The 57671-nt window shown below is 45.0% G+C and carries 53 protein-coding genes and 1 pseudogene (2 of these 54 running past the window's edge); 25 read left to right on the plus strand and 29 right to left on the minus strand.

Annotated features, from left to right (window positions below; translation table 11 throughout):
• Positions 1-114, minus strand: the 5' end (the start) of a protein-coding gene (locus tag ACZ1GZ_RS05805) for a L,D-transpeptidase (RefSeq protein WP_472667528.1). 624 nt of this gene lie to the left of the window's left edge; 114 of the gene's 738 nt are visible here — the first part of the coding sequence; its start codon is at positions 112-114; its stop codon lies off the left edge, out of view.
• 232 nt (positions 115-346) lie between these two features.
• On the opposite strand from ACZ1GZ_RS05805, the gene ACZ1GZ_RS05810 reads away from it, so the two are divergent.
• Positions 347-988, plus strand: a complete 642-nt coding sequence (locus tag ACZ1GZ_RS05810) for a DNA-3-methyladenine glycosylase I (protein ID WP_472667529.1) — start codon at positions 347-349, stop codon at positions 986-988.
• On the opposite strand, the gene ACZ1GZ_RS05815 is transcribed toward ACZ1GZ_RS05810, so the two are convergent.
• Positions 985-1830, minus strand: a complete 846-nt coding sequence (locus ACZ1GZ_RS05815) for a DMT family transporter (protein ID WP_472667530.1) — start codon at positions 1828-1830, stop codon at positions 985-987. The genes ACZ1GZ_RS05810 and ACZ1GZ_RS05815 overlap by 4 nt on opposite strands.
• A 210-nt stretch (positions 1831-2040) precedes the next feature.
• On the opposite strand from ACZ1GZ_RS05815, the gene hisS reads away from it, so the two are divergent.
• The 3 genes from hisS to hisG are packed head-to-tail and all read left to right on the plus strand — an operon-like array spanning position 2041 to position 5422.
• Positions 2041-3612 (plus strand): histidine--tRNA ligase, encoded by a 1572-nt coding sequence (gene hisS, locus ACZ1GZ_RS05820; protein WP_472667531.1) that lies wholly within the window; start codon positions 2041-2043, stop codon positions 3610-3612.
• Positions 3613-3629: 17 nt separating this feature from the next.
• The gene (locus ACZ1GZ_RS05825) at positions 3630-4739 is read left to right on the plus strand and encodes an ATP phosphoribosyltransferase regulatory subunit (protein ID WP_472667532.1); all 1110 of its coding nucleotides are present in this window, start codon (positions 3630-3632) and stop codon (positions 4737-4739) included.
• A complete protein-coding gene (gene hisG, locus ACZ1GZ_RS05830) occupies positions 4736-5422 on the plus strand; it encodes an ATP phosphoribosyltransferase (protein WP_472667533.1) in 687 nt (228 codons plus the stop codon). The genes ACZ1GZ_RS05825 and hisG overlap by 4 nt, the downstream gene beginning before the upstream one ends.
• 257 nt (positions 5423-5679) lie before the next feature.
• Here the strand turns inward: hisG and ACZ1GZ_RS05835 are convergent, their stop codons facing one another.
• The 3 genes from ACZ1GZ_RS05835 to groES form a co-directional block, all read right to left on the minus strand.
• Positions 5680-6102, minus strand: a complete 423-nt coding sequence (locus tag ACZ1GZ_RS05835; RefSeq protein ID WP_472667534.1) for a hypothetical protein — start codon at positions 6100-6102, stop codon at positions 5680-5682.
• A gap of 329 nt (positions 6103-6431) precedes the next feature.
• Positions 6432-8078: a chaperonin GroEL gene (groL, locus tag ACZ1GZ_RS05840; RefSeq protein ID WP_472667535.1), complete on the minus strand. Its 1647-nt coding sequence runs from the start codon at positions 8076-8078 to the stop codon at positions 6432-6434.
• Positions 8079-8162: 84 nt separating this feature from the next.
• Positions 8163-8459: a co-chaperone GroES gene (groES, locus tag ACZ1GZ_RS05845; protein ID WP_472667536.1), complete on the minus strand. Its 297-nt coding sequence runs from the start codon at positions 8457-8459 to the stop codon at positions 8163-8165.
• Between the two features lie 203 nt (positions 8460-8662).
• Between groES and ACZ1GZ_RS05850 the strand changes: the two genes are divergently transcribed.
• The 7 genes from ACZ1GZ_RS05850 (at position 8663) to ACZ1GZ_RS05880 (ending at position 16902) form a co-directional block, all read left to right on the plus strand.
• Positions 8663-9442 carry an SDR family oxidoreductase gene (locus ACZ1GZ_RS05850; RefSeq protein WP_472667537.1) on the plus strand — a complete coding sequence of 260 codons (780 nt, stop codon included), beginning with the start codon at positions 8663-8665 and terminating at the stop codon, positions 9440-9442.
• Positions 9443-9562: 120 nt separating this feature from the next.
• The gene (locus tag ACZ1GZ_RS05855) at positions 9563-10420 is read left to right on the plus strand and encodes a TIGR01459 family HAD-type hydrolase (RefSeq protein WP_472667538.1); all 858 of its coding nucleotides are present in this window, start codon (positions 9563-9565) and stop codon (positions 10418-10420) included.
• Positions 10421-11419, plus strand: coding sequence for a bifunctional riboflavin kinase/FAD synthetase (locus tag ACZ1GZ_RS05860; RefSeq protein WP_472667539.1), 999 nt, complete (start codon positions 10421-10423; stop codon positions 11417-11419). It abuts the gene before it with no gap.
• Positions 11412-12131, plus strand: coding sequence for an SDR family NAD(P)-dependent oxidoreductase (locus tag ACZ1GZ_RS05865; RefSeq protein WP_472667540.1), 720 nt, complete (start codon positions 11412-11414; stop codon positions 12129-12131). The genes ACZ1GZ_RS05860 and ACZ1GZ_RS05865 overlap by 8 nt, the downstream gene beginning before the upstream one ends.
• Positions 12128-12898, plus strand: a complete 771-nt coding sequence (locus ACZ1GZ_RS05870; RefSeq protein ID WP_472667541.1) for an SDR family NAD(P)-dependent oxidoreductase — start codon at positions 12128-12130, stop codon at positions 12896-12898. The genes ACZ1GZ_RS05865 and ACZ1GZ_RS05870 overlap by 4 nt, the downstream gene beginning before the upstream one ends.
• A 262-nt stretch (positions 12899-13160) precedes the next feature.
• A complete protein-coding gene (gene ileS, locus ACZ1GZ_RS05875) occupies positions 13161-16097 on the plus strand; it encodes an isoleucine--tRNA ligase (protein ID WP_472667542.1) in 2937 nt (978 codons plus the stop codon).
• 208 nt (positions 16098-16305) lie between these two features.
• Positions 16306-16902 (plus strand): hypothetical protein, encoded by a 597-nt coding sequence (locus ACZ1GZ_RS05880; protein ID WP_472667543.1) that lies wholly within the window; start codon positions 16306-16308, stop codon positions 16900-16902.
• 30 nt (positions 16903-16932) lie between these two features.
• On the opposite strand, the gene ACZ1GZ_RS05885 is transcribed toward ACZ1GZ_RS05880, so the two are convergent.
• Complete coding sequence (locus ACZ1GZ_RS05885) at positions 16933-17361, minus strand: nucleoside deaminase (protein ID WP_472667544.1); 429 nt, start codon at positions 17359-17361, stop codon at positions 16933-16935.
• A gap of 102 nt (positions 17362-17463) precedes the next feature.
• Here ACZ1GZ_RS05885 and ACZ1GZ_RS05890 point away from each other — a divergent pair.
• From ACZ1GZ_RS05890 to ACZ1GZ_RS05900, 3 genes and pseudogenes are all read left to right on the plus strand, one after another.
• Positions 17464-18810, plus strand: a pseudogene (locus ACZ1GZ_RS05890) (pseudouridine synthase); the annotation flags it as partial.
• Positions 18794-19354, plus strand: coding sequence for a 16S rRNA (guanine(966)-N(2))-methyltransferase RsmD (gene rsmD, locus ACZ1GZ_RS05895; RefSeq protein ID WP_472667545.1), 561 nt, complete (start codon positions 18794-18796; stop codon positions 19352-19354). The pseudogene ACZ1GZ_RS05890 and the gene rsmD, both read left to right, overlap by 17 nt.
• 20 nt (positions 19355-19374) lie before the next feature.
• On the plus strand, positions 19375-20199 hold the full coding sequence (locus ACZ1GZ_RS05900; RefSeq protein ID WP_472667546.1) for a patatin-like phospholipase family protein: 825 nt from the start codon (positions 19375-19377) through the stop codon (positions 20197-20199).
• Here ACZ1GZ_RS05900 and ACZ1GZ_RS05905 read toward each other — a convergent pair.
• On the minus strand, positions 20196-21608 hold the full coding sequence (locus ACZ1GZ_RS05905) for an MATE family efflux transporter (RefSeq protein ID WP_472667547.1): 1413 nt from the start codon (positions 21606-21608) through the stop codon (positions 20196-20198). The two genes, ACZ1GZ_RS05900 and ACZ1GZ_RS05905, sit on opposite strands and share 4 nt — an antisense overlap.
• A complete protein-coding gene (locus ACZ1GZ_RS05910) occupies positions 21605-23386 on the minus strand; it encodes a monovalent cation:proton antiporter-2 (CPA2) family protein (RefSeq protein WP_472667548.1) in 1782 nt (593 codons plus the stop codon). The genes ACZ1GZ_RS05905 and ACZ1GZ_RS05910 overlap by 4 nt, the downstream gene beginning before the upstream one ends.
• Before the next feature lie 109 nt (positions 23387-23495).
• On the opposite strand from ACZ1GZ_RS05910, the gene ACZ1GZ_RS05915 reads away from it, so the two are divergent.
• From ACZ1GZ_RS05915 to lpxK, 6 genes are read left to right on the plus strand one after another with little or no spacing between them, the layout of a single operon-like run.
• Positions 23496-24842 (plus strand): TldD/PmbA family protein, encoded by a 1347-nt coding sequence (locus ACZ1GZ_RS05915; RefSeq protein ID WP_472667549.1) that lies wholly within the window; start codon positions 23496-23498, stop codon positions 24840-24842.
• Entirely contained in the window at positions 24829-25629 is an 801-nt protein-coding gene (locus tag ACZ1GZ_RS05920) for a 3'(2'),5'-bisphosphate nucleotidase CysQ (protein WP_472667550.1), read from the plus strand. Before ACZ1GZ_RS05915 ends, ACZ1GZ_RS05920 begins: the two co-directional genes overlap by 14 nt.
• 45 nt (positions 25630-25674) lie before the next feature.
• A complete protein-coding gene (locus ACZ1GZ_RS05925) occupies positions 25675-25911 on the plus strand; it encodes a DUF4170 domain-containing protein (RefSeq protein ID WP_472667551.1) in 237 nt (78 codons plus the stop codon).
• Positions 25912-25945: 34 nt separating this feature from the next.
• Entirely contained in the window at positions 25946-26659 is a 714-nt protein-coding gene (locus ACZ1GZ_RS05930; protein ID WP_472667552.1) for a lysophospholipid acyltransferase family protein, read from the plus strand.
• On the plus strand, positions 26656-27987 hold the full coding sequence (gene waaA, locus ACZ1GZ_RS05935; protein WP_472667553.1) for a lipid IV(A) 3-deoxy-D-manno-octulosonic acid transferase: 1332 nt from the start codon (positions 26656-26658) through the stop codon (positions 27985-27987). Before ACZ1GZ_RS05930 ends, waaA begins: the two co-directional genes overlap by 4 nt.
• Before the next feature lie 2 nt (positions 27988-27989).
• Complete coding sequence (gene lpxK, locus ACZ1GZ_RS05940; protein WP_472667554.1) at positions 27990-29021, plus strand: tetraacyldisaccharide 4'-kinase; 1032 nt, start codon at positions 27990-27992, stop codon at positions 29019-29021.
• 8 nt (positions 29022-29029) lie between these two features.
• Here the strand turns inward: lpxK and ACZ1GZ_RS05945 are convergent, their stop codons facing one another.
• The gene (locus ACZ1GZ_RS05945) at positions 29030-29239 is read right to left on the minus strand and encodes a DUF2093 domain-containing protein (RefSeq protein ID WP_472667555.1); all 210 of its coding nucleotides are present in this window, start codon (positions 29237-29239) and stop codon (positions 29030-29032) included.
• 125 nt (positions 29240-29364) lie between these two features.
• Positions 29365-31176 carry a DNA mismatch repair endonuclease MutL gene (mutL, locus tag ACZ1GZ_RS05950; protein WP_472667556.1) on the minus strand — a complete coding sequence of 604 codons (1812 nt, stop codon included), beginning with the start codon at positions 31174-31176 and terminating at the stop codon, positions 29365-29367.
• A gap of 105 nt (positions 31177-31281) precedes the next feature.
• On the opposite strand from mutL, the gene ACZ1GZ_RS05955 reads away from it, so the two are divergent.
• Both ACZ1GZ_RS05955 and ACZ1GZ_RS05960 read left to right on the plus strand, forming a co-directional pair.
• Positions 31282-32562 (plus strand): glycerate kinase type-2 family protein, encoded by a 1281-nt coding sequence (locus tag ACZ1GZ_RS05955; RefSeq protein WP_472667557.1) that lies wholly within the window; start codon positions 31282-31284, stop codon positions 32560-32562.
• A 123-nt stretch (positions 32563-32685) separates the two neighbouring features.
• The gene (locus ACZ1GZ_RS05960; protein ID WP_472667558.1) at positions 32686-34041 is read left to right on the plus strand and encodes a putative bifunctional diguanylate cyclase/phosphodiesterase; all 1356 of its coding nucleotides are present in this window, start codon (positions 32686-32688) and stop codon (positions 34039-34041) included.
• Positions 34042-34044: 3 nt separating this feature from the next.
• Here ACZ1GZ_RS05960 and ACZ1GZ_RS05965 read toward each other — a convergent pair whose 3' ends face one another.
• The 3 genes from ACZ1GZ_RS05965 to xylB form a co-directional block, all read right to left on the minus strand.
• Complete coding sequence (locus ACZ1GZ_RS05965) at positions 34045-35460, minus strand: protein adenylyltransferase SelO (RefSeq protein WP_472667559.1); 1416 nt, start codon at positions 35458-35460, stop codon at positions 34045-34047.
• Positions 35461-35613: 153 nt separating this feature from the next.
• Positions 35614-36927 (minus strand): xylose isomerase, encoded by a 1314-nt coding sequence (xylA, locus tag ACZ1GZ_RS05970; RefSeq protein ID WP_472667560.1) that lies wholly within the window; start codon positions 36925-36927, stop codon positions 35614-35616.
• On the minus strand, positions 36924-38378 hold the full coding sequence (gene xylB / locus ACZ1GZ_RS05975; RefSeq protein ID WP_472667561.1) for a xylulokinase: 1455 nt from the start codon (positions 38376-38378) through the stop codon (positions 36924-36926). Before xylB ends, xylA begins: the two co-directional genes overlap by 4 nt.
• A gap of 105 nt (positions 38379-38483) precedes the next feature.
• Between xylB and ACZ1GZ_RS05980 the strand changes: the two genes are divergently transcribed.
• Positions 38484-39695: an ROK family protein gene (locus ACZ1GZ_RS05980; protein WP_472667562.1), complete on the plus strand. Its 1212-nt coding sequence runs from the start codon at positions 38484-38486 to the stop codon at positions 39693-39695.
• A 106-nt stretch (positions 39696-39801) separates the two neighbouring features.
• Here ACZ1GZ_RS05980 and ACZ1GZ_RS05985 read toward each other — a convergent pair whose 3' ends face one another.
• On the minus strand, positions 39802-40182 hold the full coding sequence (locus tag ACZ1GZ_RS05985) for a GFA family protein (RefSeq protein ID WP_472667563.1): 381 nt from the start codon (positions 40180-40182) through the stop codon (positions 39802-39804).
• 105 nt (positions 40183-40287) lie between these two features.
• Between ACZ1GZ_RS05985 and ACZ1GZ_RS05990 the strand changes: the two genes are divergently transcribed.
• Positions 40288-41001, plus strand: a complete 714-nt coding sequence (locus ACZ1GZ_RS05990; RefSeq protein WP_472667564.1) for a helix-turn-helix transcriptional regulator — start codon at positions 40288-40290, stop codon at positions 40999-41001.
• 467 nt (positions 41002-41468) lie between these two features.
• Positions 41469-44069: an ammonium transporter gene (gene amt / locus ACZ1GZ_RS05995; protein WP_472667565.1), complete on the plus strand. Its 2601-nt coding sequence runs from the start codon at positions 41469-41471 to the stop codon at positions 44067-44069.
• A gap of 62 nt (positions 44070-44131) precedes the next feature.
• Here amt and ACZ1GZ_RS06000 read toward each other — a convergent pair whose 3' ends face one another.
• From ACZ1GZ_RS06000 to ACZ1GZ_RS06070, 15 genes are all read right to left on the minus strand, one after another.
• Positions 44132-45580 carry a TRAP transporter large permease gene (locus ACZ1GZ_RS06000; protein ID WP_472667566.1) on the minus strand — a complete coding sequence of 483 codons (1449 nt, stop codon included), beginning with the start codon at positions 45578-45580 and terminating at the stop codon, positions 44132-44134.
• A 2-nt stretch (positions 45581-45582) separates the two neighbouring features.
• A complete protein-coding gene (locus tag ACZ1GZ_RS06005) occupies positions 45583-46386 on the minus strand; it encodes a TRAP transporter small permease subunit (RefSeq protein ID WP_472667567.1) in 804 nt (267 codons plus the stop codon).
• A gap of 89 nt (positions 46387-46475) precedes the next feature.
• Positions 46476-47513, minus strand: coding sequence for a TRAP transporter substrate-binding protein (locus ACZ1GZ_RS06010; protein WP_472667568.1), 1038 nt, complete (start codon positions 47511-47513; stop codon positions 46476-46478).
• 238 nt (positions 47514-47751) lie between these two features.
• Entirely contained in the window at positions 47752-48363 is a 612-nt protein-coding gene (gene ureG / locus ACZ1GZ_RS06015) for an urease accessory protein UreG (RefSeq protein WP_472667569.1), read from the minus strand.
• Positions 48364-48402: 39 nt separating this feature from the next.
• Positions 48403-49065, minus strand: coding sequence for an urease accessory protein UreF (locus ACZ1GZ_RS06020; RefSeq protein ID WP_472667570.1), 663 nt, complete (start codon positions 49063-49065; stop codon positions 48403-48405).
• Positions 49058-49525 carry an urease accessory protein UreE gene (locus tag ACZ1GZ_RS06025; RefSeq protein WP_472667571.1) on the minus strand — a complete coding sequence of 156 codons (468 nt, stop codon included), beginning with the start codon at positions 49523-49525 and terminating at the stop codon, positions 49058-49060. Before ACZ1GZ_RS06025 ends, ACZ1GZ_RS06020 begins: the two co-directional genes overlap by 8 nt.
• Positions 49522-49740, minus strand: a complete 219-nt coding sequence (locus ACZ1GZ_RS06030) for a DUF6500 family protein (RefSeq protein WP_472667572.1) — start codon at positions 49738-49740, stop codon at positions 49522-49524. The genes ACZ1GZ_RS06025 and ACZ1GZ_RS06030 overlap by 4 nt, the downstream gene beginning before the upstream one ends.
• Positions 49741-49753: 13 nt before the next feature.
• The gene (locus ACZ1GZ_RS06035) at positions 49754-50050 is read right to left on the minus strand and encodes a putative quinol monooxygenase (RefSeq protein ID WP_472667573.1); all 297 of its coding nucleotides are present in this window, start codon (positions 50048-50050) and stop codon (positions 49754-49756) included.
• A gap of 10 nt (positions 50051-50060) precedes the next feature.
• Positions 50061-51773 (minus strand): urease subunit alpha, encoded by a 1713-nt coding sequence (gene ureC / locus ACZ1GZ_RS06040; protein WP_472667574.1) that lies wholly within the window; start codon positions 51771-51773, stop codon positions 50061-50063.
• Positions 51774-51851: 78 nt separating this feature from the next.
• Positions 51852-52241 (minus strand): lysozyme inhibitor LprI family protein, encoded by a 390-nt coding sequence (locus ACZ1GZ_RS06045; RefSeq protein ID WP_472667575.1) that lies wholly within the window; start codon positions 52239-52241, stop codon positions 51852-51854.
• Entirely contained in the window at positions 52238-52543 is a 306-nt protein-coding gene (locus ACZ1GZ_RS06050; RefSeq protein WP_472667576.1) for an urease subunit beta, read from the minus strand. The genes ACZ1GZ_RS06045 and ACZ1GZ_RS06050 overlap by 4 nt, the downstream gene beginning before the upstream one ends.
• Positions 52544-52571: 28 nt before the next feature.
• On the minus strand, positions 52572-52874 hold the full coding sequence (locus ACZ1GZ_RS06055; protein ID WP_472667577.1) for an urease subunit gamma: 303 nt from the start codon (positions 52872-52874) through the stop codon (positions 52572-52574).
• 209 nt (positions 52875-53083) lie between these two features.
• Complete coding sequence (locus tag ACZ1GZ_RS06060) at positions 53084-54406, minus strand: HlyD family type I secretion periplasmic adaptor subunit (protein WP_472667578.1); 1323 nt, start codon at positions 54404-54406, stop codon at positions 53084-53086.
• Between the two features lie 143 nt (positions 54407-54549).
• On the minus strand, positions 54550-56781 hold the full coding sequence (locus ACZ1GZ_RS06065) for a peptidase domain-containing ABC transporter (RefSeq protein WP_472667579.1): 2232 nt from the start codon (positions 56779-56781) through the stop codon (positions 54550-54552).
• 17 nt (positions 56782-56798) lie between these two features.
• Positions 56799-57671: the final stretch of an ABC transporter transmembrane domain-containing protein gene (locus ACZ1GZ_RS06070; RefSeq protein WP_472667580.1), read on the minus strand. It continues 897 nt past the right edge of the window; 873 of the gene's 1770 nt are visible here — the last part of the coding sequence; the start codon falls outside the window, past its right edge; it ends in the stop codon at positions 56799-56801.

A 57671-nucleotide genomic window follows, 5' to 3' on the forward strand; every position in this document is an offset into this window, starting at 1 on the left:
CAAATCGGGGCTTAGAATAACGGGTGGTTTTGTGTGATATCGATCATTGGCAGATGCGGGCATAACAACCGCAACTGCTGCAGCCACAGCTGCGAATAAAACTGACTTTTTCATCAAACGGACTCTTTACATTACGTTGAACAAAACCCACCTACTTTGTGGGATTGGCTGTGATTGTCCGAAAGCTTTCATACCAATTTATGAATCAGATATAGATAAGACTTGAAATGGATCATAAACCTTTTATCAGGGTTATTAAGTGGTTCATCCAGTTAGTTAATAATATCTTAAATTAAGATTTGCGGGCGTTTTTATGAAAATTTGGCCCGAATTTGGGAGGTTTTTCATGGCAGAAGATGGCTTGATAACGGGTGAAGACGGCATCACCAGATGCGCCTGGGCTGGCAGTTCGGCAGATTATCTAGACTATCACGACAATGAATGGGGCCATCCTGTTGCCGATGATACGAGACTTTTTGAGAAGATATGCTTGGAAGGTTTTCAGTCCGGTTTGTCCTGGATTACAATTCTTAGAAAACGTGAAAATTTTCGAAAAGCGTTTGCCGGATTTGATATCCCAACTGTCGCAAAATTTGGTGACAAAGAGATTGAAGAATTGGTGCTGGATGCAGGCATCATTCGCCATCGCGGCAAAATAAAATCTGTGATCAATAATGCTAATCGCGCACTTGAGATGCAGGAAGAATTCGGTTCACTTGCAATTTATTTCTGGGCTCAGGAGCCGGATGAAAGCGAGCGGCCAAAAGTGTGCGATTTTGAAACTTTAAGAACTATGGGCAAGACCGAGCGCTCAACTGCGATCTCCAAGGATCTTAAAAAACGCGGTTGGAGTTTTGTTGGTCCAACGACCGTTTATGCTTTCATGCAGGCCATGGGCATGGTCAATGACCATCTTGAAGGCTGTCATCACCGCCAAGTTGTCGAGAAAAAGCGCGCAGCTTTCATTCGCCCCACAGCTAAAAGTTAGGCACGTTTTGCTTTCAGCAAGATTGAGATCGCAACACCGCCAAGAATAAGTGCAGAAGCAAGTACAAATCTGAATGTTAAAGGTTCAGATAAAAATAACAGCCCACCAATGCCGGCAACAACTGGAACGGTGAGCTGAACAATGGATGCGCGCGTTGCCGTGAGCTGAGGAAGAACGCGATACCACAAGGCATAGCCCATACCGGATGTAATTGCACCCGATGTAATAGCGAGTACAACTCCATACGTGCTGAGCTGGCTTATTGAAAGTGTGAGAAGCAGTAACGCTAGCCCCATCGGTACGGACAGCATGAAGTTTCCCGCGGTCGCCTTAAGTGGATCAGATGCGGATTTTCCGCGCAAAGAATAAGCGCCCCAAGCAATCCCAGATAATGCCATCAGTGCCGCTGCCAATGGGTTGGGTGCTTCAATCCCAGGGGATACCAGCCACACAAATGCGCCAAAAGCGATCATAATGCCAAGCCATTCAAACAGGCTTGGTCTGTCTCCTTTAAACAATGACCAACCAATCATTGTTGCTTGAACACAGGCAAATAGGATGAGAGCACCGACGCCTGTTTCAATATTCACATAGGAGAACGAAAACGCGGCAGCGTAGGCAAACAGACAAAAGGCAGAAAAGATGTTGCCACCTTTTAAGTTATTTATGCCAGTACCGCTTGAAAGACTAACCAATATCGCCAGCATGATGGCGCCCGACAATAGCCTGATAAAGGTATAGTTTGATGGATCAATTGCATCGCCCTCGAGCGCAATGCGCCCGAAAATCGAGTTGGCACCAAAAGCAATCATGGTGATGGTTGTCAGAAGAAAGATACGCACAAAGAACTCCAGCCGTTTCATTCTTTTAACACATAAAGATGGGTTTAAATGAACGGAATATAGCGCACTAAAGATCAATTTAAGTTGATCCTTTTGAAGCTGAAGCGAAAGGGCGGTCAATAAACTGGGTTTGAAAGCTTGCCGCGCCCGCCGCAATGGGCTAACAAGCGGGCAAATCCGGCAAATGATAATCGATCTTGAGATTTCCCAATGAGTGAAAAGAAGAAAAAGAAAAAACCGCAGAAATTAAGAGCGCGCCTTCCGCGCGGTTTTCCTGATCGCTCGCCCGGTGATATTCGCGCCACGGACGAGATGCTGGGTAAAATTAAGTCGGTTTATGAGCGTTTTGGTTTTGAGCCGGTTGAAACCCCAATGTTTGAGTATACCGATGCATTGGGTAAGTTTCTACCGGACACTGATCGTCCAAATGCGGGCGTCTTTTCGCTGCAAGATGATGATGAGCAATGGATGTCATTGCGCTATGATTTAACCGCGCCTCTTGCGCGTCATGTCGCAGAAAATTTCAACGAAATTCAGCTGCCATATCGCACCTACCGTAATGGTTGGGTGTTCCGCAACGAAAAGCCTGGTCCGGGCCGTTTCCGTCAGTTCATGCAATTTGACGCTGATATCGTTGGTGCACCTGGTGTGCAGGCAGATGCTGAAATGTGCATGATGATGGCCGACACAATGGAAGCGCTTGGCATTAAGCGCGGTGATTATGTGATCCGCGTCAACAATCGCAAAATTCTCGATGGCTTGATGGAAGCGATTGGTTTGGGTGGTGATGAAAATACCGAACGTCGTCTCACCGTATTACGCGCGATGGATAAGCTGGATAAGTTTGGCATTGAAGGCGTGAAGCTATTGCTTGGTGCCGGTCGCTGGGATGGTGGTGAAGAAGGTGAGGGCGACTTCACTGAAGGAGCAAATCTTTCAGATGAGGGTGCAAACGCCATCATCGATATTCTGTCTGCAAACAGTTTGAGCGATTTGGTAAATGAGGGCGAAGAACTGACATTTAAGACGGCTGCGCTTTCTGCACTTGAGCTGAACAGCACATTTGAAGCTGGCTTTAATGAATTGCGCATGATCGCAAACATTGTCACAGTTTCTGGCTATGACGGTGATCGGATCAAAATTGACCCATCTGTTGTCCGTGGTCTCGAATATTACACAGGACCCGTTTACGAAGCTGAATTGCTTTTTGATGTCGTCAATGAAAAAGGTCAGAAGGTCCAATTTGGGTCTGTCGGTGGCGGTGGCCGTTATGATGGTCTGGTCTCGCGCTTTATGGGGCAACCTGTGCCAGCAACTGGATTTTCAATTGGCGTATCTCGCCTGATGACTGCGCTTAAAAATCTCGGCAAGCTCGGCGGTGCAGATGAAGTTGGTCCAGTGTTAGTCACTGTAATGGACAAGAAAATGCTGTCTGATTACGCAAAACTTGCGCATAAGCTTCGAACCGAACTTGCAGATGAATTTCCTTATATCCCTGTTGAGCTTTATCAGGGTAATCCCAAGAACTTTGGCAATCAGCTAAAATATGCGGATCGCCGAGCCTGTCCGATTGCGATCATCCAAGGTTCGGATGAAAAAGAAAATGGCGAAGTTCAAATCAAGGATTTAATTGAAGGCAAGCGCTTATCGGAAGACATTGAAGATAACGCGGAGTGGCGCGCAAGCCGTCCAGCTCAGATTTCTGCACCTGTGTCTGACATGGTTGAGAAAGTTCGTGAGATATTGCGCGCGCAAGCAAAAGACCGCGAAAGCGTTCAATAATTCAGGTTGAATGAGCAATGGTATCTAAAGATATGAAAAATATTCTGGAGCGGGTTGAGCAGGACTTAAAGTCTTGCGCAGCTACGATGATGGATTGCGATATCATTCAACCCGCTGAACCGTTTTTGAAAATGGCTGGTGAAGACCTGCGTCGCCGAATTTTCCTAACGCAAAATGTCGCTGGTGAAGCTTTATGTCTTCGCCCTGAATTTACCATTCCTGTTTGCATGGCCCACATTAGTGCAGGTGAACAAGCGCCGCAAAGCTATGGTTATATTGGTCAGGTGTTTCGCCAGCGTGATGTTGGTCTCACTGAGTTCTATCAGGCGGGTATTGAGGATCTAGGCGATCCTGATATTGCAAAAGCCGATGCGCGTATGATCAAAGATGCTGCGCAATCAGTTGCAAATTCATCTGCTGCAAGTGTTCATATCACTCTTGGCGATCAGGCGGTTTTTGCAGATGTATTATCCGCACTCGGGCTGCCAACTGAGTGGCAAGATCGGCTTATTCACGCATTTGGTGATGAGCAGGCGCTTGCCGCTATGCTTAAAACTTTGAGTGCACCGGAAGTGCAATCCTATTCTGATGAAACGATAAAGAGTTTGGTAGAAGCGGATAATCACGAAGGACTTGCCGCGCATCTAGCCGACGTGATGGACAAAACCGGATACTCAACCAAAGCCAGCCGTTCACCTGATGATATTGCGCGTCGTATGCTTGAAAAGCAGCGGTTGTCGAACACCAAACTTGGTGACCAGGATCTTGAAAAACTCAAGGAGTTTTTGGACATTAAAGTGCCATTGGCTAACGCTGTAGAAACACTTTCCGGTTTTGCAGAAAGATCAAATATAGATTTATCCCACTCGCTTTCAACATTATCAAAGCGCATAAAAGCGCTTGAGCAAATGGGTTTTGATTTAACGTCAACTGTTTATGAAACGGCGTTTGGTCGCCCGCTTGATTATTATACCGGTCTCGTTTTTGAAATTAAAAATGTTGAGAATGCGCAAGTATTAGCCGCAGGTGGTCGTTACGATAAACTCATGGGTTTATTGGGTTCCGCTTCGTCAATTCCTGCGGTGGGCTTTTCAATGTGGCTTGATCGTTTTGAGGTGAAATCATGACCATTACTGTCGCACTTCCTTCCAAAGGTCGCATGAAAGCTGATACGCTTGAAGCATTTAAAAATGCTGGAATGACAGTAGAGGCTGTCGGTAACGATCGTTCCTACCATGGCCGCGTTATAGAAAATGATGATATTGAAATCGCCTTCATGTCAGCCAGCGAAATCGCTAAAGAAATGACCAAAGGGTCAATCGATTTTGGTGTGACTGGCGAGGATCTTGTGCGCGAAACAATTGCCAATGTTGATAGCCATGTCGAATTTCATGCGCGGCTTGGATATGGTAATGCCGATGTAATCGTTGCAGTTCCTGAATTTTGGCATGACGTAACAACCATGTCGGATTTGGCTGATGTTGCAATGGGTTTTCGCGCCCGTCACGGCCGTCAATTATCCATTGCAACCAAATACTGGCAGCTCACGCAGCAATTCTTCTCATCGCGTCATGGCATTCAGCTTTATCGTATTGTTGAAAGCTTGGGCGCAACTGAAGGTGCTCCAGCAGCTGGTACAGCCGATATCATTGTTGACATCACCACAACAGGATCAACGCTTAAGGCAAACCACCTTCGTATCTTGTCAGATGGTCTTATCTTAAGATCGGAGGCGTGTTTGGTTGGTGCGAAAGCATCAGCGCAACATGGTTCTGATTTATACAAAAAAGTAGCGACTGCGTTTAAATAAGCAAATTCTGTTTGCCAAAAAGAAAGACCGTCTTAAAAAAGACGGCCTCTCATCAGTTCACGACTGAAAATTTTGGTTAGCAACGTTCGGGCGCTGAATTTGCTAACCTTGCAGCCCTGCGGGAGCTACATGCCAGTACGAAAAACTGCGGGTTATTTCGCACTAACAAATATTATTACGATAGCTGATCTTAATTGGATCAGTTGATGGTGTAAATAAATGAGTGAATTGCAAGAATATCAATTAAGATAATGATATTATTGAATAAAATTGTTCATCTTGTCGAGCGGCACATAGGGAAAAATAAAGATGCCATTGATGGATCCACCACCATCTTCATCCAAATCTGACTCGCCAATACAGAAAACGGGTTGTTGTAGTCCAAACTCGCATTCAAGCACTGTGCTATATGTGAAAGGGGTAGATTCCGATGTCACCGTCTCAAAAATCTGAAGAATACTTGCTTGATCTTTTTTCTCATAACAAGCAATGACATTGGATAGGCCGCAATTCATCATATCAACGCCATGAAGTTTTGATGAAATGGGTCCCAGTTTAATTTGGCCAGTATCAGTATCTGCAGACCATTCTTCAATCCGGCAAAAATGCTCCAGTTGTTTACGGCTAAGTTTTGCCTCTCCAAACGAGGTTTGGGCCGCGAAGCGGGCTTGTCTTGACATGACTTTAAACACTGGCACTACTCTCGAACTGAAACATGGGAACATGTATTCAAAGCCCGATCATTCATAGATTGAATGGCGTATTTCGTGAATTTAGAAAATACTATTATCGAGTGCGGCGATCATGCCGCGGCCAGTAAGTTTCAACTATGGCGAATACTGAGAGTGTAATAACTAGTATAAAATGGTTTATCAAGCATAATACGAGCTTACGGTTAATGGTAAACGTTTCATAAAATTGTCTCAAAATGAAACAATGCAGGCATCACGCATAAAAAAAGAGCGGTTCGAAAACCGCTCTCTCTCATATCCGAAATGGAAGGTATGATTTACATCATGCCGCCCATACCGCCCATGCCGCCCATGTCAGGCATTCCGCCTGGAGCTGCAGCAGCGTCTTGTGGAAGTTCAGCGATCATTGCTTCTGTTGTGATCAACAGACCAGCAACTGATGCTGCATCTTGTAGAGCTGTGCGAACAACTTTAACTGGATCAACAATACCCATTGAGATCATGTCGCCAAATTCGCCAGTTTGAGCATTGTAGCCGTGTGTTGCGCTGTCGTTCTCAAGAACCTTACCAACAACAACTGAAGCTTCGTCACCAGCATTGTCAGCGATCTGACGAGCAGGTGCTTGTAGTGCGCGACGAACGATGTTGATACCAGCATCTTGGTCAGCATTTGCGCCAGTTGAAGTGATAGCAGCAGAAGCACGAAGAAGTGCGATACCACCACCAGGAACGATACCTTCTTGAACAGCAGCACGTGTTGCGTTCAATGCATCGTCAACGCGGTCTTTACGTTCTTTAACTTCGATCTCAGTTGAACCACCAACGCGGATAACTGCAACACCGCCAGCTAGTTTAGCAAGACGCTCTTGTAGTTTTTCTTTGTCGTAGTCAGAAGAAGTTTCTTCGATCTGAGCTTTGATCTGAGCCACACGGCCTTCGATCTCAGCTTTTTGACCAGCACCGTCAACAATTGTTGTTGCTTCTTTAGTGATGTTTACGCGTTTTGCAGTACCCATCATGTCCAAAGTAACGTTTTCAAGCTTGATGCCAACATCTTCAGAAATCACTTGGCCACCAGTTAGGATAGCGATGTCTTCAAGCATTGCTTTACGACGATCACCAAAGCCTGGAGCTTTAACAGCAGCAATTTTCAAACCACCACGTAGTTTGTTAACAACGAGCGTTGCAAGAGCTTCGCCTTCGATGTCTTCTGCAATGATAAGAAGTGGTTTTGATGTCTGAACAACAGCTTCAAGAACAGGAAGCATTGCTTGTAGGTTAGACAATTTTTTCTCGTGAAGAAGAATGTAACAATCTTCAAGTTCAGCGATCATTTTCTCTGTGTTAGTCACAAAGTATGGAGACAAGTAACCGCGGTCGAACTGCATGCCTTCAACAACTTCAAGCTCTGATTCAGCAGTTTTTGCTTCTTCAACAGTGATAACGCCTTCGTTGCCAACTTTCTGCATAGCTTCAGCGATATCTTCACCGATTTGGCTCTCGCCGTTTGCAGAAATTGTACCAACTTGTGCAACTTCTTCAGAAGTTTTAATCGGCTTAGCTGCACCTTGTAGTGCTGCGATAACTTCAGAAACAGCAAGGTCTACACCGCGCTTAAGATCCATTGGGTTCATGCCAGCAGCAACAGCTTTTGCGCCTTCACGAACGATTGCTTGACCAAGAACAGTCGCAGTTGTTGTACCGTCACCAGCTACATCGTTTGTTTTAGAAGCAACTTCGCGCAGCATTTGTGCGCCCATGTTTTCGAACTTATCTTCAAGTTCGATTTCTTTTGCAACTGAAACACCATCTTTTGTGATGCGTGGAGCGCCAAATGATTTGTCGATAACAACGTTACGACCTTTTGGTCCAAGTGTAACTTTTACAGCATTTGCAAGAATATCAACGCCATTAAGCATTTTCTCGCGAGCTGAACGGCCAAATTTTACGTCTTTAGCAGCCATGTTTTTTCTCCTTGGGGCGGTTCCTCAATTATTCGGGAAGGGCCCTAGATTTAACTAAATTGGATGTGTGTTTATCTTGTGAGATTAACCCAAGATACCCATGATGTCGGATTCTTTCATGATCAAAAGCTCTTCACCACCAAGTGAAACTTCTGTGCCTGACCATTTGCCGAACAACACTTTGTCGCCAGCTTTAACTTCAAGCGCAACAAGAGCACCTTTGTCGTCACGTGCGCCAGCGCCTACAGCGACAACTTCACCTTCAGATGGTTTTTCTTTTGCTGTATCTGGGATAATAATACCACCAGCAGTCTTTTCTTCTGACTCAACGCGGCGTACAACAACGCGGTCACCTAGTGGGCGGAAATCAATATTTGCCATTTTTATAACCTAATCTCTCATTACTGGAGTGGACTTAATATTCCAAAATTTTTGGTTTGTTAGCACTCGCCATAGGAGAGTGCTAAGCGATGTTGATCTAGTGTGTGGAGACTATAATGTCAAGATAATGGAATGAATCTTTTCCTATTAATTTCACAAATCCAATCAGGCTCATAAAAGCCATTCCAAAATAGAGTAACAAGATGAGACGATTAAACGATAAGATCTGCGTTGTAACAGGTGCCGCACAGGGAATAGGGAAATCTATTGCGCAACAATTTGCGTCCGAGGGTGCGCGCGTTGTGTTGACGGATAAGAATGTTGATGATGGCAATAAAGTTGCACAAGAGCTGAATTGCGATTTTGTAAAGCTCGATGTGTCATCAGAACAGGACTGGGATAGCTTTGCTGAAAAATTTAGTGAGATAGACGTTCTTGTCAATAATGCTGGCATCACGGGTTTTGAAAATGGCTTTAAAGCACATGACCCTGAAAATGCCAGCTTGCAGGACTGGCGCGAGGTCCACGCAACCAATCTAGATGGTACTTTTTTGGGGTGTCGCTATGCAATTGGTGCGATGAAGCGCAAGGGGGAAGGCTCAATTATCAATATGTCTTCCAGATCAGGCTTGGTGGGGATCCCCGCCGCCGCAGCATATGCATCCTCAAAAGCTGCAATTCGTAACCACACCAAATCTGTTGCCTTATATTGCGCACAAATCAAAACCAAAATCAGATGTAATTCCATCCATCCAGCGGCTGTTTTAACCCCGATATGGGAGCCCATGTTGGGAGAAGGTGAAGACAGGCAAAAAAATATGGATGCACTGGTTGCGGATACACCGCTTAAGCGTTTTGCTATGCCAGATGAAGTGGCAGCAATGGCAACGTATCTTGCCAGTGATGAAGCTGCATACGTCACAGGATCGGAGTTTAACATCGATGGTGGATTGCTTGCGGGAAGCGCTGCAACACCTGGATAAAAATAATTTGAAGTCTGCTGAGAGTTCATTTCCGCTCAATTATAATCTTTATGCTTGAGTTTATTCTTCTCTTGCTTCAAGACATGGCAATAATTTTGTTGCGATAATGGAGACAGCCTCTTGCTTAAAAAACTGGATAATCTTGATGGTTTATATGACAATTATGATGTCATATTAAGCGATGTATGGGGCGTGCTTCATAACGGCGTATCGGCTTATAAAAATGCATATGAAGCACTAAAAAGCGCGCGCGAAGCCGGAAAAACAGTGGTGCTTATCACCAACTCTCCTCGCAGAAAGCAAGGAGTGGTGTCACAACTTGATATGTTGGGCATCAAGTCCGATTGCTATGATGACATTATTACGTCTGGTGAATTGACGAGAAATTTGATCAAGCAAGCACCAAAGAAGGTGTTTTTTCTTGGTCCGGATCGTGATTTGTCGCTGCTTGATGGTTTAGATGTGGAGCGCGTTGATCAAGATCAAGCACAATCGATTGTTTGCACCGGCTTTTTTGATGATGAAGTGGAAAAGCCAGAGGATTACATGGATATGCTGCAATCATTTGTAGCGCGTGGAATTCCATTTATTTGCGCAAACCCTGATTTAATCGTGGAACGCGGTGAGCGCATGATCCCTTGTGCTGGCGCAATTGCTGCGCTTTATAAACAAATGGGTGGCGAAGTTTTCGTTGCTGGTAAACCGCATAAACCGATGTATAAAGCAGCGCTTGAGATCGCTCAAAAGGTAAGAGGTGATATTAGTTCCGATCGCGTTATCGCAATTGGTGATGGTATGCCAACTGATGTGCGCGGCGCATTAAATTACGGATTAGATCTATTATTTGTCGCCCATGGTATCCATATCAATCAATATAGGAGCGATGAAGTTCCGGGGGGTATTGATGATTTCAAGCTTTCAGGGTTTCTTGCAAAGGAAGGTGTTCGTCCAAACTACTGGATGGAATGGATTAAATAATTGAGTGCGGGGAAATTGAAAATCAATCGTTTTCAAGGTGGGCAAGCTTTAGGCGCGGGTTTGCGCGGTGGTGTTGTTGCAATCGGCAATTTTGATGGCGTGCATCGTGGGCACCAATCCGTATTAGATCGGGCGCTGGAAATTGCCAATGAGAATAATGTACCGGCGCTGGTGATGACGTTTGAACCGCATCCACGTGCGGTGTTTACCCCCGAAAACGCACCATTTCGCATCTCTCCAGCGCCTTTAAAGGCAAACTTACTCGATAAATTGGGTTTTAACGCAGTTATAGAACAGGCTTTCGATAAAGGTTTTGCCAGCAATTCAGCGCAGGATTTTATCGATAATATCCTCGTTAAACAATTTGGTGTCTCACACGTCGTCACTGGCTTTGACTTTCATTTCGGAAAAGGTCGCGAAGGTGGTCCGGCATTTTTGATGCAGGCCGGAGAGGAGTGTGGATTTGGTGTTACTTTGGTGGATGCATTTAGAGATGAAAATGCCGATGTGGTCTCATCCAGCAGAATTCGACAATTGCTGGTAGATGGAGAATTAGGTGAAGCAAATGCTTTGCTGGGTTATCGCTTTACCGTTGAGGGTGAGATCGTCAAAGGACGCCAGCTAGGTCGCGAGTTGGGCTATCCAACAGCAAATATGGTTTTACATCAGGAAAATGGTCTCAAACCAGGGATCTATGCAGTTAAATTCCGCGATGGTGATGGAAAACTACGCGATGGTGTCGCAAGTTTTGGTGTGCGTCCTACCGTTGAGGATGATGGTGCGCCTATTCTCGAAACATTCGTATTTGATTTCACAGGCGATTTATATGGCCAAAATTGTCAGGTGCATCTCGTCTCTTACCTGCGTGAAGAACAAAAATTTGATGATTTGGACAGCCTTGTTGTGCAGATGAAATTAGATGATGCAGAGGCAAGAGAAGTTTTATTGCATTCCAAGCCTATAAGTGAATTAGACCAAGCGGTGTGCTTTAATGCCTAAAAGTAAGTCTAAACTTACATTAATTACCGGTGCCACATCTGGTATTGGGCTTCAGCTTACAAAACGTTTGGTTTTAACCGATGACTTGGTGGTTATTGGCCGAAAATCTGAAGTCGAAGTGCATGCACTTATTTCGGATAAAATACAATATATTCAAACGGATATATCAGATCCTGCGCGAGCAACCGAGGCGGTAGTTTCTAGTTTGAAAGATATGCAGATTGAAAAGATTGATCGTGTCATTCACTGCGCTGGTACCGGGGTCTATAGATCACCGGAACAAGAAACGTCAGAAGAAATTGATCTAAATGTAAGTGTTAACTTACTATTTCCGGTTCTTTTAACCAGAGCATTAGTATCGCAAATTGAAGCCGCGGAGGGCAAAGTTGTTTTAATCGGATCTGTTGCGCATAAAGGCTCGCCGAAAATGGCTTCTTATGCTGCATCAAAAGCAGGGCTTGCAGGGTTTGCAAGATCATTAGAAGCTGAATGGCGCAATAAGATCGATGTTCAGGTAATTCATCCGGGTCCGACGCTCACGCCTATGCTGGAAAAAGCTGGTTACAAAGTTGGTAAAGAAGGTCGGCTATTCCTTTCGCCTGAGACCATGGCGCAAGAAATTATCAAAGTAATGGCTACAAACAAAAAAACAGCGACAATATTCTTGGGTGCGAAGATCAAAAGCCTGTTTCACAGAAAGCAATCCGCATGAAGAACTGGAAACATGCATTGGTTACAGGAACAGGGCAGGGCATCGGAAAAGCGCTTTGCCTACGACTTCTTGATGAAGGTGTTAAAGTATCCTCCATTGATCGAGATTCAATAAAATGGGATCATAAAAACAAAGATAAGTTATTGAATCATATACAAATTGATTTGATTAACTCATATTCAGTTAATAATGTGATTTCGCAACTTGGATCGGCTGATAAACTTGATCTTGTTATCCATAATGCAGGGATATCTGCAACTGGTAAGTTTGAAGATATCGACCCTAAAGCGTATGAAAACGTGCTTAAGCTCAACACACTTGTACCAATGCAATTAAGCGCTGCGCTTTTGCAAAACGAGATGTTTGATAAACAGGCAAATCTGGCATTCGTATCTTCATTATCTCATGCGACAGGCTATCCGGGTGCATCGGTTTATGGTGCAAGCAAGGATGCAATTGCAATTTATGCCAAAAGCGTGCGCAAACCTTTTGCTGCAAAAGGTGTATCTGTCCTATCCATATTCCCCGGTCCCGTGCGCACTGATCATGCTGAGCGGCACGCGCCGGAAGGCGCGGATGCATCTAAGCGAATGCTGCCTGAAGAACTGGCAAAAAGAATACTCTTAGCCGCTTCGTCTAATAAGAAAACTCTCTACCCCGGAGCTGCCGCTCATTCAGCGCGGATCCTTGGAAAAATTGCGCCCAATATGATGACCAATATGATGCGCAAGATCATCTACGATAAGCTTGATCGCCCTGTTTGGTAAAGATAACTGACAATAAGTCTTTTCTTGTTGAGCAAAAACATTTAAGAAGCGCTCACAAATCCCCGCGAAGAAGCGAAGCTAAGAGAGATCTATTGTGCTGTCTATGTTACCAGACTTAAGCATTCGAATATTTCGAATTACTAGCCCGGCCTCCGTCTAGAACGACTTGGAGTCCCGGGATAAAAGCGTTTGCAACGCTATTCTCATATCAATTTTAGCAACAATTACGTTTAATAACGTTGTCGATTAAAAAGCCGATAAAATGACTGAAGAAACATTCGATTATTCAAAAACACTAAATTTGCCAAAGACTGACTTCCCGATGCGCGCTGGCCTGCCAAAAGCTGAACCAAATTGGATCGCAAAATGGGACGAGATGAAGCTATATAAAATGCTTCGTGAACAATCAAAAGGGCGTCCTAAATATGTGCTGCACGATGGTCCTCCATATGCAAATGGTAACTTGCATATTGGACATGCACTCAACAAAATTCTCAAAGACATGATCACGCGTTCATTTCAGATGCGTGGCTATGATTCAAACTATGTGCCCGGATGGGATTGCCACGGTCTTCCAATTGAATGGAAAATCGAAGAGCAATATCGCGCCAAGGGTAAAGACAAAGACCAAGTGCCGATCAACGAGTTCCGCAAAGAATGTCGTGATTTTGCCGATCACTGGATTGGTGTGCAAACGGAAGAATTCCGCCGCCTTGGTGTCGAAGGTGATTTTGTAACGCCGTATAAAACGATGAACTTCCCGGCAGAAGCAAAAATTGCCGCTGAACTCATGAAGTTTGCCAAATCTGGCCAACTCTACCGCGGTTCAAAGCCGATCATGTGGTCGGTTGTTGAGCGCACAGCATTGGCTGAGGCTGAGATCGAATATGAGATGTATGAATCTGATACGATCTGGGCAAAGTTCCCAATCATCGATGGTTCTGGTGATCTTGCCGATGCGTCAGTTGTTATCTGGACAACAACGCCTTGGACAATTCCTGGTAACCGCGCGATCTGTTATTCATCGAAGATCAAATATGGTCTTTATGAAGTAAACAGCGCTGAGATGGAGTTCGGTCCGCAACCAGGTGATAAACTCGTCTTTGCTGATGCTTTGGCTGAAAGCTGTGCTGAAAAAGCCAAAGTTGAGTTCAAACGAGTTCGCGATGTGACAGCGAAAGAGTTTGCATCCATGACCTGTGCGCATCCATTGCGTGGGTTTAATGATGCCTATGGCTTTAATGTCCCCTTGCTTGATGGTGATCATGTGTCTGATGACGCAGGTACAGGCTTTGTGCACACTGCACCAGGGCATGGTCGCGATGACTTTGAAATCTGGGTTGCGCGCCGCAATGAAATTGAAGCACAAGGGATCTCCTCTGAAATTCCATTTACTGTGGCTGACGACGGCTCATACACAGATCAAGCGCCTGGCTTCGGTGATGTGCGTGTCATCGATGATAAGGGTAAAAAGGGTAAAGCCAACCAAGCGGTCATCACCGCTTTGATCGGTGAGAACAATCTGTTTTCCCGTGGCCGTGTCAAACATGAATATCCGCATTCATGGCGCTCAAAAAAACCGATCATTTTTCGAAACACACCACAATGGTTTGTCTACATGGATAAAGATGGTGTGATTGGTGATGGCACAAAATCAAACGCCGGTACGCTTCGCCAAACATCATTGGCAGCGATCGATGAAACGCGCTTCGTGCCAGCTGCGGGGCAAAACCGCTTGCGGGCAATGATCGAACAACGTCCTGATTGGGTTTTATCTCGCCAGCGTGCGTGGGGTGTTCCGATCAGCGTGTTTAGAAATACGCAAACAAACCAGGTTATCCCGGGTCCAGATTTTGATAAATCTGATGAACTTGCTGAACGCATTCAAAGCGCGTTCAGAAAAGAAGGCGCAGATGCATGGTTTGCAGATGGCGCAAAGGAACGCTTCCTAGAAGGCATGGTTGAAAACCTTGATGAGTGGGAACAGGTTCGTGACATCTTGGATGTGTGGTTTGATTCAGGATCAACACATTCGTTCTGTCTTGAAGAGCGTGATGATCTAAAATGGCCTGCGGATTTATATCTTGAAGGTTCAGACCAACACCGTGGTTGGTTCCATTCATCTTTGCTTGAAAGCTGTGGAACGCGCGGCCGCGCACCATATGATGCCGTATTAACTCATGGTTTTGTGATGGCCGAAGATGGACGCAAAATGTCCAAATCTTTGGGTAATGTGGTTACGCCACAGGAAGTTATCAAACAATCAGGCGCTGATATCCTGCGTTTGTGGGTGTCATCTGCAGATTACGCAGAAGATTTGCGTATTGGTCCTGAGATCCTAAAAACATCCATCGATGCTTATCGCAAAATGCGTAACACATTGCGCTGGATGCTTGGAACTTTGGGGCATTATGAAGGTGAAGAAGTTGCTTATTCTGATCTGCCTGAGCTTGAGCGTTTAATGCTTCATCGTTTGGCAGAACTCGATGAAGTTGTTCGCGATGGTTATGATGAATTTGATTTCAAGCGAATTTTCTCAAGCCTATCAAACTTTATGAACCTTGAGCTTTCAGCGTTTTACTTCGATATTCGAAAAGATACACTCTATTGCGAAGGCCCATCAAGCGTTGAGCGACAAGCAGCACTTCAAACGATTGCAAAGATTTTTGATTGTCTAGTGACATGGATGGCACCGATGTTGCCGTTTACAATGGAAGAAAGCTGGCTGTCCCGTTATCCTGATGCGACTTCGGTGCATTTAGAGCAATTTGCAGAGATCGATGCATCTTGGATTGATGCCAAATTGGCTGATAAGTGGCAAAAAGTGAAAACAGTTCGCCGCGTCGTCACCGGTGCTTTGGAAATTGAACGCCGTGAAAAACGCATTGGCTCATCACTTGAAGCAGCGCCAGTGGTTTATATCGATGATGCTGAATTATTAGATGTTGTTACAGGTATGAAATTTGAAGATATCTGCATCACATCAGCGATTGAGATCAAATCGGGTCAATCTCCATCCGGTGCGTTTAAACTTGATGACACACCTTCAATTGGTGTTGTGCCTGAAATGGCTGAGGGACAAAAATGCGCGCGTTCATGGCGCGTAACAAAAGATGTCGGTTCTGATCCCGAGTTCCCAGATGTATCTGCACGTGATGCGGCAGCGCTTAAAGAATTAAAAGCACTCGGTCGACTTTGATATTAACGTAAAGGCCATGCCATTTTTGATGGCTTGGCCTTTATCATTTATTATTGCTTATAAAATAAGCTATTAAACGAATTCGTTATTTGCGAAAAATGCAGCCTTGGGATAATACTTGCCTGAAATCTGCCTAATTTAGTAAATATGGCTGACATCTTATGCGGTCTTTTGAGTAGGAACAGCGTTATAGGCGTTGAAAATATATATGAATAAAGCATTCATTGCAGTCACATTGATAAGTTTTGGTGCATTGCTGTCAGGTTGTGTATCATCGCCTACTTACGGGACGGACAAAACATCTTCAGAACAATTGTTCGAAGATATTGGTAATATTGCGTCATTAAAAACGCAAAAAGGCAACGATATTGATTATAAGCCGCGGCCGGACTTAGTCACACCACCTACAACAGCTTCACTTCCTGAACCGCAGGTGAGTGTCGTGAAAAACGAACAGGTTTGGCCTGAATCACCTGAAGAAACCAGAGCGCGTCTGGTAGCGGAAATTACAGAAAACCAAAACAATCCCGGTTATGTTTCGCCACTATCAACCGCCGGACCTGATGGCAAAAGCCTAACACGGAAAGAACAAGCTGAAGCGTATCGTCAAGCTCGCGCTATTCAACAGGGGGCCTATCAAGAAAGACGTTACCTGTCTGACCCGCCTCCAGGATACAAAATCCCTGCTTCGACAGCACCAATTGGCGAATTGGGCGAAACAGAGCGCGAAAAAGAGAAACAACGTTTAGCAGGTGCAACCAAAGAAGGCACTGGCAAAAGATGGTGGCAGGTTTGGAAGCGTTAAGTTGCTTTTAAGTGCTGATATCATCCTCGTTTAACGTTGAGATTTAAAAAAATCTTTCAAGAGCATAGCGCATTGGTCGGCCTGAAACCCTGAATAAACATCTGGCTGGTGATGGCATGTTTGTTGATCAAAAAAACGACCGCCATTTAACACTGCGCCGCCTTTTTCATCTTCTGCGCCAATATAAAGCCGTCTGATACGAGCAAAAGAAATGGCACCGGCGCACATAGCACAAGGCTCAAGCGTTACATAAAGATCGAGATTAGAAAGGCGTTCTTGTCTCAAATATTGCGATGCGCGTCTGATCGCTAATATTTCAGCATGTGCTGTCACATCATTAAGTGCCCTGGTTTCATTGCCGGCCCGTGAGATAATTTGATTATTCTGCACAATGACTGCACCAACAGGCACTTCTCCGCGCGCACCGGCTGCTTCTGCTTCTTCAAGGGCAATATGCATGAAGCTATCTTTGGGCAACTTTATATCCCTTTTTATTGTAAAGCATCAATTGCTCAATTCATTTGAAACTGTTAGGACAACGCCAACAAAGGCAAACACCATATGAGCAAACAAGACAAGCCCTTTAGTGGCAAAAAACCAAACAGAAAAGATGGTAAAGCGATGCGTCCGCGAACTGGTAAACCAAGTTCCGGCACGAGCGCGAAACCATCATCTGCAAAAGAAGCAACTCCCGTTTTGGTCGAAGGACGCATTGCAAAAATGTTGGCACGGGCAGGCGTTGCCTCTCGCCGTGAAGTTGAGCGTATGATCGAAGATGGTCGCGTTAAGCTCAACGGCAAAGTGCTGACCAGTCCAGCAATTAACGTGACACAATCAGATAATATCGAAGTAGATGACAAACCCGTTGGCGGCATAGAGCGCACGCGGCTTTGGCTCTATTACAAGCGCGGTGGATTGGTGACAACCAATAGCGATCCGGAAGGTCGTCCAACTGTCTTTGATAATCTGCCAGATGATTTGCCGCGAGTTATGTCGATCGGTCGATTAGATATCAATACGGAGGGACTTCTCCTGCTAACCAATGATGGCGGGTTGGCACGTGTGTTGGAGCTGCCTTCAACAGGGTGGTTGCGCCGTTATCGAGTTCGAGCCCATGGTAAAATTGATCAGGCAAAATTGGATGAGCTTAAAGATGGTATCGCGGTAGATGGTGTTCTTTATGGTTCGATTGAAGCGACACTTGATCGGGTTCAAGGATCTAATGTTTGGATCACAATGGGTCTGCGTGAAGGTAAAAACCGCGAGATTAAAGTAGTGCTTGGTGCGCTTGGATTAGATGTGAACCGTCTCATTCGCCTCTCTTACGGACCATTTCAATTAGGCGAGTTGTCTGAAGGTGGGGTGGTTGAAGTAAAAGGTCGCATGCTGCGTGATCAGCTTGGAACGCGATTGGTTGAAGCTTCGGGTGCAAATTTTGATGCACCTTTGCGTGAGCATGAAAGCAAAGAGGAACGCGCCAAGGCAGCTGAATGGAAACCGCGTCGCAAGCTTAGTGAAGCCGAGCGCAAAGAACGCGCCCGTGATCGATTAGGTACGCGTCCTGAAGGTCCTGACGGGAAACGCAAATTTTCCGATAACAAGTTTGATCAAGAAGAAGAACGTCCACGCCCAAAAGGGCCGCGCAACCGTGCCGCTAACGTTTGGATGGCAAAAGGCGGGCGTCCTCGCATTGAACGAAAAGAGGAAGAGGCTGATCGTGGTAGCGAGCCGGTTAAAGGCAATTGGCACCGTCCCAAAGATAAGCTTGATCCACATAAGAGCTTTCGCTCTAAAAAGAATGAACAGGGCGGTTCGGACAAAAAGAGTTCAGATAAAGCGCGATCTGGTAAGAAACCAATGGGCGCAAATCTAAAAGGTAAGAAGGGCGGCAATGCGGATCGTCGGCGGTAAATATCGTGGGCGGTCAATTGCATCGCCCAAAACTGACAAGATCAGGCCAACCAAAGATCGCACCCGCGAAAGCCTCTTTAATATTTTAGAACATTCCTATTCCAATTTGCTGGAAGACGGTCGCATGCTTGAACTGTTTGCAGGAACAGGCGCTGTTGGTATTGAGGCCTTATCAAGAGGTTGCGAGTTTGTTTTGTTTGTCGAGCAAAGCATTGAGGGGCGTGGTTTACTTCGTCAAAATACAGATAATTTATCGCTTCAAGGCTGCACGAAAATTTTTAAACGCGATGCAACTAAACTGGGGCCCATAAGCAAGTTTGAACCTTTTACCATTTTGTTTGCCGACCCACCTTACGGTTTGCAGCTGGGTGAAAAAGCCATTAAATCCGCCGTTGACAATGGCTGGATGGTTGATCAATCTCTTATTATTTTGGAAGAACGCAGTGATGTCGAGCCTGACCTGGATGAGCGGTTTTCTAATTTAGATAAGCGCCCATTTGGTGACACAAATATTTGGTTCTATTCTTACTCTTCAAGTTAAAGAGACTACAGGGGCGAGGGATGACAGACAAAACAGTCGCGGTCGCATTTGGTGGCGGAGGTGCGCGCGGTATTGCGCATGTCCATATTATTGAAGTTCTTGATGAATTAGGTATCAAACCGGTTGCTGTTTCCGGCACATCCATCGGTGCGATTATGAGCTCTGCCATGGCATCGGGTATGTCCGGGAAAGATATTCGAGCGTTTTTGATGGAAAGCATTGGTCGCCCGACCAATGTTGCATCACGGCTATGGAAGGCAAGACGGCCCAGTTGGAAATCGGTGATTTCAGAAGGGGTAACGCTGGGTCAGTTTAATGTTGAGCGCATTATTGATGCGTTTATGCCCGAACAATTGCCTCAGAGTTTTGACGATTTGAAAATTCCAACCCAGCTATTGGCAACCGATTTTTACGGCCATTCGCAAGTTGTTATGAATGATGGCGATTTACGATCCGCAATAGCAGCTTCAGCCGCACTACCGGCAATTTTTAAATCCGTCTATCGCAATGGTCGCTTTTTGATTGATGGTGGTATTATCAATCCTTTGCCGTTTGATGTGCTTGAAGGCTTGGCAGATGTAATTATTGCTGTTGATGTGGCAGGCTTTCCAAATGGCGATCCGACACAAAGACCAAGCACGACAGATGCAGCTTTTGGTGCCAGCCAAATCATGATGCAGTCGATCATTGCAGAGAAAGTTGAAAAAACGCCACCAGATATATTCCTCGTTCCTGATGTTCATGATTTTCGTGTTTTAGATTTCATGAATGCCGATGACGTGTTGGAGCAAAGCGCGGGCATCCGTGAGGTTCTTAAGACAGAACTGGACCGTGTTCTAAATTAAAGCGTGGATGCTTTGCCGCTGGTAAAAGGCGAATTTGCCGCTGGTGGGTAATGATGTTTGTGATCATCATCCTTGTCATGCTCACGTGCCTCGAGTTTCTTGATCACGCGTAAACACACCACCGCACTTGCAATCCCGAAGAAGACAGCACCCAATCCGTAGCCAACAAGCGCGCCTTCTATGCCATAATATTGCGAACCAACCCAAACAAATGGAATAACACCAAGCGTTGAGCGACCCCAGTTAAACATGGTCGAATAAAACGCATATCCAAGATTGTTAAACGCAGCATTGGCAGCAAATAACATGCCATTAAATAAGAAGCTTGATGCAATCCATAGACAGAAAAATGTGACCACAAGGCGTGCGTCGCCTTCAGTACCGAAGATGTCAGCAATTTGATTTCGGGCAAGGGCAAGCACTGCGGAAATTGCCACCACATATAAGAATGTGAATATAAAGCCATCCTTGATTGCCTGTTCGATCCGGTCAAATTTCTTGGCACCAAGGTTCTGGCCCAGGATTGGGCCAATAGCACCCGACAGTGCAAAAAGTGCACCAAAGGCAACAGGTATTATTCGGCCCACAACAGCCCAGCCTGCAACGGCGGAATCGCCATATTCTGCAATGGTCGCGGTCATATAAGTGTTACCAATAGGCGTTGCGAGTTGCGTTAATATCGCAGGTGTTCCAATAACAAGAAACGGTTTAATCTCTCGGCTGAGTGTGTTCATATTTGGCGCAGCGAGCAAATCATGCACTTTAATAAGCGCGTAAAGGCCAAATGAAACCATAATGACGCGGGAGATAACTGTTGCGGTCGCAGCACCGTTGATACCCATGTCAAAACCAAAGATGAAAATCGGGTCCAGAACGGCTGTGGCAAACCCGGCAATCAGCGTCACATACATTGCTCGTTTCGCGTCACCCACTGCGCGCAACAAAGAGGCAGCGCACATTCCCAAACCTAAAATCGGCAGCGATAACAAGACAATCTCGATATAGCCGATGGCCAGTTCAGCGGTTACACCTTTAGCTCCAATCCAGGCTACGAAATGACCGATGAAAGGATAGGATATGATGGTAACAGCAAGCGCGCAGATGAACATATACACCATGGAAGCGCCAGCAAGTGCGCGTGCTTCGGGGCGATCATCTGCGCCCAGTGCACGAGACGTTAATGCAGTGGCAGCAATGGATAAGCCAATGTTGAGTGACATTGTGAAAAACAGCAAAGTACCAGCATAGCCGATTGCAGCTGCTAGCTCATCTTCACCCAAAAGCGAGATGTAAAACAGATTGAATGCATCCACCAAAAAAACTGCAACCAGTCCTATTGAGCCAGTTGCAGTCATATTGATCACGTGGCGCATTGTAGAGCCAGTTACAAACTTTGCTTTTTCACTCAATATTTTTCGCCCTCAGTATTATCTGCTCTTGGTTCAATCAAAGGTTCAGGTTTCACAGGTTTTGTCAGCACATGATGGACCCCTGCGGTTAACCCTTCAGCCTCTTGCAAAGCAAGGCGCGCTTCATCTCGGCGTTTCACTTCCTGTGCAATTTCAAGCGAAACCTGTTCGCTTAAACCAAGCGCTTCCAGTGTTTTCCGGCCAAACTCAATGCCAGATTCAAATGTCTCTCTGATTTCATAATCAACGCCAGTTGCGCGCAGCGCAAGTGTGTGGGCGCGGTCATAAGAACGAACAAAGATTTTTGCCTCTGGATATTCTGAGCGAATAAGATCAACTATTTTATCCGTTGTTTCACGCTCGTTGGTACATATGGCGACGATTTTGGCGCGTTCAATACCTGCGGCACGTAAAACATCTTTGCGTTTGCCATCACCAAAGTAAATCCTAAAGCCAAACTTACGCGCATTGCGAATGCGTTCAGCAGATTGATCCAAAATGGTAACATCCGTACCGCCCGTTAGGAACATTTGGGAGGCGATTTGCCCAAAGCGCGAAAACCCGATCAGCAATACATCTGAGCCGGCACCTTCAAAATTCTCCTCCATGCCTTCATGTGTTGCGCGCGTTAAGCTGTCAGCGATTTTGGTCACTATCGGCGTAAGAGCCATTGTTATGGTCACAATCGCAATCAGGATGGACGCGGATGCTTGGCTCATCACATTTGCTGCAACAGCTGCTGTGAACAAGACAAACCCGAACTCTCCGCTTTGCGGTAGTATGCCGGCAATGCGGGTTGCTTCGTTAGGATGCGAGCCAAACCCTCTACACAACACATAAATAACGCCTGCTTTGACCACTAAAATTATTGGTACAGCGATGAGTATGAGTAACGCATTGTCAAACAAGACCTCAATATCCAGCGATAAACCAACAGCCATAAAAAACAGGCCCAGCAATATTCCCCGGAATGGTTCAATATCTGCTTCTAACTCATGTCGATAAGATGATTCTGCCAGCATGACGCCAGATAAAAACGCACCCAGTGCCATGGACAATCCGGCAAATTCCATCAAAGCGCCCGCAGCAAGCACAACAAAAAGCGCAGCTGCTATCATTGCTTCTTTTGCCCCGGTACTTGCGATCATCTGAAACAGTGGATTGAGTAAATATCGACCGGCAAGAATAAGCAAAATCACGGCAGAAATCGCAATAATTACATTGCTCCATTCAAATCCGTTCGTTTCAGCTGATCCTGGTGCCAAAATTGCTACCATTGCAATAAGGGGAACAATTGCGATGTCTTGGAATAATAATATCGAGAATGTTTTTTGCCCATACGCCCGGTTAAGATCTCCGCGTTCATCCAAGATTTGCAACACAAACGCAGTTGATGAAAGTGCAAGCGCAAAGCCAATAACCACAGATGTCGTCAGGTTTTGCCCACCTAAATATCTTGCAAGAGCAGTGAGAATAAGTGCCGTTACGATGACTTGTATACTGCCCATGCCTAAAATGTCGCGTCGCATGCGCCATAATCTTGAAGGCTTTAATTCAAGACCAATAATGAACAATAAGAGTACGACGCCAAGTTCGGCGAAATGCAATATCTTTTCACCATCAGCGATAATCCCGGTGATGGGTCCAATAACCAAACCAGCCGCCAAATATCCAAGAACGGTGCCCAGTCCAATTCGCTTAAACAAGGGGGCGGCGATCACTGCGCTTCCAAGAAGAACAATAGCGTAGCTAAATAAGTCTGCTTCTTCGCCAGCCATCCTTTAATTTCCGTTATAAAGTGTTATGACAAGTTTGTGATGCATTTTGTCTTGTCTTGATATGAATCTAATTTAAGCATACATGGGCCAAAGAGAAAGGCCAATTTCGATGAAAGATACCAAACAATCCCAAGAACTTCTTGAGAGAGCTGAAAAACTAATTGATGCGGCGAAAAAGTCGGGTGCAGATGCTGCAGACGCAGTTGTTGTTCGCGGCAAATCTAAATCCGTTTCTGTGCGGCTTGGCAAAGTTGAAAATACGCAAAGTGCTGAGAGTGATGATTTTAGCTTACGGGTGTTTGTTGGCAATAAAGTTGCTTCCGTAAGCGCAGGTCAAGGTGGTGATGATCATCAGTTAGCCGAGCGCGCCGTTGCAATGGCCAAAGTTTCTCCAGAAGATCCCTATGTTTGTTTGGCCAATAAAGAAGATTTGGTTGATGAGGTTATTAATCTTGATTTGTTTGATGGAACAGAAGTCTCGTCAAATGAAATGACCGATGCAGCGCTTGCAATGGAAGAAAGTGCGATGGCCGTAAAGGGTGTTGCAAATTCGCTTGGCGCTGGGGCATCTACTGGTATGGGTGGTCTGGTGCTGGCAACATCCGATGGGTTTTCCGGTAGCTACGCGGTCTCCAGTTATGGTAGGTCGGTAAGTGTGCTTGCTGGCGAAGGCACGGCTATGGAGCGTGACTACGAATTTGACGCACGAGTGTTTTATTCCGATTTGGATGCACCAGAGGCAATTGGGGTTTCTGCCGCTGAACGGGCGGTAAAGCGTTTGAACCCCCGTCAGGTTCCCACCGCAAATGACATGACAATCGTATTTGATCCACGTGTTTCGCGTGGCATTTTTGGACATTTGATTGGTGCAATTAATGGTGCATCTGTTGCACGAAAGACAAGTTTTTTGCGCGATCAGATGGGTGAGCAGATTTTGCCGGACGCTGTGAGTATTATTGATGATCCAAAAATTGCGCGCAAATCCGCATCACGCCCATTTGATGGTGAAGGTGTTGATGCAAATGCAATGACGATGGTTCAAGATGGTGTGTTGCAAAATTGGTATTTAAGTACATCAATTGCCAAACAGCTTGGTTTGAAAACCAATGGACGTGGAGCCCGCGCGGGAAATAATGTCGGTGCATCTTCAACAAATGTGTTGGTTTCGCCAGGTCAAATGAGTGCAAATGACCTAATTAGCTCAGTTAAATCAGGGCTGTATGTCACCGAAGTTATTGGTCAGGGCGTGAATATGGTTACTGGTGAATATAGTCGCGGGGCATCTGGTTATTGGATAGAAAACGGGGTACTAACATTCCCGGTATCAGAAATCACAATTGCGTCTAATCTGAAGGACATGTTTAAACGTATTGTGTTAGCAGATGATATAGACCCGAAATACTCGATCGCGGCCCCCACGATTGCCGTCGAAGGAATGACACTTGCTGGCAACTGAACTTCAAAGTCTCGATGATCAATCCTTGATCGAAACTATTGCGCTTGAAGCAGGAAAAATCGCGTTAAAGCATTTTAAAAAAGAACCAGAAGTCTGGTATAAAGGAATTACGAAATCTCCGGTGAGTGAAGCCGATCTTGAGATTGATGAATTTCTGAAAAAAACACTGCTTGAAGCACGTCCGGATTATGGCTGGTTGTCTGAAGAAACTGAGGACAATAGTGAACGCCTCTCTTCGCAAAAGGTGTTTGTAGTTGACCCTATTGACGGCACACGCGCTTTTATCGCAGGCACTGATGAATGGTGTGTTTCTATCGGGATTGTCGAAGATAGCAAGCCAATTCATGGGGTGTTATATGCGCCGGTACGTCAAAAGCTTTATTCAGCGGCGCTTGGAAATGGCGCATTTGTAAACGGTATTGGTGTTGATCCGGATGTGGTGACGATGATGTTGGAACCCCACCGCGTGATCATCCCTCAGGAAGTTGCAAAATATGTATCGGAAGATTTTGTCAAAGATGTCGAAACAGTTGGCGGTGTTCGTTCGCTCGCTTTGCGTATTGCTGGGCTGATTGAAGACTATGCAGACGGAATATATGTTCGGAAAAATTCACGCGATTGGGACATGGTTGCAGCACATCTGATTGTGCAGGAAGCAGGTTTTCAATTGGTGGACCTTGATCTGGAAGATGTTGTTTATAACAAAGCAGAAACCCGCCATGGTCTATTAATTGCTGCACACCCCAGCTATACAGAGAAAATGAAAAACGCTCTCGAGCTTAGCTAAGAGGGTTCGTCTCACAAATATCCACCCTTTTGAAAAGGTATTATTATGTCAGAAGAAAAATCAAAACAGCTTCTTCATCTGGTTTTTGGCGGTGAATTGGAAAGTCTTGAAGGTATGGATTTTCGTGACCTTGAAGATTTAGACATTGTTGGTATATATCCAAATTATGAGACCGCATTTGCGGCCTGGAAATCCAAGGCTCAGATGACAGTTGATAATGCACACATGCGTTATTTCATTGTACATATGCATAAGCTGCTAGAACCTGGTATTGACGACTAGTCTGCCTTCGACTGTTGAAAAGAAAGAGCTCATTTTGAATCTGCGGTCGATTTCTAAATCCATATTGCGCTCAAATTTGTTCCAGGCTGTTGCAGCACGGATGCTATATTTTGTGCTCTGGTTTATTTATAAGACAAACACACCAGATCCGGATGCAAAAGAGCAGGAAAAAATTGCATTTTCAAATGAACCTTGCATTTTTGTTCTGTGGCATGGCCAGCATTTGCTTACACCTTTCTTCGCGCCGCGCGGGACTAAAGCAACAGCTTTAGTTTCAAAAAGCGCGGATGCAGAAATTAATGCGCGAATTCTGAAGCTTGCCGGTCATAATGTTGTGCGAGGTTCAGGTGGAAGAGTGCGAGAAGCCACCCGTGAAAAAGGGGGCGTATCCGCAACATTGGCCCTCAAAAACAAGCTGAAAATGGGTGAGAATATTGTTGTCATTGCGGATGTATCAAAAAGCGAGCCACGAAAATCTGGTCGTGGTGTCGTGAGTTTAGCAAAAATATCAGGTCGGCCAATTGTCCCACTGGCCATGGCAACAAGCCGTTTTAAAGTGATTGAAAAAAGTTGGGACAAAACAACAATTAACAAACCATTTGGCAAAGCTTGTGCCCGTGTTGGGAACCCGATTTTTGTCCCCTCCGATTGTCAAGCAGAAGATTTAGATCTTTATCGTAAAAAAGTTGACGATGAACTCAATCGCGTTACAATCGAGGCTTATGGGGTGGTTGGACATAGTTTATGAGTAATATTTTAGCGCGCACGATACTGAGCGGGTATAGATGGACGGGCGCGGCTGTATATCCGCTACTAGGTCCATATCTTGCCTATCGTGCTGCCAAAGGCAAAGAAGAACGAGACCGCCGCAGCGAGCGCTACGGGCGTTCAAAAGTTGCACGTCCGAACGGTCCGCTTATCTGGTTCCATGCCGCAAGTGTGGGAGAAACCATTGCCGTTATTCCTTTGATTGAAGAAGTTGTTGGCCGCAATATTTGTGTTGTTCTCACCACCGGTACTGTGACATCGGCAAATATTTGTCGGGACAGATTGGGTGACAAAGTCATTCACCAATATGTACCACTGGATCTAAAACCAGCAATCAGTAATTTTCTAGACCATTGGAAACCTGATCTTGCAATCATTTCCGAATCCGAAATATGGCCAATGACGATTCTCGAACTAGGATCTCGCCGTATGCCTCAAATTTTGGTCAATGGCAGAATGTCAGATAATTCATTTGATCGTTGGAACAAAAGTCCAGTACTTGCGGAAGCCTTGTTCGAAAATTTATCCCATGTGATCGCACAGTCCGATTTAGATGGCGAACGTTTTAGCGCTCTTGGTGCGCGTTCGGTGAGTGTTTCAGGTAATCTTAAAGTTGATACAGATCTGCCGCCTTTTTCACAAGCAGATCTTGCGATTTTGAAAAAACAAATGAGCTTGAGACCAAGCTGGGCGTCTATTTCAACATTTGAAGGTGAAGAAGCTATCGTTGCAGATACGCTTTTAAGCATTAAGACGAAAATTAAAAATCCGCTTTCCATTATTGTCCCGCGCCATGTTGAACGGTCTGATACGATAGAAAAAATGCTCTTGGATAAGGGGTTAAAGGTAGCGCGTCGGTCGCGTGGTGATCATATCACACCTGATGTTGATGTTTTTATCGGAGATACGACAGGTGAGATGGGGCTTTATCTTAGTCTTACGAATATCGTCTTTGTTGGAAAGTCTTTAACAGGTGAAGGTGGGCAGAACCCGCTTGAACCTGCGATGCTGGGTTGCGCAATTCTTTCTGGTCCAAATGTGCAAAACTTTAGAGACGCCTATCGTGCATTGTTGCAAAATGGTGCTGCGCGCCTTGTCAAAGATGGTGATGGATTAACAAGTTGTCTGCTCCATTTATTGGAAAATGATGATGTGAGAGACACGATGATTGAAGCAGGTCAATCGACATTGCTAACTATGCGCGGTTCATTGGATATCACGGTGAAAAACCTTGAACCCTATCTCACCCCATTGATGATTGAATCAAGTCTTTTACGCTCCAGAAACAGTAATAAAGTTGGGAGTTAAAAATGGCGTCGGATGCTCCTCCCTTTTGGTATGAAAATCCTGGTTTAAAGTCGTTTTTGATGTCGCCTTTTGGCTGGATTTATGGTGCTGTGGCGACGCGCCAAATGAAAAATGCCAAGCGTGAAGAACTTGAAATTCCGGTTTTATGTGTTGGTAATTTCACAGTCGGGGGCACAGGCAAAACGCCGACTGCTATCACCATTGCAAAAGCTGCAATTGATATGGGTCTGAAACCCGGATTTTTGACGCGTGGTTATGGTGGAGCCGTGGCTGAGCCGACGCTTGTTGATGTTGACCACCATGGAGCAAAATATGTTGGTGACGAACCGTTGTTGTTGGCAATGGTAGCACCAACCATTGTTTCTCCTGATCGCATTAAAGGCGCAGAAAAACTTATAGAGCATGGCGTTGATATCATTTTAATGGATGATGGCTTTCAAAGCGCGCATTTGTGTTTTGATTTTGCGTTGCTTGTTGTGGATGCATATCGCGGCCTTGGAAATGGAAAAATTATTCCAGCTGGACCAGTTCGCGCTCCACTTAAACGTCAAATGCTATATGTTGACGCATTGGCAGTTGTTGGGGATGGCAGTGCAGCAGACCAACTGATCCGAATTGCCGCACGATCTGCAAAACCAGTTTATCCAGCATTGTTAAAGCCGACAGGTGAACAAAATTTCGCGGGAGTGTCGTGTTTGGCCTTTGCCGGAATTGGCAATACAGAAAAGTTTTTCACAACTCTAAAAGACTGTGGTGCTAATGTTGAGATAAAAATGTCTTATCCTGATCATCACTATTACGCAGATGACGAGATAAAAGAGCTTCTCGAACTTGCAGATAACAACAATCTAACTTTGGTTACAACCGCCAAAGACTTCGTTCGAATTAAGTCCGGGTTAGGTCTTTCTCAAGAACTTGCAGAACGTGTAAAAGTGTTAGATATCAATATGGCATTTGATGATTTTGGAACGAGCAAACTGCTGATCAAGCGCACAATTGAAAACTACAAAAAGCGTCGCTTAAAGCATAAATAGTCTAACGATTAATTCGGCATATTTTGTACTTCAGCCGTATAGGACGCATCTGCATCAATATAGGCTTCTTGGCGCGCCACGCTCCAATATTTAAGTTCATCGATTGGAATTCTTTGACCCGTAACAGCGCATAAAACATAGCTGCCTTGAACAATGATTTGAAAATCAGCATCGAGGTAGCGGATTTTTGCAGGTGCTGCACCATCAAACCTATTCATCTTTGTTCCTTAATTTCAATTGATATGACCAAAACGACAGCGATTGCTCTTTGATAATAGTCAATAGGCGGCATTGCAATGTTTTATTGTGTTTTGGGAATGTACATTAAAGCATGCGACTACCGTCACCTTCGCGAAAATAGTTTCTCTATTTCTTCTAGTCCAAGCTCTATATAGGTCGGTCGCCCATGGTTGCATTGGCCAGAACCGGGCGTGTCTTCCATTTGTCGCAACAAAGCATTCATTTCATCTGCTTGCATGCGCCTACCTGAACGTACAGAGCCGTGACATGCCATTGTCGATGCAACAGCTTCTAATTTTTGAGCAAGGCCAGAAGCATCATCCCATTCTGCAATTTCATCACTAAGTTGCCTGAGCAGCGCTGATGCATCGGTTTCTCCCAAGATTGCAGGGGTTTCGCGTACCGCAATTGCACCGGGTCCAAAGCGTTCAATGGTGAGGCCCAGTTTTGAAAAATCCTCGCTGAATTGCATTAATCGGTCACATTCATCTTCGCTAAAGTCGATGATTTCAGGAATAAGCAATGCTTGCGCAGCAACTTCGTTTGAAAATAAAGACTTCTTCATGCGTTCATAAACAATGCGCTCATGGGCTGCGTGTTGATCGACGATGATCATGCCATCTTCTGTTTGTGATAAAATGTAGTTCTCATGGATTTGCGCGCGTGCAGCACCCAAACGTTTTTGAATATGATCCGGCTTAACTTCCTGTGTTTCAAATCTGGCGGAAGGCGTTTGCGTCGTATCAAATGTCGATTGTGGCGTTTCTCCAAATCCATCATTTATCGGTCGTGATGGTGAGTTCTCTATCGACCAATTTGAGGATGGTTGAGATGCAAAATCGTGTTGCTGCCAATTGGGTGTTGCAGGGGCGGGAGCCTCAACGCGAAAAGCGCTGATCATATCACTGGATGCAGTACTGGAGGATCGATCACCAGAAATACCTAGTGATTGCCGAATTGCACCAATGATTAAACCGCGCATCATCTGTGGATCTCGAAATCTCACATCAGCTTTTGCCGGATGCACATTGACATCCACAAGTGCCGGATCGAGTGAAATAAACAACACAGCGACCGGATATCGCCCTTTGGGTAACCTGTCGGAATAAGCAGCGCGCAAAGCGGATAAAACCATTTTATCCTGAATTGGACGCCCGTTAACATAGGCAAATTGATGCAGAGAATTCCCACGGTTAAAGGTGGGAACACCAATATATCCACCGAGCGAAATTGTTTCTCGAACAGCGTCTAGCTCAATTGTATTATCAGCGAAATCACGTCCCAAAACTTGAGAAATTCGCGCCAATTGATCATCGCCAGTGGCTTTAAATTCAATGCTTGAACGATCCGGCCCTGTCAGAGAAAAATGAATATGCGGAAATGCGATTGCTATTCGCTTGACCACATCTGCAATCGCTGTGTTTTCCGCACGATCACTTTTCATGAATTTTAAGCGTGCAGGCGTTGCAAAAAACAGATCTTTCACTTCAATAAGAGTACCGGGATTTGTCCCTTTGGGACGAACGTCTGATACGGTGCCACCATGCACAGAAATTTCATACCCGATCTCTGCATCTGGAAGACGGCTGCGGATACTTAGCTTGGACACCGATCCAATTGAAGGTAAGGCCTCGCCGCGAAAACCGAGTGAACTTATATCGTCTAATCGATCATCAATTTTGGATGTGCAATGCCGCTCGATAGCGAGCCTCAACTCATCCTTGGTCATCCCGCAACCATTGTCTATCACACGCAACAATGCCTTGCCGCCCGAAGCTGTTGCGATTTCAATGCGTGTTGCACCTGCATCGATTGAGTTTTCGACAAGCTCCTTAACCACACTGGATGGGCGTTCCACCACTTCGCCGGCGGCAATCTGGTTCACAAGCGTGTCTGATAAGCGTTTTATGGTCATCGTTCTATTGTCATGGATTCGAATAAATGAGAAAAGAGGTTTCGCCCATTTTTCGAATACACTTCACATTATTTGCAAGAAAAACTGCAAGAAAGGCCATAATCCTTGTCCTCATCTGATAAAATTGTCGCCGAACTGAAATCATTATTCAATCATGGCCTCGAAGTGGCCGACCCGATAAACTGTGTTCCAAAACATTTGCCAGTAAAACCACAAGGTCGGGTCTTGGTCATATCAGCAGGGAAAGCTGCTGCATCAATGGCGTACGCTGTTGAGCAAAAATGGGGAGATGGCTTGGAAGGCATCGCGGTTACCAGATATGGACACGGCAAACAATGCCAATCAATCGAAGTGATTGAGGCTGCGCATCCGGTGCCAGACAATCGTGGTGAAATCGCCGCAAAAAGGTTGTTAGAGGTTGCAAACACGCTTGAAGAAAATGATATGGCTTTATGTCTGATTTCAGGTGGTGGGTCAGCTTTGCTTGGTTTGGCGGCGGACGGTCTTACATTTGAAGATAAAAAAGCAATCAATAAAGCACTTTTGGCATCCGGCGCACCGATTGGCGAAATGAATATCGTGCGCAAGCATTTATCCGCAATTAAAGGTGGACGTTTAGCAAAAGCCGCTTATCCAGCAAAAGTTCTCACCATGGCAATTTCAGATGTGCCTGGCGATGACCCCTCAGTCATAGCGTCAGGGCCAACAGTGCCGGATGAAAGCACCAGTGAGCAGGCATTAGAAATCATTGATCGCTATGGTATATCAATTCCTGATCACGTGCGCCGCCATTTGCAAAGCCCTGCAAGTGAAACACCAAAACCTGGCGATAAGATTTTTGAAAAATCAGAGGTGGTCATGGTTGCTAAGCCAGCTGATATGGTCAATTCAGTTTGTATGAGAGCTGAAAACCTCGGATTTAACGTTATCAATCTAGGTGCTGATATTGAGGGTGAAGCCAAGGAAGTTGGCGAAGAGCACGCGAAAATGGCGCTTGAATATCAGGCCAAGATGAAAGATGGAGACAAACCAATAGCGATCATCTCTGGTGGTGAGACGACGGTGACGATTACCGGTGAAGGCGGAAAAGGCGGACGAAACTGCGAATATATTTTATCGCTTGCTGTTGCGCTTAATGGCGCTGAAAATATCCACGCGCTTGCATGTGACACAGATGGGATTGATGGCAGTGAAGATGTCGCGGGTGCAATCATCACGCCTGACACTCTAACGCGAGCACAATCAGCTGGGTATTCTGCGAAAGAAATGCTCGCAAAGCACGATTCTTACACAATGTTTCAAGCAATAGGAGATTTGTATAAAACAGGCCCAACATTGACAAATGTCAATGATTTACGCGTGATTTACATCGCAAAAAACGGCTAACAGGCCGATTTTGATACGTAATCTGAGGGACAACTGATAGTATAAAATTAACAATTGTCCCTTAATTATAGTCCCACGAACGAAAAGATTAGTAATCAAATGTGAGACTGGGGCTTTGATTAAATGGATTTAGCGTCCACAAGATCGAATGAAATTGCGGAAGATTCCTCAAGATTTACTGACCCATTAACGGGTCTGGGTAATCGCCGACGCTTGATCGACAAGATACTGCGTTTGGTTGATGAACGTGCGATGGACCCCGCTCCATTTACAGTCGGCATCATGAATATCGATGGGTTCAAGCCCATTAATGATTTGTTTGGGCATGCAGCTGGCGATGAAATTCTAAGCCAGATCGCACATCGCTTGAAAAGCTGTCTTCCTGAAGGTGCTACATGCGCTCGCCTGAATGGCGATGAATTCGGCTTTTTACTGCCCCTCATTTTCGATAAGGAAAATGCCACAAAACTTGGCAAGGTTTTAGCCGAAGTTTGTTCAGCGCCATATGATTTGGGCGACCGAAATGTGCGTTTGTCATCTTCTTTTGGATTTTCCATCTACCCATTTGCTGGCGAAGATGAAAATTCATTGCTCGAAAGTGCAGACACAGCGCTATATCGTTCTAAACGACGTGGCCGTAACCAAATCACTGTTTATTCGGAAGAAATTGCTGATCAGATCAAACGTGGCACTCAAATTGAGCAAGCGTTACGTCGTGCAATCACAGCTGACGAAGTTGAAGTTCACTTCCAACCAATCATTGATTTATCAACCAACATTCCTGTTGGATTTGAAGGCTTAGCGCGTTGGACAGATCGCGAACTTGGATTTGTTTCACCTGGCGCATTTATTCCATTGGCTGAAGAGCGTGGATTTATCGATAGCTTAACTGAAGTGCTGCTGAAAAAAGCAGTCAAGGTTGCGCAAACATGGCCGGAAGGTATGTTCTTATCGTTCAACTTGTCATCTGCACAACTTGTAGATCCAAGCACAGCGGCTTCAATCATCCAAATCCTGCATCGTTCAGGGATCGATGCACGCGCGGTTGAAATGGAAATCACTGAAACTGCGATGATGACCGATCCTGATACAGCTAATAAAATCATGAACGAGCTGCGCGCCGCCGGTGTTGGTATTTCGCTGGACGATTTTGGTACAGGCCAATCCAGCCTTGGTCGATTGCGTGATTTCGCATTTGATAAGGTCAAGATTGACCGCGCTTTTGTGAGCAAAATCACCGATGACCGTCCAACCGAGCACATCGTCAAAGCAATCCTAACCATGTGTTATGGTCTTGATCTATTAGCCGTGGCTGAAGGGATCGAAACGGAAGAACAAGCCGACATGCTCAGAGAAATGGGCTGTGCTTACGGGCAGGGCTATTTATTCGGTAAAGCACAAAATGCTAAGGATACTTGCATGTATCTGGAAACATTGGGTATTTTACCACGCGGTTCGTCGCTAAACTTTCAATATTAAGAACTAAGCCGAAAGTAGATTTTGTAGATTTCCGTATGCCCTGATCTGTTCAATTTTATTTTCAAGCGCTGACCAGTCGTCTTTTTCTGCAATCTCTGACCAGATATCTTCAACTTCATCTATGAGCAATGTTGTCGCTTTTGCACCGGGCTTTGTAAGTTCGTTATCAAGATAAGCATCGATATTTGGCAAGGTTTCACATTTTCGAATATTTGTGATCAGAACACCCATTTCTCCCGTTCTATAAAATTCTGCATTGGGGCTTTGGGTGAGTCTTTCTTGTTTGGCACCACCCGCTAAATCAAAAAATGCCTGTTCAAATAACGCATCACTGTCTTGGAGCGTTTTATAATATAGCGGTATAAGCGGATGTGGTTCTGAACCTACGTCTTTGAGCCCAAGACGCTTTAACGTGAGCTTTTGAAGCTCAGCTTCAAAAATAGGTGAATAACCTTCGATAGCTGATTTAAGTTCATCAATATCGCAAAGTGGGATCAAACATTCTGCCAATCGCGCCAAGTTCCATTGTAAAGCATCAGGCTGGCGCCCAAAGGCATAAAGACCAGAATGGTCAAAATAAGCTGCGGTAAAATCTGCATCCAAATTGGGTAGAAAACGCCATGGACCATAATCAAAGCTTTCACCTGTGATGGTGATATTATCAGTATTGAGCACACCGTGGACAAAGCCTGCTACGAACCATTGCGCACCCATTTTCGCAACAGCGTTCACCACCAGTTTGAAAAACGCCAATACAGGATTGTCAGATTGTTTTGCCTCAGGCCAATAGTTCTCAATCGCGTAATTCACCAATTTCTCAATATTCTCGTGATCTTTTAGATATAAAAGTCGCTGAAACGTTCCGATACGAATATGGCTGTGATTAAGACGTACCAAAACACTTGACCGTGCAGGGGAGGGTTCGTCATTGCGGTAAAGCCGTTCACCTGTTTCAATCAGGCTAAAGCTTTTGGATGTATTGACCCCAAGGGCGGTGAGCAGTTCTGTAGCAAGAACCTCGCGCACGCCACCTTTAAGCGTTAGGCGTCCGTCACCGGCGCGCGACCATGGTGTTTGCCCAGAGCCTTTTGTACCAAGATCTAACAAGCGATCTTTGTCATCAATCATTTGTGCAAATAAGAACCCCCGTCCATCACCAAGCTCGGGGTTATAGCTGCGGAATTGGTGGCCATGATAGCGAAGCGCCAATGGCTGTTGAAGATTTTTAGGTAATGGTTTGAAACGGCCAAAATGTGCGAGCCATTCTTCTTCGGAAAGCGTTTCAAGCCCGATCGTTTTTGCAGCTGCTTGGTTGCAATATCGCAATATGGTTTTGGGAAAATCTGCAGCTTCCACTGGATCAAAAAATGCCTCTCCTAAATTGAGATGCTGTGTGGACGGGCTATAAGGATGAGGCATTTAAAAATCTCTGCATACGAGTTGTTTGAGTATCGTACATTTAGGGTGCCAGAGCGCAAGTTGTAATGGGCAAATAAAAAAGAGCGCCAATCAGATTGGCGCTCATCTTCGAATACAAATGTATTCACAGGGAGGATTTCATCAAATCAGCTCTTAAACAAAGCGGTTGATGACGTTTTCAAGGTATTCTTGACGCCCTGAAATTGGCTCAGGGTTCACATCCGCTTGCTCGACATAGCTTGAAATTTCTTCAAGACCATATTCTCCATTGAGCATTTTCTGTGCTTCATCGCCTTTCCAACCGGCATAACGATCTTCAACAAAACTATCGAGTGTTCCATCTTCGATCATTGCAGCTGCTGCTTTAAGACCGCGCGCACAGATATCCATGCCACCAATATGACCGTGTAGCAGATCTTCTGCATCTACAGACTGACGACGGATTTTCGCATCAAAGTTTGTGCCGCCTGTTTTAAGGCCGCCATCTTTTAAGATGTGATAATATGCAAGCGCGACTTCAGGCACGTTATTGGGGAACTGGTCGGTATCCCAGCCAGACTGATAGTCATTGCGGTTCATATCAATCGAGCCCAACATGCCAAGGCTAGCAGCTGTCGCAATCTCATGCTCAAAACTATGGCCAGCTAGGATGGCGTGGCCTTGTTCGAGATTAAGCTTCACTTCATTTTCCAAACCGTGTCGCTTTAAGAACCCATAACATGTTGCCGCATCATAATCATATTGATGCTTACTTGGTTCTTGTGGTTTTGGCTCAACAAGAATTGTGCCTTTAAAGCCAATCTGGTGTTTATATTCAACCACCATATTGAGCATACGGCCCATTTGCGCATCTTCTTTGCCAAGATCAGTATTGAGCAGTGTTTCATAGCCCTCGCGACCACCCCAGAGGACGTAATTCTCACCACCCAATTTGTGCGTCGCGTCCATGCACGACTTAATTGTAGCCGCTGAATAGGCAAACACATCCGGGTCCGGATTTGTGCTCGCACCTGACATAAAGCGCTTATGCGAGAACAGATTTGCCGTTCCCCACAAAAGTTTTATGCCCGTCTCAGCTTGCTTTTGTTCAAAAATTCCAACGATTTCTTCTAAGTTTCGCTTGCTTTCAGCATAATTGGCGCCTTCCGGGCGCACATCCGCATCATGGAAGCAGTAATAGGGTGCACCCAGAATTTCGAACATGTCAAAAGCAATATCAGCTTTTAGTTTTGCATTGCCCATTTCATCTTGCGGGTACCACGGTCTGTCAAAAGTGCGCCCACCAAATGGATCGCCACCTTCCCAAGCAAAAGAATGCCAATAAGCAACGGCAAAACGCAAATGGTCCTCCATGCGTTTACCCATGACCATTTCATCGGGATTATAGTGACGAAAAGCCATCGGATTTGTGCTATTCGGCCCTTCATATTTTATTTTTTCGATCCCTGAAAAGAAACCTGTTTTCATGAGTACACTCCTCTTAATGCAGGGTATAATGCGCGGTATTGTTGATACGCGTCATCAAACGCCTGACTCATATTTAAATTTGGTTCAAAACTTTTTGCAGTTTTTGGCAAAGACATAATCTGATCAATTGGTGCGTTTGAAACAGAAGCTTGCGCTAAGCGAGCTGCGCCAAATGCAGCACCAAAATCACCCTTTTCAGGTAAATCAATTGGTTTGCCCAAAATAGTTGCCAATAGGCTTAGCCAATAATCTGAGCGTGAGCCGCCACCCACTGCGATAATCCGATCAAGTTCAGTTCCCGCCTGACGCAGGGCCTCTAAATTATCGCGTAACGCAAAGCTTACACCTTCGATCACAGCTTGGGTTAGATCCTGCGATGTGCTGGCAATATCGATATTGGAGAATGAGCCACGAATGGTGCTGTCATTATGCGGAGTGCGTTCGCCTGAAAGATAGGGCAGGAATTTAACCGCATTGGGAGATTTGATTTCTGATCCAAGTGCGGCTGTCAGGTCGGATGGTTTTTGGCCTGTAATGTTTGACAACCAGTTCAAGCTATCGGTCGCAGATAAGATCACACCCATCTGATGCCACATGGAAGGTATCGCATGGCAAAATGTATGCACAGCGCTTTCAGGATCAGGGAGATAAGAATTATTCGCAGCAAACAAAACACCTGATGTACCTAAAGATACAAAAGCTTCACCTTCACCGGTTGCGCCGATACCGCAAGCTGATGCCGCATTATCACCGGCACCACCTGCAACCACAACACCATTTTGCATGCCAAATTCAGATGCCAATTCGGAACGCAATTCCCCGGAAGCTTCGCTACCTTCTACAAGGCTTGGCATTTGATCAGCTGACATGCCAGAAGCTTCAAGCAGCTCATCTGACCAGTTGCGCTTTTCAACATCGAGCCAGGATGTGCCAGCCGCATCGGACATTTCAGACACATGCTCGCCTGTCAGCCAAAGTCGTAGGAAATCTTTTGGCAACAACACTTTAGCAGTTCGATCAAAAATATCAGCTTCATTGTTTTTAACCCAAGCAAGCTTGGGCGCTGTAAATCCTGGGAAGACGATATTGCCCGACAGTTTTCTGAAAATTGGGTTTTCATCAAACGCTTGCGCTTCTTTCGATGAGCGTGTGTCATTCCACAAGATACAAGGGCGCAAGACTGCATCGGATGCATCGATCAGCGTTGCACCATGCATATGCCCTGAAATACTAATCGCCTTCACGGCAGACATATGGCCGGGATTTTCCGTTTTTAATGACGAGAGTGCCGTTCTGCAGCCATCAATCCAATCCTGTGGGTTCTGCTCTGACCAGCCGATATGGGGACGTGTGACATCATAGTGAGCTTCAGCGGAGGCAATCATCTTTTGTGCCTCATCCATTAAAATAGCTCTGACACCTGATGTGCCAAGATCTAAACCTATAAACATTCCCACCTCATTTAATTTAACCCTTAAAAAATTACATTTTACTGAGTTGATGTCAAGAAGGTTTTCAGGTTATTACGGATAAGGGCTTATTTAAAGGATAGTTGATTGAGCAAAACTAAAGAGGTTTACCTTTCTGATGACGTCAGAAAACAGAATCGATTGCGCATAATTTCGCAGTTTCGGTTGCATGGAAAAAAATCTCGAACAGAAATTAGTCGGCTTGCGGATCTAAGTCCCGGTACGGTCACCAATGTCAGCACGATGTTGCTTGATGATGGGATTATTAGGGTCTGCGAAGCGGATAGTTCAAATCAAGCAAGCAGCTCTCATGGGCGACCGCGGGTACAATTGGACATCAATCCAAACTACAAATTTGTTGTTGCCGGATCGCTGACATATAATTCCATTTCTTTATCGGTGGTAGATTACGTTGGCGAAAAGATAGCCACTGTTCAGGAAAAGGTTTCTTTAGATGATATGAGCGGGCAGGAGGTTGCCAAATTCATTATCTCAATGCTCGATGGGCTTACGCTAAAGACTACGCCATCCATTTTCGTTTTAGGTGTGCAAGGCTTAACAAATAATGACGGCAAAGAGATTTTGTGGTCGCCTATTTTGTCTGAGAGTGGTTTGAAATTTGCGGATCATTTATCGCAATTATCCAATGCAGAAGTGATCGTTGCAAATGATAGCGCAATGATAGCCAGAAGCCTCTCAAAAGATAAAGCTTATGCTGAGGGAACTTTTGCTGCGGTTCTCATGTCCTATGGTATTGGCCTTGGTTTATATATCGATGGTGAGCCCTTTCAAGGGGCAAAATCATCTGCTTCGGAACTGGGGCATATTTCCTTTAAAGGGAATGATGGCGCGTTGTGCCGGTGTAAAAAACATGGTTGTGTTGAAGCATATGCGAGTGACTACGCCATTTGGAGGCGCGCACATCAGTTAGATCCAAATACGTTACCAGACAAACAAGTCACTAGCGAAGATATTGCCCATATCATTGCAGATGCAAAAAAATCAGACGGTCCAGCAAGAGAGGCCATTCGTGAGGCGGGTCGCGCAATCGGCTTTGGGCTAGCCATCATGTTTGGATTATTTGACGCTTTCCCTGTGGTGTTTGTTGGCCGTGGTGCGCAGGCACTTGATTTGATGGAAAACGAAATTCGGCAATCACTTAATGATCATTTTCGCTTTCACACGCAAATCGATGTTTCTTTTACACAATCAAGCAATGCACTAATGCATGTCGAAAACGGAAGTTCGATAGTAGGTCTAGAGTGGCTCGATCAACAAGCTGCTTTTGGCAGCTCATAGCGTTTTGATCTTGGGTGTCCGCAATTGTGTTATTAGCGCCAACTAAATAGATTGATGGGGCAGGCGCGAAAAGGGTTTTCATTAAAATTCTCAGGTTGCGTTGAGGTTAAACAGGTTTTGCATCGGGGATGCTTTCCCAGACAGCGCGATCTTCAGTAAATTCGTTAAATGAATGTTCAACTCCGGGGTCGTCATCCAAACAATGCGCATTGATGGGAAAGCTCTCATCAGGAGAAAGCGGTTCTCCAAGAGCTGTGCCGCAAGAGCGGCAAAATGATCTGGTATATGTGAAAGGATCACTCGGTTTTATTGTCTCAATATCCGCTTCTCCAGAAATCAATTTGAACTGATTTCGAGTAATAAAAATAATCGTAGAAGATCCTAATTTTCGGCAACGAGAACAATGGCATGTGCCAAGTGATGATGGCGTACCTTCAATTTCAAAACGGACCGATCCGCAAGCACAGCTTCCCTTTATTGTCATCATCAATTCCTCTCATTTTGATTTGATATCTAATTTTACCACCCCTATGCTGACACCGTACTGTCAGCATGATGTCAGTATGTTTGTTTTGAGGAATGGGGATGCGACATGCGACGCGGCGACAGGTTGTTTGAAATTATTGAAATTCTTCGACGTGCGAGTGGACCCATCTCGAGCCAGTCTATTGGAGAAGAATTAGGGGTCACCAAAAGAACAATCTATCGCGATATCGCCGCGTTGATTGCGCAAGGGGTTCCCATCCAGGGGGAGGCCGGTGTTGGATATGTATTGGAGGACGGCTTCCATATGCCCCCGTTAATGTTAACCTCTGACGAGATCGAGGCTGCAATCTTGGGAGCTCAATGGGTCAAAACTCGCGGAGAACCTGAACTTGCACTTGCTGCGGATAAATTACTGACAAAAATCAAAACTGTTGCCCCAAAACAATTTGATGTTTCTTTTATGCAGCCTGTCGTCAGCGTTGCGCCAGTGGACCAATCCGCTGAAGTACTCGATGCTGCTGAAATTCGCCATGCCATTCGCAATCGACTTAAATTGGCTTTGGCCTATGAAGATAACCACGGGGAGCAATCCCAGCGAATTATCTGGCCAATCCTTTTAGGTTACCGTGAAAGGGGTCGAATTATAGCCGCCTGGTGTGAGCTTCGAAACGGATTTCGATATTTTCGAACAGACCGCATCGTTGCAGGAGAAGTATTAATCGAGAAGATTCCACGCCGTATGGATCTTTTAAGAGCTGAATGGCGCAATGCGATGGATGAAGAACGTAAACAATATGAGATGCCGGATGATGCTAATTAGTTACTTTAGATGCCATTGTTTTAACTCACATCATCATTAGTCGATCATTGACCCAAGCTTTAATTAAAGGATCTCAGTTAGAGTAGTGAAATTCGATTTATAAGACTGTCTGAAATTGATCCTAACGATATTGCCGCGCATATGTCGGATGGGCGAGATAGATTGTGAGGGGGAGAAATTCCTTAAATTCCGATTGGAAACTCAATGAAATACTAAGTGCCTATCTTCAATAAAAAATCAAAAAAAATATTTAGTAAAAATTGAACTAGTATACCAGTAATTATTTATGGTTGTTTTTTGATATTTTTTGGGTGTTTTTGTCTCATTTTTCACCAAATCGATCGCCGTAATTTCACGGTTAATTAAGACTTAAACTAGATAACTACAGTTAAGGGGTGTGTTTTCACACTGGTATGATGCCGTAGCCTGCTTTTGCATGTCATTAATAATGGACTTGGGTAGGACTAATGTATTTTTCCATTTTTAAATTTTCGTTTCTTACAATGTGTATGTTATTAGGTGTTGTTTCCGCCAATACAGCTTTTGCAGCGGAACAACTTCCTGACTGGGCAGCGCAACTACAGACGCAAATTGATGCGCAACAAACAAATTCAGATCATATTTGGACGATGACAGCAGCAGCGCTCGTGCTGATGATGCAATTCGGTTTTCTACTTTTAGAAGCAGGAATGGTGCGGTCAAAAAACTCCATTAACGTTGCTCAAAAGAATATTTCCGATTTCTTTTTAGCCGTTGTTGTATTTTACATGTTTGGTTTTGGCTTGATGTTCGGTGTCAGCGAAAGTGGTTGGATCGGGAATGTTTCCGAACTTGGCATGTTCGATAAAATGGACGAATGGCCTTATACCTTCTTTGTTTTCCAGGCGGTATTCGTCGGCACAGCAGCAACTATTGTTTCAGGGGCTGTTGCTGAACGAATGAAATTTGGTGGTTATCTGTTAATTTCAATTGTAATTGCAGCACTCATCTACCCAGTATTTGGTCACTGGGCATGGGGTAACTTGCTTATTGGTGACAACCCTGCTTGGCTCGCAGATGCAGGTTTTATTGATTTCGCTGGTTCCACAGTGGTGCACTCAGTTGGTGCATGGGTTGGTCTAGCTGGGATCGTTGTAATGGGTGCACGTTTTGGGCGGTTCGGCAAAGATGGTAAGCCGATTGAAATCCAAGGGTACTCAACAGTTCTATCCGCGGGAGGTGCGATTGTGCTGCTCGTCGGTTGGATCGGGTTTAATGGTGGTTCAACGACAGCTGGAACACCAGACTTTGCGCGTGTGGTGGCGAATACAGTCATAGCAGCTGCATTTGGCGGGATTGCAGCTATGTTCATCGGTCGCTTTTATGATGGATTGTATAACCCCACACGCTCAATCAACGGACTACTTGGTGGTTTGGTAGGTATTACAGCTGGTTGTTTTGCAGTTGATCCACAAGGCGCAGCAATCATCGGTTTGATTTGCGGTATGTGCGTGGTCGTTAGCGAAGAGGTTATGCTGCGTGTCTTCAAACTAGATGATGCCGTTGGTGCGATTTCTGTTCACGGTATTGGTGGTGTTGTTGGAACATTGCTTGTGGCATTGTTTGCCACGCAGGAGAATTTGATTGCAGCAACACGCTGGGATCAGTTCTTAGTGCAAGCACAAGGCGTTGCAGTCGCATTTGCTTGGGCATTCCCATTAGCATTTATCGTCTTTAAAGCAGTTGATCTATTGGTTGGTCTTCGTGTGACAGAAGAAGAAGAGCATGAAGGGCTCAATGTGGCAGAACATGGCGCTTCTTTGGGAACAGGTGAATTGCAAAAAGTTCTGGCAACGCTTGTAACAGGGGACGCGGATCTTGGCACGCGCCTTAAAGTCGAACCGGGTGATGAAGCGGGTGAACTGGCAGAGCTCTTTAACTTACTTTTGAACAATTTAGAAGATGAGGAAAAAGCTAAAAGCCGCGATGCTGCGGAACGAGCTGCATATGCTGAACAAGAAAAGCAGGCGGTTATGCAGATTTCTAAAATCATTGAAGCTGCAAGAAATGGTCAGCTTCAAGGGCGTATGGATCTTGACGGTAAAACCGGAGTGATTAAGACAATTTCAGAAGGTCTTAATGGTTTGCTCGATGCGACATCAAATGTTGTTGGGGATATGAAAACTTCTTTGTCAGAACTGGCAAATGGCCGCTTAAAAACAGTTGATATGCAAGACGCACAAGGTGATTTTGCAGATATCAGACATTCATATAACGAAGCGACCTCAAAAATGACAAAGGTTATCCAAACGATTAGTTCAAGTTCGCGAGAAATTGATGGATCTGCAGGACAGCTTGATGAAACAGCTTCAAAGGTCCGCAGTCAGTCTGAAATCCAAGGTGCAAAGATTAATGAATCCACACAAAGGCTTACTGAGATGGAATCGGCAATTTACGGCACTGCTAAAAACGCTGAAAATGCGTCACTAGCGGCTACAGAGACCAGTAAACTATCTGAGCTCTCGCATGAGAAAGCCGGCATGGCAATGCAAAGCATGGAACAGATTAAGGAATCATCTGAGAAGGCCCAAAAGTTCATTGAGTTGGTTGATGATGTTGCATTCCAGACTAACATTCTTGCGCTAAATGCGGCGGTTGAAGCAGCACGTGCGGGAGAATCTGGAAAAGGTTTCGCGGTTGTAGCGCAAGAGATTCGCGATCTATCGATACGAGTTGCAGATCTGTCACATGAGATTGGCGGCATCATGAAGGAAAATGACGTCTTGATCAAAGGCGGTGTAAGCGTCATGGATGAGATCAAGAACTCTCTCGGTCAGATCACCGATGTTGCACAAAACTCAGCTCAGATCATTTCTCAAATCAGCGAAGCTTCCAAAGCCGATACGCAGAATATATCTGCCATCAAACATTTGGTTGATGATATTGAAGAGCTTATGCAATCTACGCTCGGTGAGGCACGCAAAACGTCTGAAGTAACGAGCTTGTTGCGAAACTTCTCTGCTGCACTTCACAATGATGTTTCGCACTTTGATACCAACGCGGTAACAGCGGATTCAAAAGCAGCGTAAATTAGCGACACAGAATAATAAACCAAGAAAAAACCCGCTCGGTTGGAGCGGGTTTTTTTATTTTAGTTTCCGTAGGCGATAGCCGGGAGCCAGGTCGATAATTCGGGGAAGTAGAACACAATCCCCAACCCCAACAATTGAACCAGCACGAACGGGATAATACCGCGATAAATATGCCCAAGCGTTATCTCCGGAGGGCACACGCCTTTAAGATAAAAGAGCGCAAATCCAACCGGCGGGGTTAAGAACGAGGTCTGTAGTGTTACCGCTACAAGGATCGCAAACCACACAACAGATGGATTATCCACGACACCATATCCTTCTATCGGAAGATCCAGCGCCAGAACAACGGGCAACATGAGCGGCATGATGATCAAAGTGATCTCGATCCAATCGAGCAAGAAGCCCAAACAGAAGATGATAAATAGGATAAATCCAATCACCACATATGGGTTGTCAGATGCACCTGTCACCAAGTTTTCAATGATTTCATCACCACCGTAGCGGCGCAAGATAAAGGCAAAGAAACTTGCCGCGATGAAGATGCCGACGATGTAACCTGATGTATTAAGCGTTTGGCGCATCACATCTTTAAAGACTTTGAAGTTTAGATTTCTGCTAGCTAAAGCAAGCAATGTTGCACCCATTGCACCAAGACCAGAGGCTTCCGTTGGTGTCGCAAGGCCAAAGAAGATCGAACCAAGAACCAACAGGATTAACAGCAATGGTGGGACAACCGATAAAGCAACATCAGCAATCACCTTCATAGAAACAGGTTCTCTGTTTTCCGGCAATGGCATCGCTTTAGGGTTCAAAATCCCGTAGATGATGATGAACACAATGTATAAACCACCAAGGATAAGACCAGGGAATAGTGCACCCATGAATAGATCGCCAAGGCTGATCGCCAATTGGTCGGACATAATCACCAGCATAATAGATGGCGGGATCAAAATACCCAAAGTACCGGACGCGGCAATTGTGCCGGTTGCGATCTCCTTGCTGTAATTTTGGTTCATCATGGTTGGAATGCCCATAACGCCGAGCAACACAACAGATGCGCCAATGACGCCTGTTGAAGCAGCAAGAATAATACCGATCAGCATAACAGAAAGCGCTAAACCACCGCGCAGTGATCCGAACAAGGCTTGCATCGCCTTCATCATTTTCTGCGCAACACCTGATTGATCAAGCATTAAGCCCATAAAGATAAACATCGGCAATGCCACAAGCACAGGGTTTTTAATCACCCCACCAAAGAAGCGCCCCGAAATGGCAAAGAGCTTTTTATAGGTTATGCGCGTACGATCAAAATCAATGTATTGCGAAATGGCTTTGGCATTGGGATCAAGCACAAATTCGCCGAGAATGCCGAACAATAGGCCAACGCCCACAAGCGCAAAAGCAACGGGAATGCCGCGAAACAGCATGAAAATAAATGTAAGGAAAAGCATCAGAACCAGGAATTGGTTCATGTTTAATACAGTTCCGATGAGGGACAAGATTTCCATGATTATGCTGCCTCTTTATTATTGTTTTTGTTGCGAGCAATGAAGAAGCTGATCACAAATATCGCCACCAAGATGGCAAAACCATAATAGGTTGATGCTTCAAGCAGCGGTTCACGCGAGATACGGCGATCTTGGATTTCTGAATTGGTTAGTCTGACAAACCACCATGAACCGTAGTAGAAAACACGTTCTGCTGCGAAAACCATAAATGGAAATGCTGCGATGATGAGCTTCCAGAAGCGCACCTCGGTAAACTTCCCGACATGCCTCACCATAGCTGACCAAGCAGCGATGATACCCAAGAAGAACAACACAGGCAGTGAAAGCTTCAGCAGATAAAGCATGTGGAGGCCGTTCGCACTGTCGGAGCCTTCACCCGCGACCCAAGACGCCCAGCCATAATGCATCATAACGTCCATCATAATGCCTAAGAAAGGTAATAACAGCCAACCAAGCCCAAAGACTTCAATGCGGGATTTCTTCTTTCTTGAAAAATTTTGGTGAAGAATATCAACGCGCACGTGGCTTTCGGTTGTGATGGCATAGCCAAATGCTGTCAGCATCGCAAAGCCATAAAGCCACCATTGCGCATCATCTAGCCACGCTTGGTTATGCCCAAATTTACGGATAATGACTTGCGTAACAATTGCGACCATCAAGATCGGGAAGATCCATGCAACAACGTTGCCAACGCCAATAACAAGGCGGTCACCCCACAGATGTTCTTCTTTATTACGATCACCGGGGTCGCTAATTGCAATTGATTTTGCTGCAACTTCCACGACATCCAACGTGCGGTCAGGCATGATATTCTCCTAAAATGAGCTTGCCAATTTCATACAGAAAGGGCGACTTTATTTAAGAAAAAGCCGCCCTCTAAGTCATGTGCTAAATATTAGCGAGGAAGGTAGATACTCTTAGACCAAACCGCATAACCTTTACGATATTCTGCAAGGTCAGCCCACACTTTCGCGAAGAACTCGTCTTCTGCAGCTAGTTCTTCAGCCACAGCATTCCAGTTTTCTTCAAATGCAGCTAGGATTTCAGGGCTCCACTGTTTGATTGTCACACCGTTGTTTTCAGTGTTATCAACCATTGCAGCGTAGTTTGTAGCTTCACCTTCAGCCAAGTTTGTTGTGATGTTTGCAAGACAAGCAACTTTGATTTGCTCTTTCGCACGATCTGTTAGCTCATCATAAACATCTTTGTTGATCAAAAGCTCAAACAATGTTGATGGTTGGTGCCAACCTGGGAAGTAGTTGTACTTCGCAATTTTGTGGAAGCCCAAACGCGCATCAATACGAGGCATTGAGAACTCAGTTGCATCAATAGCGCCACGCTCTAGAGCTGGGAAGATGTCAGAAGCACCAAGAAGTGAAGTGGATACGCCTAGACGTTCCATAACTTTCGCGCCAAGGCCAAAGAAACGCATGTTCAGACCTTTAAGGTCGTCCAATGTGTTGATTTCTTTTTTGAACCAGCCTGATGTTTCAGGAGCGATAACGCCACATGGTGTTGCAACAACGTTGTAACCTGCTTGGTCATACATTTCCTGCCATAGCTTGCCGCCATTGCCATATAAAACCCAACCCATGAACTCACCAGCTTCTGGGCCAAATGGCACAGCTGCAAAGAGTGATGCTGCAGTGATCTTGCCCTGCCAGTAACCTGATGTTGCATAACCTGCATCAACAGAACCATTAGAGATCGCATCAAGTGCTTCTAGAGTAGGAACAAGTTTACCTGGGTCGAAATGCTCAAACTCAACATCTTCAGAAATACCATTGATTTTGGATACGAAGTCGAGAGCTGCTGTACCAAGGATAGGCAAGTTTTGGCCAAATGACGAAGTCATTTCCAAGCTCTGCTGAGCGGACGCTGAGCCCATCATCAGTGCTGTGCTTGCGACGGCCGCGAGTAATGTTTTTTTCATGTGTTCCTCCCAAAGAAATCACGATTTTAAAATTTGGATCAATTTGAATCCTCAATCAAAATTGATGATTGGTAAACTAAAATTACCAATATCAATAATCAATCCGTAGTAATACCGACTAGATTATGGTTTCGGTACGAACAATGTATACATAAATACAGTTATGTGAAGCCCTAAATTAGAAGCTTCTATCAATTCGAGATTTTAGGGGGAGGTTGGTGCAAGCACTTTTAAGCGGTTATAGACCGCCATTATCGACCAGAAAATTGACGATATCATTAGTGCCATTCCCGCGTTTCATGTCGGTAAATATATGATTGTCATTTGCTCGCACACGCTTCGCATCGCGTTCCATAACACTTAAATCCACATCAACATGTGGTGCAAGATCCTGTTTATTGATGATCAATAGATCTGAACGTGTGATCGCTGGACCGCCTTTGCGGGGAATTTCTTCACCCTGACAAACGGAAATAACATAAATAGTCAAATCTGCGAGATCAGGCGAAAAAGTTGCGGCAAGATTGTCCCCGCCTGATTCAATAAAAATAACATCGAGATCTGGATGTGTTTCACACAATTGATCAATGGCTCGTAGATTTAACGACGCATCTTCGCGTATGGCCGTGTGAGGACACCCGCCGGTTTCCACACCGACAACTCGATCAGATGGTAGCGCTTGCATGCGCATCAAAGCTTCTGCATCTTCACGCGTATAAATATCATTGGTCACAACAGCGACGGAATATTCATCTCGCATCGCTTTGCATAATTTTTCTGTCAATGTCGTTTTGCCGGACCCAACAGGACCACCAATTCCAACTCGTAACGGACCGTTTCCTTTAGCCATGATTGCCAGCTCCAATTTTTATGTTCGTACCGAGTGCCATCAAGACTGAAAAATCCGTGATTGCATAGTCTCATGTCGCATCGATGAAATGTCAGCTGTAATTGTAAAGCTACCCAAGTCATCTAAAGTTGTTTGTTCCGCACGTTCTGCCAGTTCAATTAATCTCGGCTCGAATTGCGCTAAAATCTGTAATGCATCTGTTTGTCCGATAATGGATAAACGAATGGCAGCTTGTAACTGATTGCTCAAAAAGGCCTGAAGAAAAACTAACAGAGCTGGTGCCAATTCAATATCAGCATCTGCACATCTTGCACCCACTGCAATTGGTAGCGCGCACTGATTTGGTAGTTGAGACCTTTGCATATCCCACGCATCGGCTGCCTTTAAAAATGCAGCTCCTTGAGCAATGGTTTCCTGATGTCTTTCTTTTGTACTGGCCATAGCTTCTGCCAAGCTAGCGATCTCAGAAAGACCAACTTGGTTCTTGGCTTGTTTAAATGCATTTGCAAAAAACACGGCATCATTCCATGTGCTGCCGAGGTTAAAAACATCACTTAACCATTCAGACAAATTGTCTTTATGCGTCACGATCCCGGCTTTGCTGGCATGTTCAAGACCTGCACTATAAGCAAAGCTGCCGATAGGAAATACAGGTGAAAGCCAAGCCATCAATCTTAAGAGTGAGGTATTGTTATTAGTCATGATGGTGGTGACCACCATGGTGATGTGAATGCGCATGGTCACCTGAATAGGCGCCACCTTCCGGGTCAAAAGGAGCTGATATTTCCTCAATATCTGCACCCAACCCAAGGAGCATATCCTTAATCACATGATCAGCGCGTATGAGCAGATAATTTTCAAAAATCTGTGTCGGTAGATGACGATTGCCCAATTGCCAGGTAAGTGACAATAGATGATGGGCGCTTTGACCTGAAACTTTAAAAAGCGCTTCCGGTTCGGCGCAAACTTCAACGATACGCCCATCACTTAGAACCAAACCTTCACCATGGCGTAAGAGTTTCGCCTCAGGTAAATCAAGCAAGAACTCTATGCCACTATCTGATTTCATCTTCATGCGACGGCGGTGTCGTGCGGTTTCATCAAGCGTGATGACGTCGTCAGATTTATCAAATTTAAACGTGGTTTGGTTGGCTGTTATCATGGCATTGTCTTAATTATATCACGAATTTTCACCGCTTTCTCAAAGTGGTCAAGTTCGTGCGTTTTAATCCACCAAGTAGCAGCTTCCATCAATAAATCAGGATCTGAATTCTTATTGGCGAAAAAGGCATAAAATGACAAACCAACATTTTCGCCTTTCTGTTCAATCTTGGTGTTACAAACATCAATAATTTTAGTTCTAAGCTCTGCACGCATGATTGAACGTCTGCTATTTCACGACAACATCTTGAGGCGTGATGACCTCAATTTTTCTGTCGAGAAAATATTCAGATGCCGCTTCGCGCCACGCAAGAAAATGCGGTTCAGTAAAGTGGTTATCAACGGCTTCCTGTGTTTCCCAACGTTCGACAAAAGTCAGCGTGTTTTCCTCTGTCATGCTTTCAAACAAATCATAAGAAATGTTGCCAGCTTCTTTGCGAGTGCCCTCAATGCAAGGTGCCACCAATTTTTTTAGTGTCTCTTGACTGCCAGGTTTAACTTTCAAAGTTGCGATCAGATAGATCATAAAAATATCCCTAAAATAAGAAGTACCGTTGTGCCATAGGTAGCACATCAGCAGGTTCACAGGTGAGAAGCTCACCATCAGCTCTTACTTCGTATGTTTCGGGATCAACTTCAACTTCTGGCGTTGCATTATTCAACAAAAGATCAGCTTTTGAGATGCCGCCGCGCGTGTTTTCAACAGGAACCAGTTGTTTTGCAACACCTAAGCTTTCGCGTAGACCCGCTTCGTGAGCCGCTTGAGATACAAACGTCACTGCGGAATGTTCAACCGCTTTCCCATAAGCGCCAAACATATGACGATAATGAACAGGCTGTGGTGTAGGAATTGATGCATTTGGATCGCCCATAGGTGCTGCTACAATTGAACCACCCATGACGATCATGTCAGGTTTTACACCAAAGAATGCAGGGTTCCATAGAACCAAATCTGCACGTTTACCCACTTCAATCGAACCAATTTCTTTCGAGATTCCATGAGCAATTGCAGGATTGATTGTATATTTTGCGATATATCTGCGAACGCGGAAATTATCATTATCACCTTTTTCTTCCGGCAAAGAACCACGCTGTTTTTTCATTTTATCAGCAGTTTGCCATGTGCGTGTAATCACTTCGCCAACACGACCCATGGCTTGGCTGTCAGATGCGATGATCGAAAACGCGCCCATATCATGTAAAATATCTTCCGCAGCAATGGTTTCTTTTCGGATCCGGCTTTCGGCAAACGCAATATCTTCAGGGATCGCGCTATCAAGATGGTGACACACCATCAACATGTCCAAATGCTCTGCCAGAGTATTGACGGTGTAAGGCCGTGTCGGGTTAGTTGAAGCTGGCAATACATTGCTTTCACCACACACTTTGATGATATCAGGCGCGTGACCACCACCGGCACCTTCTGTGTGGAAGGCATGAATAGTTCGGCCTTTCATAGCGCCCAACGATGTTTCCACAAAACCGGATTCGTTGAGCGTATCTGTGTGGATCATCACCTGCACATCGTAGCTGTCTGCAACGCTCAAACAATTGTCAATTGCACCCGGTGTTGTGCCCCAATCTTCGTGAAGTTTAAGCGCACATGCACCACCTAGGATCATCTCTTCCAGCGCTTTAGGCACTGATGCATTGCCTTTACCCGCAAATGCCAAGTTCATTGGAAAAGCGTCTGCAGATTGGATCATGCGTCCAATATGCCACGGTCCAGGCGTACAAGTGGTCGCCAATGTGCCATGCGCTGGTCCTGTTCCACCGCCGAGCATGGTGGTTAGACCCGACATTAATGCATCTTCAATTTGTTGCGGGCAGATATAGTGTATGTGACTATCAAAACCACCTGCTGTTAGAATTTTACCTTCACCGGCAATGGCTTCTGTGCCTGGGCCCACAATGATGTCAACATTGCTTTGCGTGTCCGGGTTACCAGCTTTACCGATGGCTGCAATTCGACCGTCTTTTAGACCAACATCTGCTTTGTAAATTCCGGTGACATCAACAACGAGCGCATTGGTGATAACCGTATCCACAGCGCCATCCTGTCTTGCGATCTGGCTTTGCCCCATACCATCGCGGATCACTTTGCCGCCGCCAAATTTTACTTCTTCGCCATAGGTTGTGTAGTCCTTCTCAACCTCAATGAATAATTCAGTATCGGCGAGACGAACCTTGTCACCTGTTGTTGGGCCAAACATATCGGCATAGGCAGAACGTGTTATTTTAGCTGGCATTGATGTGTCCCCGAATAGGCTTGAAATTATAGATTACCGCATGGTTCATGCAGGTGTTTGTGTATATAAAAAGGTTGCTCAACGATACCGCTCCATTAGCAGCAATTCCTCTGTTCGATCGCGTGTGACGCGCGCGCGACATGAGGCGTTGATAAATGGCTGTAATGAACCGCCCTCAAATGCGAGAGATTCAGCTTCGCATTGGCTATCGCGGTAATTAATCCAGGCTCGCTGTCCAATTAGTAATGGATCATGCCCATCGCTTCGTTTGATGGCATCTTTGCGGAGCAATGACCATGCTGCGTTTAATGCAGCATCTGCTTTATGAAAATCTTGAGCAGCGCAAAAATTCATACCTTGCTGAGGTAGATCACCAGCATTGGAACAATCCCAATCCTGCGCTTGCGCAGGATTGGATAATCCTGCCAAAGCAAGAGAACAGCAAAGCAAAATCCTGCCTCTGATCATAGTTTACCCATGATTTTTTGATTAAATCCATAGATCTCACGCGCACCGCCAACCGGAATAAGCGTTACATCGCGTTCCTGACCGGGTTCGAAGCGCACAGCGGTTCCAGCTGCGATATCTAACCGCATTCCGCGCGTTTGTTCGCGATCAAATTGTAGCGCTGCATTTGTTTCATAAAAGTGATAGTGAGATCCAACCTGAACAGGTCGGTCGCCAGAATTAGCTACTTTTAAAGTAATGGCATTTGAACCATCGTTTAAAACAATCTCGCCGTCTTGAGTGATGACTTCACCAGGTATCATAACGCATGTCCTTTATGCAGATTTAGTTTTAGCGAATGGGTTCGTGAACTGTTACGAGCTTTGTCCCATCTGGAAAGGTTGCTTCAACCTGAATATCATGGATCATTTCTGGAATGCCTTCCATGACTTGCTCGCGCGTGATGACATGTGCACCTTGTTCCATAAGCTCAGCTACGGACGCGCCATCGCGGGCACCTTCAACCACAAAATCTGTGATCAAAGCAATTGCTTCTGGGTGATTAAGCTTTACGCCACGTTCTAAACGTTTTCGAGCAACAATAGCTGCCATAGCAACTAGTAATTTGTCTTTTTCTCTTGGAGATAAATTCATTCGTATTCCGTCTTTACACGATTGCCTGACATTAATGTTTACGTGGCGAGTTGAACAAAAATTAATCAGTTGCGCAAGAGATCGACATCTTTTCCGGTCAATAATTGTGCAATTGTATCAAAGCGGCTCCCACCAAAAAGTATACAAGCAAATATCTTGCCAGTTACATCAAACAAAATGGGATAAAATATGCAAGTACCTTATGTGACTCAGCGTTCAGAGAATGATGCGCTGAATGATTTAAGCACTGGTTTTAGCATATATCGCATTAGCGATTTCGAACCTGTTTTGATTTTCGCATCAACCACCATACCGGCATGAAGGTATCGCTTGCTTTGGTCTTCTCCGATAAAGTTGTCATTGAGGTCAATAACGGCCTTGTAATACGGCTCACCTTGCTCAGTTATGAAAGTTGTCGGAGACAGAACCGCTATCTTACCCGATGCTGTCCCGAAGATACTTGGATCAAAAGTTGAAATGTTGATTTCTGCATTGTCACCTTCTTTGATATGACCAATGTCATAAGGGTCAACGCGTACTTCCGCAACGATCTGGCGTTCAGCAGGAACAACCCGCGCAATGAGCTCTCCAGAACCGATCACTTCGCCTTTTGCCTTTTGAACAACTTCTTGCAAAACTCCATCGATTGGTGATTTGATGAATAATCTTTCTGTGCGGTCTTGCTGTTTGCTAAGTTGCTCACGCGCTTGGGCAAGTTCTGATAAGACGTTTGCCTGCTCTTCACCTAATAATTTTTTCTCTTGCGCAAGTTTGCTTTCAATCACGCGGCCCGCTTCTTCAAGTTGAAGTTCAGCAACTTGTTGCTGACCAAGTGCGCTTTCAATGCTCTGATTTGTTCGCTCAAGGCTGGCTTTGGCATCTAGATATTCTTTACGGGAAACATGTCCGGCTCTTAGGAGCGATTGCAAACTATCGTGTCGTTCTTGTTCAATGGTCAATTGCCGCTTTAAGCTTTTTACTTCGCTCTCATAGGCATTCGCCTCAAGCCGTTTTAGCGCTTTGCCGGTTTCAAGATTGGCGAGCTCTTTTTGCAAAAGCGAAGCGCGCGCATCATGGGCGATTTTTTCTTTCTCGCGTAAATCAGGATATTCTCGTCCGATATTTCCAAAGTCTGGTGCACGCTCATTGGCTAGGGCCTCTAAAGACTTCAAACGGAGCTCTAATGAGATGGCTTGAATTTCAACTTGCCCAAAATCCGCCTCGGTAGACGTTGGATTAAGCAAAATGAGTGTGTCGCCTGCTTTGACGCTCTGGCCCTCTTTCACCAAAACAGCATCAACAATGCCACCTTCACGGTGTTCAATAGAAGTCACATTTGCCGTTGGGATGATTTCACCATTGGCAATAACTAATTCGTCAATTGGGGCAAATATCGACCACACGATTGCGGCCACAAATAATAAGCACAAAAGATTAGCCCGCCTGCCCATAACAATGATTGATTTATCATCGTCTAATTCAGCCGGCAGGATAAAGGAGTTTCCAGAAACTTCGCTTTTCCTAATCTGCACTTTCGTTCAATCTCACTTGATGATAAGCGCATTCATCGCACCTAAATATTTTATAGCTTACAGGGGTAAATCAGTAGTTAGTTAGATTAACCCCAAAAATCACATGCTACTTTTAGTATTTTTACCGCAAGTATCGTTAATAATCAGCTAACTTTAGCAGACTGTGCGGCATTTAATATTTTTGGAACCAACTCATCTGGTGCTGAATCCGCCACCATTTGTCCTGCTTGCAGAAGGATTAAGCGGTCAGCTAGATACATATGACTTGGGCGTTGCGTTACCAAAATCACGGTTGCTTTTCGCTGTAGCACCTTCAATGTGGTGATAAAACGTTTGTCCGCAACTGGATCAAGATCACTTCCCGGATCATCAAACATATAAATTGAACTATTTGATAAATAGGCACGTGCTAGCGATAACTGGCTGGAAAAGCTCTTAGTTAGTTTTCGTTGGAGCGCGGCCGTAAGGCGTGTATCAATACCTTCGGGTAATTCTTCGACTGTCTTGCGCGCGCCTGCCATATCAAGAGCATGTTCAAGTTCGCGCAATGTTGCAACGGGGTTTGCAAACATCAAGTTTTGGGCAATTGTCCCATGAAAAAAATCTGCTTGTTGACCGACGTAACCGATCGCGCGTCTATATTGATAGGAATCAATCTGGCGCAAATTGAGCCCGTCTGCAGCAACCACCCCGACCTGGGGTGTGTAAAGTCCAGCCATTAATTTCAAAAGCACTGATTTGCCAGCACCAGAATCTCCTGTAATGGCAATAAACTCTCGCGGTTTAATTTGCAGCGATAAATTATAAATACTCGGTGTCTGGGCTGTTTGGTGTTTAAATGCAACCTTGTCGAGCGTGATTTGGCCCGAGAATTGGCGCAAAATATTGGGGCGTTTACTTTCAACTTTTTCAGATCGAAGTCGCATCAAATTGTTGATTTGCTTGAATGTGCCTACGGTTGCGTTAATTCGGCCCATGCCAAGGAAAACAGTTTGGATCGGAGATAACAGGCGCCAGATCAGCGTGACCAGCGCAATTAACGCGCCCGCTGATAAATCACCTTCAATGACCATACCGGCACCTAAGCCAATGGTTAAAATGCCAGTCACCATCACCAGAAGCTGAGAAATATTTTGCTGAATAGCCTGGAATTGCTGTGCTTTAAACTGAGCGATAAGGGATTTGCCTGAAAGTTCGCTTTCTCGCTCAATCCAAAGTTTTTGCGCGTTGTTTTCAATGATTGTGGAGTGTTTTTCAACGGTTTCAACAACGAAGTTTTTATGATTTTTCTTATGTTCAGCGGATTTGCGCATAATGCGCGTGCCCACAGGCATTAATCCAATTGCAACAATGATGTAGAGTGTTAAAAGTGCAAGCGATAAGAAACCCAAATTTCCGCCAATAGCGAAAATAGCTGCCAAGAACACCAATATAAATGGTGCATCAAGGATTGCGCTGCCCAAATGGCCCATAAATAGATCGCGAATACCGACAAACTGCTTAAAGCGCGATAATTGCTCACTGGCTCGGGCGCTTTCACTCATCAAAATGGGTAAACTCAACACTTGCTTAAACGCTGCGAGCGTGACTAAACCCTGAACCCGTGCTCCAAGATAAGCAATGGTTTGGGCTCTGATGTGTCGCAAAATCATGCCTGCAGCAATAGCAACGACCAAACAACCAACGAAAGTAATCAAGGTGGTCACTGACTTGGTCCCAATGACTTTGTCGTAAACCATCATGATGTAAAACGGTACGGCGAAATCTAAGATATTTATTGCAAACGTTAAAACAAAGAGGCGGGTGAACAGGTTTTTAAAGCGTGATAAGATGGATTGGAACCATCCATGCTTACTCTCATTGTCATTTGCTTCGATTGGATCGAATTTTTCAACAGTATATAGCGTGATAAGTTCGCTTGTTATCTGTTTATACTCAAATTTTTCAGATTTACCGTTGTAAATAAGCAATTGCCCGTTATCAGCAATATCAATGACAATCATCACATCTTTATCGTCTTCACCTAGCAAAATTGCAGGAAGAAACGATTGGCTAATCTGGTTGATTGCAAGGTCTTTTTTCTGAGTTTTGTAATTGATCCGAACAAGTAGGCTTCGCAAGTCATCCACAGTGTGAAGCGTGTCGAAATGCGGCATGACTTCTTTGAGCTGACGGGCAGATCCAACCCATTCGAGCAGATTAAGAAGAGGTCCGATACAGTTTGCCGCTGGGCTGAGCTGTTTGTCATTCCAGTTATTATCAGCACGATCATAGGCGTTATAAACTTTAGTCAATGAATGCTGAATGGAGTTGGCATTTTCGAGCAGCGTATTCGCATTCATGCCCTTTTCTACATCTTGAAGTGTTTTTGCCATATCAGATCCCACCGCTTTTAAGATGCAGATTGAGCAGGAGGGGTCCCCGCTTTTTGTTGAACAAAAGTATCTGCTAGCAGATGGCCGTCTTGCATCTGATATCGCTGATCGCAAATTTTCAAAAATGAAGGTCGGCTGGAAAAATATACTGCCGTCATTTCACCCTTAAGAGTTAATAATCCATCGGCGAGCAATTTGTCTGAACGCATATCCATATTGCTATTCGCACCGTCAAAAATAAAGACTTTTGGTTGGCGGCGAATGGCTCGCGCTATCTTGATGCGTTGGAGGAACCCAGGAGATAAAATTGAAGCAGAGCCTATGCTTAGAACCGTATCATATCCATCAGGCAATTTGAAAATGTCTTGCTCGAGGCCGATAAGGCGCGCCGCTTCACGGGCACTTTCTACCAAGTTTGCACTACCAAACATGGTTAGGTTGTCGATAATGGTTCCCTCGAAAATTTCGGTTTTTGCTGATACGAAACCAATCTCACGATTAATTCCAAGTTCATGCCATTGTTTGGATGAAAAACCATCCGCAAAAATACTACCTTTTTCGGGCAAAAACTTTCCGTTTAAGAAGCTTACAAATTCTGTTCGTTCTGCGTTTTCCTGACAATGAATACCGATGAACTCGCCCGGTGCAGCAGTTAAATTATAGGGTTTGATTTCAGGATTTTTATCATTGGACGGAAGCACTAAATCTCGAATGATAAATGCGCCATTTAACCGCTTTTCACCGTTTTCGTCAGATTGCAGGCCTTTATTCGCAATACGATCAAACACATTGCAGCGTTTTCGTGCCAAGCGAATGTTCTGAATTTCGTGAAACAATGTCAGCGCCCTAGCAAAAGGCTGGACCATACGACCGGTTAATAAAGAGCAGCA

This window comes from Lentilitoribacter sp. JB5-8, assembly GCF_055693385.1.

What these genes read in the sequence shown, in the direction of transcription:
- ACZ1GZ_RS05810 (WP_472667529.1), top strand. Translation starts at nt 347, where the DNA reads ATGGCAGAAGATGGCTTGATAACGGGTGAAGACGGCATCACCAGATGC.
- hisS (WP_472667531.1), top strand. Translation starts at nt 2,041, where the DNA reads ATGAGTGAAAAGAAGAAAAAGAAAAAACCGCAGAAATTAAGAGCGCGC.
- ACZ1GZ_RS05825 (WP_472667532.1), top strand. Translation starts at nt 3,630, where the DNA reads ATGGTATCTAAAGATATGAAAAATATTCTGGAGCGGGTTGAGCAGGAC.
- hisG (WP_472667533.1), top strand. Translation starts at nt 4,736, where the DNA reads ATGACCATTACTGTCGCACTTCCTTCCAAAGGTCGCATGAAAGCTGAT.
- ACZ1GZ_RS05835 (WP_472667534.1), bottom strand. Translation starts at nt 6,102, where the DNA reads ATGTCAAGACAAGCCCGCTTCGCGGCCCAAACCTCGTTTGGAGAGGCA.
- groL (WP_472667535.1), bottom strand. Translation starts at nt 8,078, where the DNA reads ATGGCTGCTAAAGACGTAAAATTTGGCCGTTCAGCTCGCGAGAAAATG.
- groES (WP_472667536.1), bottom strand. Translation starts at nt 8,459, where the DNA reads ATGGCAAATATTGATTTCCGCCCACTAGGTGACCGCGTTGTTGTACGC.
- ACZ1GZ_RS05850 (WP_472667537.1), top strand. Translation starts at nt 8,663, where the DNA reads ATGAGACGATTAAACGATAAGATCTGCGTTGTAACAGGTGCCGCACAG.
- ACZ1GZ_RS05865 (WP_472667540.1), top strand. Translation starts at nt 11,412, where the DNA reads ATGCCTAAAAGTAAGTCTAAACTTACATTAATTACCGGTGCCACATCT.
- ACZ1GZ_RS05870 (WP_472667541.1), top strand. Translation starts at nt 12,128, where the DNA reads ATGAAGAACTGGAAACATGCATTGGTTACAGGAACAGGGCAGGGCATC.
- ileS (WP_472667542.1), top strand. Translation starts at nt 13,161, where the DNA reads ATGACTGAAGAAACATTCGATTATTCAAAAACACTAAATTTGCCAAAG.
- ACZ1GZ_RS05880 (WP_472667543.1), top strand. Translation starts at nt 16,306, where the DNA reads ATGAATAAAGCATTCATTGCAGTCACATTGATAAGTTTTGGTGCATTG.
- ACZ1GZ_RS05885 (WP_472667544.1), bottom strand. Translation starts at nt 17,361, where the DNA reads ATGCATATTGCCCTTGAAGAAGCAGAAGCAGCCGGTGCGCGCGGAGAA.
- rsmD (WP_472667545.1), top strand. Translation starts at nt 18,794, where the DNA reads ATGCGGATCGTCGGCGGTAAATATCGTGGGCGGTCAATTGCATCGCCC.
- ACZ1GZ_RS05900 (WP_472667546.1), top strand. Translation starts at nt 19,375, where the DNA reads ATGACAGACAAAACAGTCGCGGTCGCATTTGGTGGCGGAGGTGCGCGC.
- ACZ1GZ_RS05910 (WP_472667548.1), bottom strand. Translation starts at nt 23,386, where the DNA reads ATGGCTGGCGAAGAAGCAGACTTATTTAGCTACGCTATTGTTCTTCTT.
- ACZ1GZ_RS05915 (WP_472667549.1), top strand. Translation starts at nt 23,496, where the DNA reads ATGAAAGATACCAAACAATCCCAAGAACTTCTTGAGAGAGCTGAAAAA.
- ACZ1GZ_RS05925 (WP_472667551.1), top strand. Translation starts at nt 25,675, where the DNA reads ATGTCAGAAGAAAAATCAAAACAGCTTCTTCATCTGGTTTTTGGCGGT.
- waaA (WP_472667553.1), top strand. Translation starts at nt 26,656, where the DNA reads ATGAGTAATATTTTAGCGCGCACGATACTGAGCGGGTATAGATGGACG.
- lpxK (WP_472667554.1), top strand. Translation starts at nt 27,990, where the DNA reads ATGGCGTCGGATGCTCCTCCCTTTTGGTATGAAAATCCTGGTTTAAAG.
- ACZ1GZ_RS05945 (WP_472667555.1), bottom strand. Translation starts at nt 29,239, where the DNA reads ATGAATAGGTTTGATGGTGCAGCACCTGCAAAAATCCGCTACCTCGAT.
- mutL (WP_472667556.1), bottom strand. Translation starts at nt 31,176, where the DNA reads ATGACCATAAAACGCTTATCAGACACGCTTGTGAACCAGATTGCCGCC.
- ACZ1GZ_RS05960 (WP_472667558.1), top strand. Translation starts at nt 32,686, where the DNA reads ATGGATTTAGCGTCCACAAGATCGAATGAAATTGCGGAAGATTCCTCA.
- ACZ1GZ_RS05965 (WP_472667559.1), bottom strand. Translation starts at nt 35,460, where the DNA reads ATGCCTCATCCTTATAGCCCGTCCACACAGCATCTCAATTTAGGAGAG.
- xylA (WP_472667560.1), bottom strand. Translation starts at nt 36,927, where the DNA reads ATGAAAACAGGTTTCTTTTCAGGGATCGAAAAAATAAAATATGAAGGG.
- xylB (WP_472667561.1), bottom strand. Translation starts at nt 38,378, where the DNA reads ATGTTTATAGGTTTAGATCTTGGCACATCAGGTGTCAGAGCTATTTTA.
- ACZ1GZ_RS05985 (WP_472667563.1), bottom strand. Translation starts at nt 40,182, where the DNA reads ATGATGACAATAAAGGGAAGCTGTGCTTGCGGATCGGTCCGTTTTGAA.
- ACZ1GZ_RS05990 (WP_472667564.1), top strand. Translation starts at nt 40,288, where the DNA reads ATGCGACGCGGCGACAGGTTGTTTGAAATTATTGAAATTCTTCGACGT.
- amt (WP_472667565.1), top strand. Translation starts at nt 41,469, where the DNA reads ATGTATTTTTCCATTTTTAAATTTTCGTTTCTTACAATGTGTATGTTA.
- ACZ1GZ_RS06000 (WP_472667566.1), bottom strand. Translation starts at nt 45,580, where the DNA reads ATGGAAATCTTGTCCCTCATCGGAACTGTATTAAACATGAACCAATTC.
- ACZ1GZ_RS06005 (WP_472667567.1), bottom strand. Translation starts at nt 46,386, where the DNA reads ATGCCTGACCGCACGTTGGATGTCGTGGAAGTTGCAGCAAAATCAATT.
- ACZ1GZ_RS06010 (WP_472667568.1), bottom strand. Translation starts at nt 47,513, where the DNA reads ATGAAAAAAACATTACTCGCGGCCGTCGCAAGCACAGCACTGATGATG.
- ureG (WP_472667569.1), bottom strand. Translation starts at nt 48,363, where the DNA reads ATGGCTAAAGGAAACGGTCCGTTACGAGTTGGAATTGGTGGTCCTGTT.
- ACZ1GZ_RS06020 (WP_472667570.1), bottom strand. Translation starts at nt 49,065, where the DNA reads ATGACTAATAACAATACCTCACTCTTAAGATTGATGGCTTGGCTTTCA.
- ACZ1GZ_RS06025 (WP_472667571.1), bottom strand. Translation starts at nt 49,525, where the DNA reads ATGATAACAGCCAACCAAACCACGTTTAAATTTGATAAATCTGACGAC.
- ACZ1GZ_RS06030 (WP_472667572.1), bottom strand. Translation starts at nt 49,740, where the DNA reads ATGCGTGCAGAGCTTAGAACTAAAATTATTGATGTTTGTAACACCAAG.
- ACZ1GZ_RS06035 (WP_472667573.1), bottom strand. Translation starts at nt 50,050, where the DNA reads ATGATCTATCTGATCGCAACTTTGAAAGTTAAACCTGGCAGTCAAGAG.
- ureC (WP_472667574.1), bottom strand. Translation starts at nt 51,773, where the DNA reads ATGCCAGCTAAAATAACACGTTCTGCCTATGCCGATATGTTTGGCCCA.
- ACZ1GZ_RS06045 (WP_472667575.1), bottom strand. Translation starts at nt 52,241, where the DNA reads ATGATCAGAGGCAGGATTTTGCTTTGCTGTTCTCTTGCTTTGGCAGGA.
- ACZ1GZ_RS06050 (WP_472667576.1), bottom strand. Translation starts at nt 52,543, where the DNA reads ATGATACCTGGTGAAGTCATCACTCAAGACGGCGAGATTGTTTTAAAC.
- ACZ1GZ_RS06055 (WP_472667577.1), bottom strand. Translation starts at nt 52,874, where the DNA reads ATGAATTTATCTCCAAGAGAAAAAGACAAATTACTAGTTGCTATGGCA.
- ACZ1GZ_RS06065 (WP_472667579.1), bottom strand. Translation starts at nt 56,781, where the DNA reads ATGGCAAAAACACTTCAAGATGTAGAAAAGGGCATGAATGCGAATACG.